This is a genomic window from Luteitalea sp. (assembly GCF_022842525.1).
In the GTDB taxonomy this organism is placed as follows: Bacteria; Acidobacteriota; Vicinamibacteria; order Vicinamibacterales; family Vicinamibacteraceae; genus Luteitalea.
Genome location: NZ_JALHPM010000034.1, coordinates 1 through 46,456 on the forward strand (window position 1 = coordinate 1; position 46,456 = coordinate 46,456).

44 protein-coding genes, 1 tRNA gene and 1 pseudogene are annotated in these 46,456 nt (G+C 69.0%); 30 read left to right on the top strand and 16 right to left on the bottom strand.

All coding sequences use genetic code 11. The features are described 5' to 3' along the window. From Q0C41_RS09300 to Q0C41_RS09310, 3 genes are all read right to left on the bottom strand, one after another. A partial coding sequence (locus Q0C41_RS09300; protein ID WP_291983112.1) for a hypothetical protein occupies positions 1-395 on the bottom strand: 395 nt, incomplete at its 3' end. Beyond that, on the bottom strand, positions 392-1,003 hold the full coding sequence (locus Q0C41_RS09305) for a polysaccharide biosynthesis/export family protein (protein WP_291983114.1): 612 nt from the start codon (positions 1,001-1,003) through the stop codon (positions 392-394). The genes Q0C41_RS09300 and Q0C41_RS09305, both read right to left, overlap by 4 nt. A 20-nt stretch (positions 1,004-1,023) precedes the next feature. Beyond that, positions 1,024-2,094 carry a sigma-54 dependent transcriptional regulator gene (locus Q0C41_RS09310; protein ID WP_291983116.1) on the bottom strand — a complete coding sequence of 357 codons (1,071 nt, stop codon included), beginning with the start codon at positions 2,092-2,094 and terminating at the stop codon, positions 1,024-1,026. A gap of 350 nt (positions 2,095-2,444) precedes the next feature. Here Q0C41_RS09310 and Q0C41_RS09315 point away from each other — a divergent pair, with 350 nt between their 5' ends. From Q0C41_RS09315 to Q0C41_RS09350, 8 genes are all read left to right on the top strand, one after another. Then, positions 2,445-3,146 (top strand): ABC transporter ATP-binding protein, encoded by a 702-nt coding sequence (locus Q0C41_RS09315; protein ID WP_291983118.1) that lies wholly within the window; start codon positions 2,445-2,447, stop codon positions 3,144-3,146. Further along, positions 3,146-5,734, top strand: a complete 2,589-nt coding sequence (locus tag Q0C41_RS09320) for an ABC transporter permease (protein ID WP_291983120.1) — start codon at positions 3,146-3,148, stop codon at positions 5,732-5,734. Before Q0C41_RS09315 ends, Q0C41_RS09320 begins: the two co-directional genes overlap by 1 nt. A gap of 242 nt (positions 5,735-5,976) precedes the next feature. Further along, positions 5,977-6,993: a lipocalin-like domain-containing protein gene (locus Q0C41_RS09325; protein ID WP_291983122.1), complete on the top strand. Its 1,017-nt coding sequence runs from the start codon at positions 5,977-5,979 to the stop codon at positions 6,991-6,993. A 33-nt stretch (positions 6,994-7,026) separates the two neighbouring features. Next, positions 7,027-7,626 (top strand): leucyl/phenylalanyl-tRNA--protein transferase, encoded by a 600-nt coding sequence (gene aat, locus Q0C41_RS09330; protein WP_291983124.1) that lies wholly within the window; start codon positions 7,027-7,029, stop codon positions 7,624-7,626. After that, positions 7,616-10,162 (top strand): protein kinase, encoded by a 2,547-nt coding sequence (locus tag Q0C41_RS09335; protein WP_291983126.1) that lies wholly within the window; start codon positions 7,616-7,618, stop codon positions 10,160-10,162. Before aat ends, Q0C41_RS09335 begins: the two co-directional genes overlap by 11 nt. Positions 10,163-10,186: 24 nt before the next feature. Then, positions 10,187-12,985 carry a protein kinase gene (locus tag Q0C41_RS09340; protein ID WP_291983128.1) on the top strand — a complete coding sequence of 933 codons (2,799 nt, stop codon included), beginning with the start codon at positions 10,187-10,189 and terminating at the stop codon, positions 12,983-12,985. 177 nt (positions 12,986-13,162) lie between these two features. Then, positions 13,163-14,140: an aldo/keto reductase gene (locus Q0C41_RS09345; RefSeq protein ID WP_291983130.1), complete on the top strand. Its 978-nt coding sequence runs from the start codon at positions 13,163-13,165 to the stop codon at positions 14,138-14,140. Positions 14,141-14,143: 3 nt separating this feature from the next. Then, positions 14,144-15,562, top strand: coding sequence for an L-serine ammonia-lyase (locus tag Q0C41_RS09350; protein ID WP_291983132.1), 1,419 nt, complete (start codon positions 14,144-14,146; stop codon positions 15,560-15,562). A gap of 210 nt (positions 15,563-15,772) precedes the next feature. On the opposite strand, the gene Q0C41_RS09355 is transcribed toward Q0C41_RS09350, so the two are convergent. Further along, positions 15,773-16,192 (bottom strand): RNA-binding protein, encoded by a 420-nt coding sequence (locus Q0C41_RS09355; RefSeq protein WP_291983134.1) that lies wholly within the window; start codon positions 16,190-16,192, stop codon positions 15,773-15,775. Between the two features lie 263 nt (positions 16,193-16,455). Here Q0C41_RS09355 and Q0C41_RS09360 point away from each other — a divergent pair, with 263 nt between their 5' ends. From Q0C41_RS09360 to Q0C41_RS09375, 4 genes are all read left to right on the top strand, one after another. Then, positions 16,456-18,213 (top strand): S9 family peptidase, encoded by a 1,758-nt coding sequence (locus tag Q0C41_RS09360; RefSeq protein ID WP_291983137.1) that lies wholly within the window; start codon positions 16,456-16,458, stop codon positions 18,211-18,213. Between the two features lie 123 nt (positions 18,214-18,336). Beyond that, positions 18,337-18,957 (top strand): DUF2490 domain-containing protein, encoded by a 621-nt coding sequence (locus Q0C41_RS09365; protein ID WP_291983139.1) that lies wholly within the window; start codon positions 18,337-18,339, stop codon positions 18,955-18,957. 78 nt (positions 18,958-19,035) lie between these two features. Beyond that, a complete protein-coding gene (locus Q0C41_RS09370) occupies positions 19,036-19,830 on the top strand; it encodes a DUF2490 domain-containing protein (protein WP_291983141.1) in 795 nt (264 codons plus the stop codon). A gap of 80 nt (positions 19,831-19,910) precedes the next feature. After that, positions 19,911-20,375, top strand: coding sequence for a hypothetical protein (locus Q0C41_RS09375; RefSeq protein ID WP_291983143.1), 465 nt, complete (start codon positions 19,911-19,913; stop codon positions 20,373-20,375). On the opposite strand, the gene Q0C41_RS09380 is transcribed toward Q0C41_RS09375, so the two are convergent. After that, positions 20,363-22,348 carry a PAS domain S-box protein gene (locus Q0C41_RS09380; RefSeq protein ID WP_291983145.1) on the bottom strand — a complete coding sequence of 662 codons (1,986 nt, stop codon included), beginning with the start codon at positions 22,346-22,348 and terminating at the stop codon, positions 20,363-20,365. The two genes, Q0C41_RS09375 and Q0C41_RS09380, sit on opposite strands and share 13 nt — an antisense overlap. 162 nt (positions 22,349-22,510) lie before the next feature. Here Q0C41_RS09380 and Q0C41_RS09385 point away from each other — a divergent pair, with 162 nt between their 5' ends. The 5 genes from Q0C41_RS09385 (at position 22,511) to Q0C41_RS09405 (ending at position 27,802) form a co-directional block, all read left to right on the top strand. Then, positions 22,511-24,034, top strand: a complete 1,524-nt coding sequence (locus tag Q0C41_RS09385) for an FAD-dependent oxidoreductase (protein WP_291983147.1) — start codon at positions 22,511-22,513, stop codon at positions 24,032-24,034. Positions 24,035-24,298: 264 nt separating this feature from the next. Further along, the gene (locus Q0C41_RS09390) at positions 24,299-24,637 is read left to right on the top strand and encodes a hypothetical protein (RefSeq protein ID WP_291983148.1); all 339 of its coding nucleotides are present in this window, start codon (positions 24,299-24,301) and stop codon (positions 24,635-24,637) included. A 75-nt stretch (positions 24,638-24,712) separates the two neighbouring features. Continuing rightward, a complete protein-coding gene (locus Q0C41_RS09395) occupies positions 24,713-25,849 on the top strand; it encodes a PQQ-dependent sugar dehydrogenase (protein ID WP_291983150.1) in 1,137 nt (378 codons plus the stop codon). Positions 25,850-25,854: 5 nt separating this feature from the next. Then, a complete protein-coding gene (locus tag Q0C41_RS09400) occupies positions 25,855-26,655 on the top strand; it encodes a DUF3667 domain-containing protein (protein ID WP_291983151.1) in 801 nt (266 codons plus the stop codon). A 133-nt stretch (positions 26,656-26,788) separates the two neighbouring features. Further along, on the top strand, positions 26,789-27,802 hold the full coding sequence (locus tag Q0C41_RS09405; RefSeq protein WP_291983153.1) for a serine hydrolase: 1,014 nt from the start codon (positions 26,789-26,791) through the stop codon (positions 27,800-27,802). 45 nt (positions 27,803-27,847) lie between these two features. Here Q0C41_RS09405 and Q0C41_RS09410 read toward each other — a convergent pair whose 3' ends face one another. Beyond that, complete coding sequence (locus Q0C41_RS09410) at positions 27,848-28,150, bottom strand: HigA family addiction module antitoxin (RefSeq protein ID WP_291983154.1); 303 nt, start codon at positions 28,148-28,150, stop codon at positions 27,848-27,850. Between the two features lie 9 nt (positions 28,151-28,159). Next, positions 28,160-28,438 (bottom strand): type II toxin-antitoxin system RelE/ParE family toxin, encoded by a 279-nt coding sequence (locus Q0C41_RS09415; RefSeq protein WP_291983155.1) that lies wholly within the window; start codon positions 28,436-28,438, stop codon positions 28,160-28,162. A gap of 400 nt (positions 28,439-28,838) precedes the next feature. Here Q0C41_RS09415 and Q0C41_RS09420 point away from each other — a divergent pair, with 400 nt between their 5' ends. Together Q0C41_RS09420 and Q0C41_RS09425 are read left to right on the top strand one after the other, a co-directional pair. Further along, positions 28,839-29,105 (top strand): hypothetical protein, encoded by a 267-nt coding sequence (locus tag Q0C41_RS09420; RefSeq protein ID WP_291983156.1) that lies wholly within the window; start codon positions 28,839-28,841, stop codon positions 29,103-29,105. After that, entirely contained in the window at positions 29,090-29,383 is a 294-nt protein-coding gene (locus tag Q0C41_RS09425) for a type II toxin-antitoxin system RelE/ParE family toxin (RefSeq protein WP_291983157.1), read from the top strand. Before Q0C41_RS09420 ends, Q0C41_RS09425 begins: the two co-directional genes overlap by 16 nt. 4 nt (positions 29,384-29,387) lie before the next feature. Here the strand turns inward: Q0C41_RS09425 and Q0C41_RS09430 are convergent, their stop codons facing one another. From Q0C41_RS09430 to Q0C41_RS31385, 3 genes and pseudogenes are all read right to left on the bottom strand, one after another. Beyond that, a complete protein-coding gene (locus Q0C41_RS09430; protein WP_291983159.1) occupies positions 29,388-29,639 on the bottom strand; it encodes a HigA family addiction module antitoxin in 252 nt (83 codons plus the stop codon). Between the two features lie 74 nt (positions 29,640-29,713). Continuing rightward, positions 29,714-30,031 (bottom strand): BrnA antitoxin family protein, encoded by a 318-nt coding sequence (locus Q0C41_RS31380; protein WP_367079187.1) that lies wholly within the window; start codon positions 30,029-30,031, stop codon positions 29,714-29,716. Beyond that, a pseudogene (locus Q0C41_RS31385) lies at positions 30,012-30,283 on the bottom strand (BrnT family toxin). The gene Q0C41_RS31380 and the pseudogene Q0C41_RS31385 overlap by 20 nt, the downstream one beginning before the upstream one ends. A gap of 365 nt (positions 30,284-30,648) precedes the next feature. Between Q0C41_RS31385 and Q0C41_RS09440 the strand changes: the two are divergent. After that, positions 30,649-31,554 (top strand): hypothetical protein, encoded by a 906-nt coding sequence (locus Q0C41_RS09440; protein WP_291983164.1) that lies wholly within the window; start codon positions 30,649-30,651, stop codon positions 31,552-31,554. Then, complete coding sequence (locus Q0C41_RS09445) at positions 31,554-33,401, top strand: hypothetical protein (RefSeq protein WP_291983165.1); 1,848 nt, start codon at positions 31,554-31,556, stop codon at positions 33,399-33,401. The genes Q0C41_RS09440 and Q0C41_RS09445 overlap by 1 nt, the downstream gene beginning before the upstream one ends. A gap of 933 nt (positions 33,402-34,334) precedes the next feature. Here Q0C41_RS09445 and Q0C41_RS09450 read toward each other — a convergent pair. After that, on the bottom strand, positions 34,335-34,517 hold the full coding sequence (locus Q0C41_RS09450; protein WP_291983168.1) for a hypothetical protein: 183 nt from the start codon (positions 34,515-34,517) through the stop codon (positions 34,335-34,337). Here Q0C41_RS09450 and Q0C41_RS31390 point away from each other — a divergent pair. Both Q0C41_RS31390 and Q0C41_RS09455 read left to right on the top strand, forming a co-directional pair. After that, positions 34,501-34,908: an AlpA family transcriptional regulator gene (locus tag Q0C41_RS31390; RefSeq protein ID WP_367079188.1), complete on the top strand. Its 408-nt coding sequence runs from the start codon at positions 34,501-34,503 to the stop codon at positions 34,906-34,908. The genes Q0C41_RS09450 and Q0C41_RS31390 overlap by 17 nt on opposite strands. Before the next feature lie 85 nt (positions 34,909-34,993). Beyond that, on the top strand, positions 34,994-35,590 hold the full coding sequence (locus Q0C41_RS09455; protein WP_291983170.1) for a hypothetical protein: 597 nt from the start codon (positions 34,994-34,996) through the stop codon (positions 35,588-35,590). Between the two features lie 18 nt (positions 35,591-35,608). Here the strand turns inward: Q0C41_RS09455 and Q0C41_RS09460 are convergent, their stop codons facing one another. The 3 genes from Q0C41_RS09460 to recA form a co-directional block, all read right to left on the bottom strand. Then, positions 35,609-36,823 (bottom strand): integrase arm-type DNA-binding domain-containing protein, encoded by a 1,215-nt coding sequence (locus tag Q0C41_RS09460; RefSeq protein ID WP_291983172.1) that lies wholly within the window; start codon positions 36,821-36,823, stop codon positions 35,609-35,611. Between the two features lie 169 nt (positions 36,824-36,992). After that, a tRNA-Phe gene (locus Q0C41_RS09465) sits at positions 36,993-37,068 on the bottom strand. A 163-nt stretch (positions 37,069-37,231) separates the two neighbouring features. Beyond that, positions 37,232-38,263 carry a recombinase RecA gene (recA, locus tag Q0C41_RS09470; RefSeq protein ID WP_291983174.1) on the bottom strand — a complete coding sequence of 344 codons (1,032 nt, stop codon included), beginning with the start codon at positions 38,261-38,263 and terminating at the stop codon, positions 37,232-37,234. A 256-nt stretch (positions 38,264-38,519) separates the two neighbouring features. On the opposite strand from recA, the gene Q0C41_RS09475 reads away from it, so the two are divergent. Continuing rightward, positions 38,520-39,062 (top strand): metal-dependent hydrolase, encoded by a 543-nt coding sequence (locus Q0C41_RS09475; RefSeq protein WP_291983176.1) that lies wholly within the window; start codon positions 38,520-38,522, stop codon positions 39,060-39,062. Positions 39,063-39,237: 175 nt separating this feature from the next. Here Q0C41_RS09475 and Q0C41_RS09480 read toward each other — a convergent pair whose 3' ends face one another. Both Q0C41_RS09480 and Q0C41_RS09485 read right to left on the bottom strand, forming a co-directional pair. Continuing rightward, entirely contained in the window at positions 39,238-40,086 is an 849-nt protein-coding gene (locus Q0C41_RS09480; protein WP_291983178.1) for a 3-hydroxyacyl-CoA dehydrogenase NAD-binding domain-containing protein, read from the bottom strand. 347 nt (positions 40,087-40,433) lie between these two features. Beyond that, entirely contained in the window at positions 40,434-41,645 is a 1,212-nt protein-coding gene (locus Q0C41_RS09485) for an acetyl-CoA C-acetyltransferase (protein WP_291983180.1), read from the bottom strand. A 43-nt stretch (positions 41,646-41,688) separates the two neighbouring features. Here Q0C41_RS09485 and Q0C41_RS09490 point away from each other — a divergent pair, with 43 nt between their 5' ends. The 6 genes from Q0C41_RS09490 to Q0C41_RS09515 form a co-directional block, all read left to right on the top strand. After that, entirely contained in the window at positions 41,689-41,976 is a 288-nt protein-coding gene (locus Q0C41_RS09490; RefSeq protein WP_291983182.1) for a DciA family protein, read from the top strand. Further along, positions 41,967-42,530, top strand: coding sequence for a nucleoside triphosphate pyrophosphatase (locus Q0C41_RS09495; protein WP_291983184.1), 564 nt, complete (start codon positions 41,967-41,969; stop codon positions 42,528-42,530). Before Q0C41_RS09490 ends, Q0C41_RS09495 begins: the two co-directional genes overlap by 10 nt. A gap of 46 nt (positions 42,531-42,576) precedes the next feature. Then, on the top strand, positions 42,577-43,023 hold the full coding sequence (locus tag Q0C41_RS09500; RefSeq protein WP_291983186.1) for a cytochrome c maturation protein CcmE: 447 nt from the start codon (positions 42,577-42,579) through the stop codon (positions 43,021-43,023). An 8-nt stretch (positions 43,024-43,031) separates the two neighbouring features. Then, on the top strand, positions 43,032-45,521 hold the full coding sequence (locus Q0C41_RS09505; protein ID WP_291983189.1) for a cytochrome c-type biogenesis CcmF C-terminal domain-containing protein: 2,490 nt from the start codon (positions 43,032-43,034) through the stop codon (positions 45,519-45,521). Next, on the top strand, positions 45,508-46,053 hold the full coding sequence (locus Q0C41_RS09510) for a zinc ribbon domain-containing protein (protein ID WP_291983191.1): 546 nt from the start codon (positions 45,508-45,510) through the stop codon (positions 46,051-46,053). The genes Q0C41_RS09505 and Q0C41_RS09510 overlap by 14 nt, the downstream gene beginning before the upstream one ends. Then, a partial coding sequence (locus tag Q0C41_RS09515; protein WP_291983193.1) for a hypothetical protein occupies positions 46,050-46,456 on the top strand: 407 nt, incomplete at its 3' end. The genes Q0C41_RS09510 and Q0C41_RS09515, both read left to right, overlap by 4 nt.

Here is a 46,456-nt window from a genome sequence, read left to right on the forward strand (position 1 = left end):
TGGCTGTCGGTCACATAGCGTGCCGACGTCGCGCCCGAGGCCTGGACGGTCGCCGTGGCCAGCCGCTTGAAGTACGAGAGGCTGGCCTGGCCACCGACGAACTCGCCCGAGACCCTGGGGCGCCCGAGACCGGGATTCTGCCCGCGCGCGAAGATGTCATCGTCGAAGCCGCCGAACAGCGCGCCCGACAGATTCAGGCTCTGATTGGTCGGCGTCTCGCTGGTCGCCCCGCCAAACAGCGACCGGATGGGGCGACTGCTGTCGGCCCCGTCGATCTGCTGCGCGTCGGCGCCCGCGGCGGCGGCCAGCCACACGACGGCCACCAGGACGCCTGCGCGCCCTCGTCGCCGCCACAGGCGCGGCGCACCCGCCCCGTCGTGACGCCCGCTGGTCATGGAACGACGACCGTGTCGCCAGGCTTGAGCATGACGTTCTGATCCAGCTTCTTGCCCTGGATGACGTCGTTGTAGTTGAACTTCAGACTGGTGGTCTGCCCGTTCTCGGTGCGCATCACCGCGATCTTCCCCTTCTTGGCGAAGTCGGTCGGGCCGCCGGCCAGCGCGAGCATCTGCAGCACGGTGGTCGGCGCCGTCAGCGAGTACGGCCCCGGCTTGGCCACCTGACCGGTGACGAACACCTTGCGGCTGTTGATCTGCTTGACGATGACGCTGACGTTCGGGTCGCGGATGAACTTGGCGCTGGCGGTCGTGATGCTGGCGCGCAGCTGATCGGGCGTCAACCCGGCGGCCTGCACGTCGTTGAGCAGCGGCAGGGTGATCTTGCCGTCCGGACGCACCGCCACCTCCGCGCCGTGACTCGGCAACTCCCAGAACACAATCGCCAGCACATCGTCGGTGCCGATGACGTAGGTGGGGTCGGTGGCGCCGGCGGCCTGCGGGACGGCCACCTGGGATGTCGTGGGTGCCGGCACCGCCGGCACGTCCTGGGCGGACGCACACGCGGGCAACAACAGCGCGAGCGCCAGGGCAGCAACAGTCCTCATCGACTCGGTCCTCATCGTCTTCACCGGAACTCCTTGAACGGCAGCTGACAGTCGTGCTTGCGCAGGAAGTTCAGGAACCGCTTGTAGTCGTTCTGGTCCATGTTGAACATCCTGCACACAATCTTGTAGTTGCCGCGCGCCTCTTCGAGACCGCGGCGGACGAGATCGCGCATGTTCTGCTTGGTGATCTCCCGCTCCATGTAGAGCGGATAGACGGCCGTCCAGAACGACTGCTTCTCTTCCACGAGCTTCCTATACAAATCATCGGCCACCGTGCGACGACGCTCCCGGCGGGGCCGGAGCGACATGCCGCGTTGCGCCTTGATCTCGAGCGGCAGGTCATCCATGCGGATGAGCTCGTGCCGCCCGGTCACCACGAGGCGCTCGATGACGTTCTCGAGTTCGCGCACATTGCCCGGCCAGGAGTACTCGACCAGCGCCTGGAACGCCTCCGGCTCGAAGCCGCGCACGAAGTTGTGGCTCCCCAATGCCTGATAGCGGCGCAGGAAGTGCTCGATCATCAACGGGATGTCCTCACGGCGGTCGCGCAGGGGCGGCACCATGAAATGGATCACGTTGAGCCGGTAGAACAGGTCCTCGCGGAACTGCTCCTTGGCGATGAGCTCCTGCAGATTGCGGTTGGTGGCCGCGATGATGCGGACGTTGGTCAGCTTGCCGCGGTGGTCGGCGCCGACCTTCTGCAATTCGCCGGTCTCGAGGAAGCGGAGCAGCAGGCCCTGCATGCGCAGGGTCATCTCGCCGACCTCGTCGAGGAACATCGTGCCGGTGTCGGCGGTCTCCAGTTTACCCGGCTTGTCGCGATAGGCGCCGGTGAAACTGCCCTTCACGTGGCCGAACAGCTCCGATTCGAGCAGCGTCTCGGGCAGCCCGGCGCAGTTCATGGCGATGAACGGCCGGTCCACGCGCTGGCTGTGGAAGTGGATGGCCCGGGCGACCAGCTCCTTGCCGACGCCGCTCTCCCCGGTCACGAGCACCTTGGCGTCCGAGCGCGCGATGCGCTGGATCTCGAGCTTGAGCTCGACCATCTGCGTGCTGACACCAATCAGCTGTGCGGTTTCTGGGTTCTTCATGCGCTGTGCTCGACGAGCCGTGCGGGGCTGGGGAACTCCGCTCTCCCCAGGTCAATCGGCCGCGCCCCCGGTTTTCCCGAATGCGACTGATTGGCAGCGTGCTCGTTCTCTTCCGGTCAACGAAGGCTGAGCCAAAAACGCACGGTCGTGCGAAACAAAGGCTACCATGCGGCTGACTTCGTGCTAACTGGACGTTGGTCTACCGTCACCACGACGCGTGTCATGATGGCCAGGAGAGGAAAGGGCGAAAGTGCGGTAAACCCCCTGTGACGGGACCGTTTCTGCCCCGCCCCCCGTCCTAGCAACGGAGGAGGGGCGGCACCCCGAAGTGTCGGCTCACCGTCAACCACATGCTGACCGTCGAGAACGTCACCAAGCGCTACACCGGGCAGGACCGCGATGCGGTCGCCGCCGTGTCCTTTGTCGCCGCCCCGGGCGAGTTCGTGGCGCTGATGGGGCCGTCGGGCTGCGGAAAGTCCACCCTCCTGCACCTCTGCGGCGCCATGGACCGTCCCGATCGCGGGCGCATCCTCCTGGGCCAGACCGACCTGGCCCGGATGGGCGACGACCAGCTCACGTTGGTGCGGCGGCAGCGGATCGGCTTCGTGTTCCAGTTCTTCAACCTGCTGCCCACGCTGACGCTGGTCGAGAACATCGCCCTGCCGCTGCTGCTGGCCGGCGCGGCGCCGGCTGAGGCCACCCGCAAGGCGCGTGACCTGGGGGATCGGGTCGGGTTGTCGGCGCGGCTGGATGCCTATCCCGCCCAGGTCTCGGGGGGCGAGATGCAGCGCGCGGCCATCGCCCGCGCCATCGTCCATGAGCCGGCCGTCCTGATTGCCGACGAGCCCACCGGCAACCTCGACACGGGCAACGGCACGCGCGTGCTGGGCCTGCTGAAGGACCTGAACGCCTCCATGGCGCTGACCATCCTGCTGGCCACTCATGCGCCGGAGATTGCCGCGGCAGCGCATCGCACGCTCCACATGCGCGACGGCGTCTTCGAGGGGGGAACGGCCGGCTCGGAGAGCCAGCCCTACCCACTGCCCAGGTAATGTCTCGCCTGTTTCGACAGGTCATCCTCCGCCAGCTGCGGGCGGAGGCGCTGCGCACGGCCATCACCATCATCGGCGTCGCTGCCGGCATCGCCGTCGTCCTGGCGATCCGCCTGACGAATGCCAGTGCCGTCCGCGGCTTCGAGGCCGCGCTCGACCTGACGTCTGGCCGCGCCGGCCTCGAGATCATCGGCGGCGGCTTCGGGATCGACGAACGGGTGCTGCCCGAGATCGACTGGCTCCGCGAATACGGCATCACGTCGCCGGTGGTAGACGGGGATGTGTTGGTCGAGGTGGAAAGTCCCACACGCACCGAGCTGTTGCGGGTGCTCGGCGTGGACATCCTGCGCGACTTTCCCGTGCGCGACTACGAGGTGGGCGATGCCGGGGGATCGGTGCCCCCGCCGCAGACGGCCAGCGACATCCTCGGCCTGCTGACCGACCCCGAGGCCGCCGTCATCACGCGCGCCTTTGCCGACCGGCACGGGCTGAAGGTCGGTGACCCGCTGCGGATCATCATCAGCGATCGGCCGAAGGTGCTGCGCGTGCGGGCGCTGCTCGAGGCCGAAGGCCCGGCCAAGCTGCTCGACGGCAACTTCCTCCTGATGGATCTGGCAGCGGCGCAGTGGGCCTTCGAGCGCCTCGGGCAGGTGGACCGCATCGACCTGAAGCTCGAAGACGGCGTGGACATCGCCGCGGCGGAGCGGGCGATCGACGCGCGTCTGCCGAAGGGACTCGCGGTGCAGCGGCCGTCGCGGCGCGGGCAGCAGGTCGAGCAGATGCTCGCGGCCTTTCACCTGAACCTGACGGCCCTCTCCTCGATTGCCCTGCTCGTCGGCCTGTTCCTCGTGTACAACGCCGTGTCGGTCTCCGTGCTGGCGCGTCGACAGGAAATCGGGACGCTGCGCGCCCTGGGCGTGACCCGCGGCCAGGTGCAGGCGCTCTTCCTGGGGGAAGCCGGCGTGTTCGGCGTGCTCGGTGTGGCGCTCGGCATCCCCCTCGCCCGGGTGCTGGCCGACGTCACGGTGTCGCTGACGTCGAGCACCGTGAACACCCTGTACGTCGCCGCCGCCGCGGCGCCGCCGTCGCTGACGTGGCGCGACCTGGTGCTCGCGGCGCTCATCGGCATTCCGCTGTCGTTGCTGGCCGCCTGGTTGCCCGCGCGCGAGGCCGCGAGCGTGCCGCCGACCGCCGTGCTGCGCGGTGCCGACCGCGTAACGGCGCGGACGTCGCGACAGGGACGGCTGCGATGGCTGGCCATCGTGCTGCTGGCGCTCGCCGCAGGGCTGAGCCAGCTGCCGCCCATCGGTGGCTTGCCGCTCGCCGGCTACCTGGCGAGCTTCGCGCTGGTGTTCGGCGCCGCGCTGTTGATGCCGCTCCTCCTCCAGGTGGCGGCCGGCCACGGGCGCGCCCTCTGGTTCCGGCTCTTCTCGGTCGGCGGCTGGCTCGCCCATGCGGCGCTCGGCGGTGCCATCGGGCGCGTCGCCGTCAGCGTGGCCGCGCTGGCCGTCAGCCTCGCCATGATGGTGGCCATCACCGTGATGGTGGGCAGCTTCCGGCAGACGGTCATCGACTGGGTGGGGCAGAGTCTGCAGGCCGATCTGTTCGTCGGGCCGGCGTCGCGGCGCAGCGGGGCACGCGCGCCGACGATCTCCCGTCCGGTCGAGGACATCGTCCGGGCGCATCCCGAGGTGGCGGCGGTGGACGCCTTCCACACGGTGACGGTGCCGTACGAGAACAGCCTCATCTACATGGGGGCGGGCGATTTCTCGCTGCAGCAGCGGTATGGCGGGTTGCGCTTCAAGGAGACCGCGGCCGGTCGCGATGCGCTGCAGTGGGCGCGCACACGCGACGCCGTGCTGGTGTCCGAGCCCTTCTCGACCCGCTATCGCACACGCGCCGGCGATCGCATCACACTGAACACCTCGGCGGGACCGGTCTCGTTCGAGGTGGTCGGCGTCTACTTCGACTATTCGAGCGACCGCGGCGTCGTGATGATGGACAACGCGACGATGACCCGCCACTTCGGCGCCCAGCGGCCGACGGGCCTGACCGTGTACCTCAAGGACGGCACGCGGGCCGCGACCGTGCGGACCGAGATGCTGGCGCAACTCGACGGCGCGTCCGGCGTCTTCATCTTCACGAACCGGTCGCTGCGCGAAGAGGTCCTGCGTATCTTCGACAGCACGTTCGCCATCACGTACGCCTTGCAGGCCATCGCCATCATCGTGGCGCTGCTCGGCATCGTCGGCACCCTGATGACGCTGGTGATCGAACGTCGTCGTGAGCTCGGCATCCTGCGCGCCATCGGCGCCAGTCGCGGGCAGGTGCGCGCCATGGTCGTGGCCGAGGCCGCGATGCTCGGCACGATCAGTCAGGTCGCGGGCGTCGCCCTCGGGCTGCTGCTGGCCCTCATCCTCGTGTACGTGGTGAATCTCCAGAGTTTCGGCTGGACGATCCATCTCGCGATTCCCTGGTGGTCGCTGCTGCAGATGTCCGCCCTCGTGGTCGTCACGACGCTGCTGGCGGGCTTGTACCCCGCGCATCGGGCGATGCAGGAGACGCATGCCCCCCTGGAGGACGAGTGATGTGGGCGGTGGGGAAGTGGGTGGTGGTAGTGGCGGGTCTTGCGATGACGGCAGGGCTGACGGTGACGGCAGGGCTGACGGTGACGGCCCGCTCGGAGAGCGGGCCCTACCCATCGGAAAGCGGGTCCTACCCACCAGAAGGCGGGCCCTACCCACAGAGCCATAGGCCCTCGCAGTCGACGACGAACGGCCCCGTCGCCTCGGACACGTGGGCGAGGGCGACGCCGTCGCGAGCCGTGCGCGTGCCTGAGGATCATGTCGCGCATCCCGAGTACCGCATCGAGTGGTGGTACTACACCGGCAACGTGCGTGGCGACGATGGCAAGGCGTACGGGTATCAGGTGACGTTCTTCCGCGTCGGGGTGGATGCCGCACCGACCAATCCCTCGGTCTTCGCCGTGCGCGACCTGTACATGGCCCACGTGGCGCTCACCGACGTGGACGGTGTGGGACACCAGTTCGCCGATCGCCTCAACCGGGCCGGCGTGCACTGGGCCGGGGCTCGCACGGATCGCTATGAGGTGTGGAACGAGAACTGGCGCGTGTCGCTCGACGCGAAGGGGCGGCATCGCATCGTGGCCGATACGGGCGCCTTCGCGCTCGACCTCACGCTGGAACCCGGCAAGGCGCCAGTCCTGCAAGGGGAGCGTGGCTACAGCCGCAAGGGCAGCGACCCCGGCAACGCGTCGCACTACTACTCGCTCACGCGGATGCCGACGACCGGCACGGTGCGGGTCGGTGGGCGCACGGTGCCCATTCGCGGCACGAGCTGGATGGATCACGAGTTCGGCACCAGTGCGCTCGACCCGGGCACGAAGGGCTGGGACTGGTTCGCGCTGCAACTGGCCGACGGCCGCGAGCTCATGCTCTATCAGCTGCGGCTCGACAACGGCCGGCCCAATCCCTTCTCGAGCGGCACGATCGTCCACCCGGACGGCCGCACCGACCACCTGACCGTCGCCGACTTCTCCGTGACGCCGCAACGTACCTGGCGGTCGCCGGCCAGCGGGGCCACATACCCGGTCGAATGGGACGTGCGCGTGCCGAAGGCGGGACTGCAGCTGCAGGTCACGGCGGCCGTCGACGCCCAGGAGTTGCGCACCCGTCGCTCGACCAACGTGACCTACTGGGAGGGCACCGTCCGCGTCACGGGCAGCGACGCCGGGAGGGACGCGTCGGCGAAGCGTCCGATCACCGGCGTCGGCTATCTCGAGATGACCGGCTACAGCGGCGCCCGGATGAGCGACGTGATGCGATAGGGGCGGACCGCGGGTATCGTTAGGGCAGTTCTCATGCGTTCCCGCGCCAGGCAGACCATCGATCCGGACCTGCTGTTGCGAGCCTACTCGCTCGGCTGGTTTCCCATGGGCACCGGGCGACGTGGGCGCATCGAGTGGTTCTCGCCTGACCCGCGCGGCATCATTCCGCTGGACACCTTCCACGCCCCCTCGCGACTCGCGCGCGTCGTGCGCCAGTCGAAGTTCGACCTGCGGATCGACACGGCCTTCGAGTCCGTGATGCGGGCCTGCGCGGAGCGCGACGAGACGTGGATCACCGACGACATCGTCGCGGCCTATGTCTCGCTGCACCGGCTCGGTTGTGCCCACTCGGTCGAGACGTGGCAGGGCGGCGTGCTGGTCGGCGGTTTGTATGGCGTCTCGCTGGGCGGCGCGTTCTTCGGCGAGTCGATGTTCCACACCGCCACCGATGCGTCGAAGGTAGCCCTGGTTGCGCTGGTCGAACGGCTGCGCGCGCGCGGCTTCGTGCTCCTCGACACGCAGTGGGTGACCCCTCACCTCCAGCAGTTCGGGGCGACCGAGATCCGTCGCTCGGCCTATCTGGATCGGCTGGCGGCGGCGTTGCCGCTCGAGTGTCGCTTCGATGGCGCATGAGGCGTCGGGGATCCAGGCCGGCGGCACCTGGGGCCACCTGACGCTGCGGCGCGACCTGGGGCCGGGCGCGCGTGGACTCGTCTACCGGGCCTGGGACCCGGAACTGGGCGCCGAGGTGGTCCTGGCGATCGGCCCCGACGTACAGACCGACCCGGCCGGTCGCGACACCTTGCGCGAGGCCAGACTCCTCGCCAAGCTCCGCCATCCCAACCTCGCGCTCGTGCATGGCGCCGAGCGCCGGCACGGGCGCGTCGGCGTGTGGCTCGAACTCGTCGACGGTGAGACCCTCGAGACCGCGCTTGGCCACGCCGGCCGCTTCAGCGCGCGCGAAGCGGCGCTCATCGGCATCGACATCTGTGCGGCCCTCTCGGCGATGCACGAGATCGGGGTGCTGCATCGGGACCTGACGACCCGCCAGGTCATTCGCGATCGCAACGGCCGCGTCGTGGTGGTGCCGTTCGGCGCCGGACGTGATGCGCTCGGGGCGGCCGTGGCGTCGCTCTCGTTGCCGCTCGACGAGCCGCTCGCTCCGGGCGCCGAACCGGAGCTGGTCGCCGGAGGGCGCCCGCGCGTCGAAACCGACGTCTATCGCATCGGCGCACTGCTCCATCGCCTCGTGACGGGCGCCACGGCGGTGGGGGGGCCTCGCCGCGCGCTGGTGGACGTCCGCAGCGATCTGCCGCTCGGCTTCGTGCGGACGGTGGAGCGCGCTCTGGCCACCGATCCCGCCGAGCGGTATCCGACCGTCCACGACCTGGCGGTGGCCCTCACCACGTTGTGGACGCCGGCGTCGATCGAGTCAGCCCCCGAGGCCCGTGGGCGGCGACCAGCGAGGGTGGTGGCTGGGGCGGTCCTCGCCGCCGGGGTCGTGGCCATCGGCGTGGCGCTCGGGATCTGGCTCACGCGGCCGCCGCCGCGCCCGGAGGTGCGCTTCGACGTGCCGCCCGTGGGCGAGGAAGTGGAGAGCGTCGCGTTCTCGTCCGATGGGCAGCGGCTGGCGTACACCTCCGGCGGGCGTCTCCGGTTGCGCAATCTCAACGACGAGGCGGCGGCACCGCTGGAGCCCGCGCTCGGGGCGCGCAATCCGTTCTTCTCGGCTGACGGCCAGTGGGTGTACTTCTTCGGCGGGACGACTCTCTGGCGCGTGCGCGTCTCGGGCGGTGAGCCGCAGTTCGTCGCACCGGCGCGCCGGCCATCGACGGGCGCCGCGGGGCCCGACGGGACGGTCGTCTACTCGGTGGAGAACGGCTCGTCGCTGATGCTGTTGCCCCCCGGCGGTCTGCCGCGTGTCCTGCGCACCCAGGTGCCCGGCGAACGGACCATGCTGCGGTGGCCCTCGCTCGTGGGGGCGGATCATCTGCTGTACTCGGCGGTGAGCGCAGACACCGGACGCCCCGCCCTGCGTCTGGGCCGCCTCGCGGACCCGCCCGAGACGGCCGACGCCATCGTGATGGAACTCGGCTCGCGAGCCGTGGCGATGGGCCGTCATGTGTTCTACGTCAGCGATGGCGCCCTCGTCGCCCGTCGCCTCGATCTGTCGCTGCGTCGTCTGGTCGGCGAGGCGCGCGTGCTGGCGCGAGGCATCCAGACGGACCCGTACAGCGATGGGGAGATCGAGATCGCGGTCGCCTCGACGGGGGCCGTGGCGTACGTCGGCGGGTTGTCGACCGCGCGAACGCTCCGCATCGTGGATGGCGCAGGCGCCACCCTGATCGATCTGGCGAGCGGCGACGTGCGGGACCTGCGCGTGTCACCCGACGGCACACGCGTCGCCTACGAGCAGGTGGACGAGAAGACCGGCGGGCGTGACATCTGGGTGCTCGACGTGCGCGGCGGCACGCCGCGGCGCCTGACCCGGCAGCCGGGCCACGACATCGCGCCGACCTGGGCGCCGGACGGCGAGACCATCTTCTTCCTGGCCCATCGCGGCGCGCAGCGCCTGCTGGCGTCGGTGCGCGCCAACGGCGACGGCGGCGAAACGGCGGTGCTGGCCTTCGATCGCCCATCGCTGCCGTCCGAGATCACGAAGGATGGGCGCTCGCTGCTGTACGAACAGCAGAGCCAGGACACGGGCTGGGACGTCTGGATCCGGCCGCTCGACGGAGGCGCGCCGGCCAGGCTCGTCGGCGGCCCCGCCAACGAGCAGAATCCGACCCTGTCCCCTGACGGCCGCTGGCTCGCGTACTCGTCACCCGAATCCGAAGGGCGGCAGGTCTATCTGTCCCGGGTGTCGGGCCCGGCACGACGATGGCGCGTCTCCGAGCAGCATGGGCGCCAGCCGCTCTGGAATGCCGAGGGCACGGCGCTGCTTTACCACGGTCACGAGCGACAGCTCATCCGGGTGGCGATCGACACCCGCGGCGAGACGCCGGTGCTGGGGCGACCGCAGGTGCTGTTCACGATTCCGCTGCGGGGCTACGACATGCGCTATCACTATGGCGTGCTGCCGGGGCCGTCGCGCTTCGTCGTCAACGTGCCGCCGCCGCTGACGCCGCCGGTGCCGGCCACCGTGATCCTCAACGCCAGCCTGCCATAGCGGTACACTACCCGCCACGCACCCATGCTTCGAGATCCGGATGCGCTGTACGAGCACGTGTCCCGCGCGCTGGCCGACGGCGAGGCCATCGACTGGGACGCGCTGGCCGTCGACACGCAGACGCGAGCCACCTTGCAGGAACTCAAGGTCCTGGCCGAGGTGGCGCGCCTGCACCGCGACACGCTGCCAGACCCCGGGGGCGCCGCGACGCTGCCGCCGCCGCCCGTCCAGGCCGGCGACACGTGGGGGCATCTTACGCTGCGCGGTGAGCTGGGGCGCGGCGCCCGTGGCTACGTGTATCGCGCCTGGGACCCGCAACTCGATCGCGAAGTGGCGCTGAAGCTCACCGTCGATCGCGACGAGGAGCGCGGCAGCAAGGACATCATCGGCGAGGCGCGGCTGCTCGCGCGGGTCAAGCATCCGCACGTGGCGACGGTGTTCGGGGCCGAACGTCGCAACGGGCTGGTCGGCCTGTGGATGGAACTGGTCGAGGGCGAGACCCTCGAAGCCATGCTCATGCGGGTTGGGCGCTTCAATGCGCGCGAAGTGGCGCTGATCGGCATCGACGTGTGTTCGGCGCTGTCGGCGGTCCATACCGCCGGGCTGCTGCACCGCGACGTCAAGGCGCAGAACGTGATGCGCGATCGCAACGGGCGCCTCGTGCTGATGGACTTCGGCACGGGCCGGGATGCGGTCTCGGATGAGGGCGCCTTCGTGCACGACGAGGTCGGCACGCCGCTCTACATGGCGCCGGAACTCTTCGATGGCGGCAAGGCCAGCGTCAAGAGCGACATCTACAGCGTCGGCGTCCTGCTGTACCGGCTCGTCACGGGCTCGGTACCGGTCGAGGCCCATTCGCCCGAGTCGTTGAAGGCGGCGCACCTCGCGCGCCAGCGCAAGCCGCTCGCCGACGTCCGCAGCGACCTGCCGCTGGCGTTCATCCGCGTCATCGAGCGGGCCCTGTCCACCGACCCGTCGGACCGCTATCCGAGCACCGGGGCCCTGGAGATGGCGCTGTCCGGCCTGCTGGTGCCGGTCGAACCCAAGGCGCCCCCACGGGCCAGCAGTTCGCGGCTGTTGACGATCGGTGCGACGGTCGGCGCGCTGGCGGCCGGGCTGACCTTCGGCGCCTGGTGGTGGACGTCGCGGCCGGTGGTGCCGGCCGAAGTGAAGTTCGCGGTCACGCCAGTCGGGCAGCGAGACGAGATCCAGAGCGTGGCGCTGTCGCCCGACGGCCTGCGCCTGGCCTACACCTCCGCGGGTCGCCTGCAGGTCCGTCGGATGAACGACGTCAATGCGGTCGAACTCGAGCAGACGCAGGGCGCGCGCGATCCCTTCTGGTCGCCGGACGGGCAGTGGATTGCCTTCTTCCGTGGGGTGTCGTTGTGGAAGGTCCGCCCCTCCGGCGGTGAGCCGACGCTCGTGGCGCCGGCGCGGCGGCCGTCTTCGGGGGCCTGGGGCCCGGATGGCACGTTGCTCTTCACGGTCGAGCACGGGACGTCGCTGATGGCGGTCCGCGAGTCTGGCGGCGCGCCCCGCGTCGTGCGGGTGCAGCGCCCCGGCCTGCGCACGCATCTCGCGTGGCCGTCGTGGACGAGTGACGGCACGCACTTCGTCTACTCGGCCATCAGTGCCCGCAACGGGCGGCGCACGCTGTACCTGGCGCGCCTCACCGATCCGGAGGATGCCCCCGATCGCGCGCTCGGCGAGATCGGATCGAACGCGGTGGTCGTCGGTGACCGCGTGTTCTACACCGAGGCCGGTCAGCTGCGGGCGCGTCGGCTCGACGTCGCCAGCGCCACGTTCCTCGACAACGGCCGCACCATCGTCGATGGCGTGGCAGTCGACCCATACGGGCTGGGCGAGGCGGAGATTGCGGTGGCCGCACCTGCGGTCCGGCGGGTGGCTGGAGGCGCCCCGGCGCTCGCCACGGTGGCTTTCGTGGGCACGGGGCAGAGCCCTCGGCAGATGCAGCTGCTCGATGCGAGTGGTGTGCCGGTCGAGCAACTGACGTCGGCCGACATCCGCGACATGCGGCCATCACCGGACGGGCGGCTCGTCGCCGTCGAGGAAGTAGACGCCGAGAGCGGCACCCGGGAGATCTGGGTGCACGATCTGGAGCGCCGGTCGCGCATCCGCCTGACCCAGCACGCCGCCGAGGACATCTCGCCGTTCTGGTCGCGCGACAGCGGTGTCGTCTACTTCATCTCGCAGCGCAACGGGCGCCCGACCCTGTTCGGCGCATCGGCGCAGGGCGGGCAGCGCGAGACGCCGCTCTTCGAGTTCACCGAACGCGTCGTCCCCTACGAGATCACGCCCGACGGGCGCTCGCTGCTGTTCCAGCAACTCGATCAGCAGGGCGGCTGGGACATCTGGATGCGATCGCTCGATGGTGGCGCGGCGACGCCGCTGGTGCAGTCCGGGCACAACGATCAGGAGCCGGCGATGTCGCCGGACGGCCGCTACCTCGCCTATTCGACACCCGAGTCGGGCGGACAGCAGGTGTGGATCATCCCGGTGCCGGCCGACGGGCGGCGGTGGCGGGTGTCGGCCGACTATGGTCGAGAGCCGGCGTGGAGTGCCGATGGCACGACGCTCTACTTCCACGGTCTCAACCGGACGCTCATGCGCGTGGACGTCGACTTGCGCGGCGCCACACCCAGGGTCGGCACGCCACGGGGACTGTTCACCATCCCGTTCCGCGGCTACGACATGCGCTATCACTTCGCGGTGCTGCCGGGCGAACGCTTCCTGGTGAACGCGCCCCCTGATGACTTGCCGCCGTCCGCGGCCACCGTCATCCTCAACGCCCCGCTGCAGTGATGGGAGGGCTGACGTGACGGCCGGCTCGGAGAGCCGGCCCTACCCAGCTGATGGGTAGGGCCCGTTCTCCGAACGGGCCGTCAGCGGAAGGGCATAGGGCCCGTTCTCCGAACGGGCCGTCAGCGGAAGGCATAGGGCTCGTTCTCCGAACGAGCCGTCGTGTCTACAATCGTCGACATGCAGACACGCCAGCTCGGACGCACCGACCTTCACATCACGCCCATCGGCTTCGGCGCCTGGGCCATCGGCGGGGAGTGGCGGTTCGGCTGGGGGCCGCAGGACGATGCGGAGTCGGTGGCGGCGATTCGTCAGGCGGTGAGCCGCGGGATGAACTGGATCGACACCGCCCCCGCCTACGGTCTCGGCCATTCCGAGGACGTCGTGGCGCGCGCGCTCGCCGACATCCCGCGCGCCGAACGGCCGTACGTCTTCACCAAGTGCAGTCTCGTGTGGGGCGAGGACCGGATCGTCACGCACAACCTGTCGAGCGCCTCGCTCCGTCGTGAGGTGGAAGACAGCCTGCGTCGCCTGCAGGTCGAGGCGATCGACCTCTACCAGATTCACTGGCCGCGCTGGCAGGCGGCGTCCGAGCCGTCCCCGGGCAGCGTCGAGGAGGCGTGGCACACGCTCGCCGAGCTCAAGCAGCAGGGCAAGCTGCGGCACATCGGCGTGTCGAACTTCACCGTCGAGGATCTGAAAACCGCCGAGGCCATCGCCCCGGTGGCCTCGCTGCAGCCGCCGTACTCCATGCTGCGGCGGGCGATCGAGGCCGAGGTCCTGCCGTACTGCCTGCAGACCAACATCGGCGTGCTCGTCTACAGCCCGATGCAGTCAGGGCTGCTGACGGGCGCGATGACGCGGGAGCGCATCGAGGGTCTGGCCGCGAGCGACTGGCGACGCCACAACAAGGAGTTCCAGGAGCCGCAGCTGACGGCCAATCTCGCGCTCGTCGCGGTGCTGCGCGGGATTGGCGCGCGACACGGCCGCTCGCCGGGAGAAGTGGCCATCGCCTGGACGTTGCGCCAGCCGGTCGTCACCGCCGCGATTGTCGGCGGGCGTTCTGCGTCCCAGGTCGATGGGGTCGTCGGCGCCGCCGACGTCCGCCTGTCGACCGAGGAACTGGCCGAGATCGAGACCGCGCTGCCGCGTGGGTGAGTGATGACCGACGAACGCCTGTCGATCGTCGACATCTTCAAGATCGGCGTGGGCCCGTCGAGTTCCCACACGCTGGGGCCGTGGCGCGCCGCCCAGCAGAGTCTGGCGCGCTGGGGCGAGGCGCCCGGGCTCGCCGGGTTGCGGGCGATCGAGGTGCACCTGTACGGATCCCTGGCCAAGACGGGGAGAGGCCACGGGACCGACATCGCCGTGATCGCCGGTCTGCTCGGGGCCGATCCGGAGACCTGCGACATGACCGACGTGCAGACGCAGGCCCACCAGGCACTCGCCGAGCACGCCATCACGCTGGCCGACGGGGCGCGCATCGGGCTGCAGGTGCACTTCCACACGCGTGAGTCGTTGCCGACGCATCCCAACGGGATGCGCTTCGATGCGCAGTGGACCGACGGGCGCCGGGACGCCATCACGTGCTTCTCGGTCGGGGGCGGCTTCGTCGCGTGGGAGTCGGATCCGCGGCCGCCGCGTGCCGCCGCGACGTTGCCCTTCCCGGTCGACACCGCCGAGGACCTGCTGCGCTGGTGCCGCGACGCCGACCTGACCGTGGCGGACGTCGTCCTGGCCAATGAAGCGGCATGGCGTCCCGAGGCGGAGACCCGCGCCTTCATCGCGCGGGTGTGGCAGGTGATGCGCGCCTGCATGTATCGCGGCTGCCATACGCCAGGGCAGTTGCCGGGCGGCCTCCACGTGCGGCGACGCGCGGCCGACCTCAATGCGCGCCTGCTGGGCGCGGCCGCGGTGCCGGACCTCGACGCCTGGTTCACGGCCATCGCCGCCGGCGGGCACGACTTCGCCTGGACGCTCGACTGGGTCACGGCCTTCGCGCTGGCGGTGAACGAGGAGAACGCCTGCTTCGGGCGCGTCGTGACGGCACCGACCAACGGCGCCGCGGGCGTCGTGCCGGCGGTGTTGGCCTACGACGTCGTCTTCGGCAAGGGGCCGGCGGACGCGGACCGTGTCGTGCGCTTCATGCTCGCGGCGTCGGAGGTCGGCTGCCTATTCAAGAAGGGCGCGACGATCTCGGCGGCGATGGGCGGCTGCCAGGCCGAGATCGGCGTGTCGTCGGCGATGGCGGCCGCGGGGTTGACGGAGGTCAACGGCGGGTCGCCGAGTCAGGTGCTGATGGCGGCAGAAATCGCGATGGAGCACCACCTCGGCCTGACGTGCGATCCGGTGGGCGGGTTGGTACAAATTCCGTGCATCGAGCGCAACACGATGGGCGCGATCAAGGCGATCACGGCGTCCCAGCTCGCGATGGCGAGCGACCCGGCGAATGCCCGGGTCTCGCTCGACGCGGTCATCCACACGATGTGGACGACCGCGCAGGACATGAGTGCGAAGTACAAGGAGACCGCGGACGGCGGTCTGGCGCTGCACATCCCGCTCAGTCTGAGCGAGTGTTAGGTGGGAGGGCCCGTTCGCCGAACGGACCGTGACGCGGCAAGGGGTAGGGCCCGTTTTCCAAACGGGCCGTCACGATCCGTGACGGCGGTCTGACGGTGACGGCGGTCTGACGGTGACGGCCGGCTCGGAGAGCCGGCCCTACCCAAGAGCCGGCCCTACCCAACGGTCTGGCCCTACCCAAGAGCCGGCCCTACCCTCGAGGCGGCCCGTCTACCAGCGTGGCTCGCGGCGATTGCCCCCACCGCCACCGTAGCCGCCGCCCCCGCCGCGGCCACCACCACCGCCGCCGGGCTTGCGGCCTCCACCGCCTCCGGGGCGACCACCGCCCCCACCACCGAAGCCGCCGCCGCCACCACCGCCGAAGTCGCCCGGACCCCGCTCGGGACGCGGACGCGCCTCGTTCACCGCAATCGCCCGGCCGCCGATCTCCTTGCCGTCGAACTGCTGGATCGCCTTCTGCGCGCCGTCATCGTCCGCCATGGAGACGAAGGCAAAGCCGCGAGGACGACCCGTCATGCGATCCCGCATGACCGTGACGCTTTCCACGGCCCCCGCCTGGGCGAACATCTCCTCCAGTTCGGGCTCACTGATTTGATACGGGATGTTCCCAACGAACAGGCTCTTCGCCACTGCCGATCCTCCTTGCCTGACGTGCCGGCGCCGCCCGTGAGGGACGGACCACTCGGAAGATGCCGGAGACCTCGCGGGTCTCCGCTCACAGGCTCGCGAGCGGATTCGAGTCAGGCGGGCTCGAAACTCGTGGCTAGAGTCTGGCTGTCCTTCCAGCGAGTGACGGTACCACCGAGGGGGCTGTCCTGCAACGGCTGACACAGCTCAGCAAACGGCCCCGCGGGGCCTTGCCAGCGCGTGGACTCGTGCGTACAGTGCGCGTCATGCTCGCGCTGCTGCTCGCCCTCCTCGTCCAGACACCTGCGACGCCCTCGCCGTCTGCCCCCGCCTCCGATCCCGCCTCGACGGCGGACCGGAGGAACGTCCAGGTGCCCGACACCGATACGCACGTGGTGCTGGGCGACTTCCCGAGCAAGGCGACATGGGAGTCGCATCGTGCCCGCGTGAAGCAGCAGGTCCTCACCGCAGCCGGGCTCGATCCGCTGCCCGAGCGCACCCCGCTGCATCCCCAGCGCTTCGGCAAGCTGCAGCGGGACGGCTACACGGTGGAGAAGGTCCTCCTCGAGACGTGGCCCGGGTTCTTTCTCGGCGGCAACCTGTATGTGCCGACGACGCCCGGCACGCATCCGGCGGTGGTGTCGCCACACGGGCACTGGAACTACGGTCGGCTCGAGCACCAGCCGCTCGCCTCGGTCCCCATGCGCGCGGCCAACCTCGCGAAGCGCGGGCACGTGGTGCTCATCTACGACATGGTCGGCTACAACGACACCATCCAGGTGCCGCACGCGTTCTCCGGGCGACGCGAGACGCTGTGGGCGTTCGGGCCGCTCGGCCTGCAGCTCTGGAACTCGCTGCGCGTCGTGGACTACGTGGCGTCGCTACCCGAGGTCGACGCCACGCGCATCGGCGCGACGGGGGCCTCGGGCGGCGGCACGCAGACGTTCCTGCTGGCGGCCGTCGACGATCGCATCGCCTACGCCGCCCCGGTGAACATGGTGTCCGCGTACATGCAGGGCGGTTCGGCCTGTGAGAACGCGCCGGGACTGCGCCTGGGCATCAGCAACCTGGACATCGCCGCGGCCTTCGCGCCCAAGCCGATGCTGATGACGTCGGCCACCGGCGACTGGACGCGCCGCGTGCCCCAGGAGGAGTTCCCGGCCATCCGACGCATCTACGAGCTGTACGGCGCCGGCGACCGCATCTCCACCATCCAGGTCGACGCCCCGCACAACTACAACCAGGCCACCCGCGAAGCCGTCTACCGCTTCCTCGATCAGCAGGCCTTCGGGCGTGCCGATGAGGGCAAGGAGGTGTCGGCGCCGATCGAGAAGCTCGGCGACATGCTGGCGTTGATGGGTAAGCCCTTGCCGTCGCATGCGGTCGACTACGCCGGGCTGTTCGCCGACTGGCGGCGCGTCACCACCGCCCAGGCCGAGGCCACGACCGATCTCGCCGTGCTCCGTCGTCGGCTCCGTCACACGCTCGCGCTGCCAGACGAGGTGACCGCCACGCGCAGCAGCACGGGCCTCATCAGTCGCGGCCAGGGCGATCGCGTCGCGAGTCTGTGGACGCCGGGGCGCGGCCGGCCGCTCGTCGTCATTCACCAGGAGGGCAGCGCGGCTGGCAGCACCCTGCCCGAGGTGAGTGCGGCCCGGAAGGCGAAGCGCCCGGTGCTGGTGCTGCAGGTCTTCCAGACGGGCGCCGCGGTGGCCGAGCGCAAGCGCTCTCACCCGCACTGGCTCACGTTCAACGTGAGCGACGATCAGGCGCGCATCCACGACATCGTCGCCGCGCTCGCGACGCTGCCCGCGGGGACCTCCGCCGAGGTCGTGGCGACGGGGCACGCACGGTACTGGGCCGCGGTCGCCGTGGCGGCGACAGGGGCGGACCACACGCTCGCCTTCGATGCCGGCAGTCTTGCGGCCGATGACCAGGCGCTCGATGCCGGATGCTTCGTGCCTGGGCTCCAGCGCGTGGGTGGCATGCGCACCGTCGTGCGTTTGCTCGCGCCACGGTCGTGAGGTCGCGTGAGGCTCATCGAACCGTCCGTCAGGCCGAACGCAGGTCCCTTCGGCTCCGCGCTGATCGCCGGTGTCCTCCTCCTCACCGGGTGCGCTGGTGACGCTCGCGCGCAATCGGTACCCGTGGTGCACGACAGGCAAGCCTGGCTGCTGCTGCTCGGCCAGATTCCCCTCGGCGACGCCTGGGTCGTCCACGCCGAGGCGCAGCCGCGGTTCAACGACGACATCAGCCAGAAGGACCAGTTGCTCCTTCGCGGCGCTCTCGGGCGACGACTCAGTCCACGTGTCATGGTCTGGGGCGGCTACGGCTACATCCCCCGGTGGAGCGGTGACATCACCTTTCACGAGCAACGCCTGTGGGAGCAGGTGACCGCGACGTTGCCGAAGGCCGGGAAGTGGGCGCCGTCGATTCGCCTGCGGCAGGAGCAGCGATTCCTGGAGCAATGGGGCGACACGTCGCACCGGTTTCGAGCGCTGGGGCGCCTGGTGCGGCCCATCGGTCGCAGTCCGTGGTCGGTGGCCGTCTGGGACGAGTGGTTCGTGACGCTGGACGAGACCGTCGGCGGGCCGCGCCAGGGCTACGACCAGAATCGCTTCTTCCTCACGGCCCTGCGCAAGCTGTCGCCGGCCGTGACGGTCGAGGCCGGCTACCTGTGGCAACACGTGCCGGGGACGGCGATCAAGGCCGCGCGACACGGCCACTCGGTCTTCGGCTGGATCACGTACGCGCCGCCGCCCAGGTGACCGCAGGCCTTGCCCGCGCACGGACCGGCCCACGGTGGCGCGCAGACGGCGCTCGCGGCATAATCTCGCCCCACAGCCGTGCTTCGTCCCCTGCTCCTGAACCGCTTCGCCCGTACGCTTGCCTTCGTCACAGGCACGGTGCTGATGGCCCCGACGATCGCGCACGGGCAGGCGATTCTGGACCAGTGGGATGCGCAACTGTGGCTCCAGGTCAACAGTCAGATCCCTGTCGCCCGCACGTGGTCCGTGATTCTCGAAGGACAGCCCCGGTGGAACGAGAACTTCACGCACTACGACCAGGTGGTGCTGCGCGGGGGGCTGCTGAAGCGCGTGACGCCAGGGGTGCAGCTGGGGGCCGCCTACGCCATGGTGCCCAGGCACACGGTCGTGGGGACGCTGCTCGAGCATCAGGCGTACGAGCAGGTGGTGCTGGCCCTGCCGCGCGTCGGCCACTGGGCCCCCGTGCTGCGCGTGCGAGAGGATCAGCGCTACCTGCATGAGTGGGGTGAGGTCTCGCATCGGATTCGCGAGCAGGTGCGCGTGACCCGCCCATTGTCGACGGCCCCCGGGTGGACGCTCGTGCTCCACCAGGAGCTGTTCCTGAACTGGAGCGACACACGGCTCGGACCGGCCCGCGGGGTGGATCAGCACCGCCTCTTCACGGGGCTGCAGCGGCGGCTCTCCCGCGACCTTGCCGTCGAAGCCGGCTACATGTGGCAGGAAGTGTTCCAGCTCGGCGTGCGTCCCGCGCGCCACAACCACATCGCGGTCGTCCAGTTGCTGGTGCGGCCAGGGCGGTTCGGGCGAGGCGACGGGGAGGCACCGGTGGCCCCTCCCGGCATCCCCGGGGCCCCTGCGCAAGGCACCGACTGACGGCGGCGGCGCGTGCGCCGCCGCGCTCGGCGCGCATTTTCGAAGCCGACTCCGGCTCGACAGCGTCTATTGTGGTGGTGATGAAGTTGCCCAGGGACACCGACGCCACCCCACGGCGTCCGGCCACGATCGTGCCCTTCGTCGGGCCACAGGCGAGCCCGGAGCACCGGGAGCGGGAGCTCCTGGCGACCTGGCGTGACTCCCACTGGAATCTGCAGGAACGGCTGTCCGAGCTGGCCCGCGCGACGGGGCACGACGACCTCGAGGCGCTATATCAGGCGGCGCGGCAGGCCGACACGCGACTGACCGAGCTCTATCAGCGTCGCGCCGAGGCGCTGGCACGGCAGGTGCGCGATCTGCTGCTGGATCGGCCGGCGGCCCACGGAATCGCCGCCACGGTCCCGCTGAGTCCGATCTCGGCGGCGTTCAACAGCGACGCCGAGGCGGCGCTGCTCGCCTGGTTCCGCGAGATGGCACCCGAGGACCGTGCCGCCTTGACATCGTTGGCCGAGCGCCTCGCCAGTGGTCGTCCTCAGGGTTCCTGAGCCCCGTCGGTCTGCGTCGCCCTTCTGCCTTGCGGGACGAAGCTGGCGACCGCATGGACGACAGCTGAAGGGACAATGGGCTTGCTGAGGTGCAGTTGAAAGCCCGCCTCCAGGGCCTTGGCTCGGTCTTCGGCCCGGGCAAACGAGGTCAGGGCGATCGCCGGGGCGGCGCCTCCCTGCGCGCGCGGTGCCTGTCGAAGCTTCCGAATCAGGGCATAGCCGTCCTCGCCTGGCATCCCGATGTCGGCCACGACCACGTCCGGCCGACGTGTCGCCATGCAGTCCATCGCCGAGGCCACCGAACTGGCCACCGCGACGTCCGCGCCGGCGTGGGCGAGCACGGTCTGCAACACCTCCCTGGCATCCTCGTCATCGTCTACCACCACGACACGGACGCCATGCAGCGCGGGTAGGGACGCCTCGACGTCCACGTTGCGTTGCGGTATGGTCACCGTCGGCTCGGCCGGGATCTGCGGTGCGGGGAGGCGCACCGTAAAGGTCGCGCCCGCGCCGAGGCCGTGACTGGCGACTTCGACCGTGCCGCCGTGCTGTTCGGCCAAATGGCGGACGATGGCCAGGCCCAGCCCCACGCCCCCGTGCCGCCTGGTCGTCGAGCTGTCGGCCTGACGGAACCTGTCGAACACGAAGGGCAGCACCGCCGGGTCGATGCCGATACCGTTGTCCGCGACGACGATCTCCGTGTCGCCGGCAGTCGTCGTGGCCCAGAGATCCACGCGGCCGCCACTCGGCGTGAACTTGATCGCATTGGAGAGCAGATTCCAGATGACCTGCTGCAGGCGATCCCGGTCGGCACGTACCAGCGCGTCGCGTGGCTCGATGTGGAACGAGAGGTCGATTGACTTGGCGCTGGCGGCCGGTCGGACCGAGTCGACAGCCCCTTTGACGACATCGGCCAGAATCGCCGTCTCCACCTGCAGCTTGACCTGACCGGACACGATCCGGGACACGTCCAGCAGGTCGTCCACGAGCTGGACCTGAATCTGGGCGTTTCGCGTGATGGCCTGGACCGCCCGTGTCTGGGTGGCATCGAACTCGGTCGCCGCCAACGCGAGGAGGTGTGACCAGCCCAGGATGGCATTCAGCGGCGTGCGCAGTTCGTGCGACACCATGTCGAGGAACTCATCTTTGAGTCGGTTGGCCTCGTGCGCTTGTGCATACAGTTCGCGCTGCTCGATGGCCGCGAGTTGCCGCGCCGTCAGATCACGCACGATCTTGGCGAATCCCCGCAGAGAGCCGTCCTCGTCACGGATGGGGGCGACGATCTCATCGCCCCAGAAGCGGGTGCCGTCCTTGCGGACGCGCCATCCCTCACCCTCGGCCCGACCATCGGCGGCCGCTCGGGCGAGTTCGCGCTCAGGCATGCCGTTGTCGCGGTCTTCCTGCGTGAAGAAGACACGGAGGTGCTGCCCGACCACTTCGTGTGGCGCATACCCCTTCATGCGCTGCGCCTCGGCCGTCCAGCTCGCCACGTGGCCGCGCGCATCGAGAAGAAACTCGGCGTAGTCCCGCACGTTCTCGACCAGGAGCCGATAGCGTTCCTCGCTGTCGCGCAGGGCGTCGGAGGCGTGCCGCTGGCGCGAGGCGTCGTGCATGACCTTCAGGTAGCCGTGCACGCCGGTGGTGCCGGCAATCGCGCGCACCACCCCGTCGGCCGGAAAGCGGGAGCCGTCCCGTCGCACATGAAAGCGCTTGTCGTCGGATCGTCCCGTCGCTGCCGCTCGCGCCAGTTCCTCGGCGGGACGGGCGAGCGCTCGATCTTCACGCGTGAAGAGGGCCTCGAAGGGCAGACCGACGAACTCGGTCGGCGGGTAGCCCAGGACCTGTTCGACCCCGGGATTCCACGATGTGACGAGGCCCTCCCGGTCGATGCTGAAGACGGCGTAATCGGTCAGGCTCTCTTCGAGCAGGTGAAAGCGCAACTGCCATTCGAGGTTCGACAAGGGCGTCGACACAGCAGCAACACCTCCAATCAGCGTCGGCAGTCTTTGCATGAACTGCGCCAGGTCGTGTCGCGCCTCAGCGCTCGGCTGGCACGCGACCTGCTCTCGATGCGAGGGCCGGGGACCGCTCCGCACAATGGCTGTGCCGCAGGCCTCGCAAGGAAGGCGACCGACATGAGTGAGCACGCGACCAGCACCTCCTACTGGGCGGCGACCGCGCCGCACCCATCTTTCGGCCCGCTGTCGGCCAACGACACGACCGAGGTCGTCGTCATCGGTGGCGGCATCACCGGCCTCACGACGGCCTACCTCCTGGCGCGCGCCGGGCGGCGCGTGGTGCTGCTGGAGCGTCGGGCCTGCGGGGCGGTGGACACCGGACATACGAGTGCGCACCTGACCATGGTCACCGACACCCGCTTGAGCGAGTTGGCCAGGCGCGTCGGCCGCGACCACGCCCAGGCCACGTGGGACGCCGGGCTCGCGGCCCTCGGGACCATCGACCAGATCGTCAGGGACCATCGCCTCGACGTCGACTTCGCCTGGGTCGACGGCTACCTGCACGCGCCAGTGGGCGACGACGCGTCGGGGCACGTCGAGGGCCTCCGCGAGGACGAGGCGGTCGCCCGCGAATGCGGCTTCGACGTGCAGTTCGAGGCGACAGTGCCGCTGGCCGGCACGCCGGGCCTGCGGGTCGCCGCCCAAGCGCGCATCCACCCCGCGAAGTACCTCGCCGGATTGGCGGCGCTGGTTGCCAGCGCCGGGGGCCGCATCTTCGAGCGGTCGGACGTGTCGGCCGTCCACGACGATCCGCGTCGCGTCGAGGCCAACGGTCACGTCATCCACTGTGACCACGTGGTGATCGCCACGCACAATCCGCTGGTCGGCGTGACCGGGACGATCGCGGCCTCCCTGTTCCAGACCAAGCTGGCGTTGTACACGAGCTACGTCATCGGCGCGCGCGTGGCGAAGGGGGCCACGCCGGACGCGCTCTGGTGGGATACCGCCGACCCCTACCGCTACCTGCGAGTCGTCCCGGGAACGCCCGACGACCTGCTCGTCTTCGGCGGCCATGACCACAAGACGGGGCAGGAGTCCGACACGCGGGCCCGGTACGACCACCTCGAGCGCGACCTGCGGGCGCTCGTCCCTGGCGCGGCGGTCGAGCATCGCTGGTCGGGGCAGGTGATTGAGACGCCTGACGGCCTCCCGTACATCGGTGCCACCGCCGACCGGCAGTATGTCGCCACCGGCTTTGCGGGCAACGGCCTCACGTTCGGCACGGTCGCCGCCTTGATGATGGCTGACGCCATCGAAGGCCGGAGCAATCCCTGGGCCGACCTGTTCGCGCCCAGCCGGAAGGCGCTGACCCGCGGACTGTGGGACTACCTGAAGGAGAACGCCGACTATCCCTACTACCTGGTCCGTGACCGGTTTGCTGGCCCGGGTGCGCGGTCCGTCCGCGACATTCCCCGCGGACACGGGGCCATCGTCGAGCGCGACGGGCGCGCCATCGCGGTCCACCGCGAGCTCGACGGGACGGTCACCGAGCGGTCCGCCGTGTGCCCCCACATGGGCTGCCAGGTGGCGTGGAATCCGGCCGAGTCGACCTGGGACTGTCCGTGCCACGGGAGTCGATTCAGCGCGTCCGGGGCCGTGCTGGCCGGCCCGGCCGAGTCCCCCCTCGGGCCGGTCTCGTGAGTGCACGCCGAACGGCCATCGCGTACCAAAGATAGCCAAATGGCCATCGCCTACTGCCACCATCGGCCACGAGTACCTGGTCGCCGCCGCCAACAGCGGCGCGCACGGCCTGCGATCCATCCTGGACGGCAGGCCGGCCATCGTCCTGCTCGGGCGCGAACTGGGAGCGGTGTCGCCCGAGTTCTTCGTGCGGAAGGTACGCGAACTGGCCGAGGTGCAGGACACCCGCATCATCACCGTGGGCCATCCGGCCACTCGGCCGAGGTGCCAATCCTCCTGGCGCAGGGCGACTGCCAGTGCCGCGTCCAGCTGAAGACGCCACGCGTCGTCGCCGGGGCGATGGCCGAGGCGATGCTCGGCACCAACGACCTGACCGAAGACGATGCGGCGTCGACGATTCAGGAGATGAGCAACATGAGTGGCGGGCGCATTCTCGAGGCGTTGCGGCAGCATGGCGAACGCGTGCGTCGCGGCTTACCCGTGGTGACGACCATTGCCGTGGATGCGGCGAGCGACGGGCCGCACTTCGCGGTCTCGTTCGGGGCCGACCAGTTGCCGGCGCCGTTCAGGGTCCTGGTGCATTCGGCGGCTGGAGCAGCCTGACGGTCGGCGCGTGTCTCCCGGAGTGGGACTTTCTGCGATGATGCGGGAGTCACGCTTCACGTTCGGGAGGTCACGATGCGATCGATCCTTGCAGTCGCGGTACTCGTGCCGCTGGTGGCTGGCTGTGGCGTGGACGCCGCGCGGCAGGCGCCGGCGCCGGCACAGCGTTCAGGCGACCTGCCGTTCCAGGTCCAGGTCGTGGCGGACTTCGAGTCCCCCTGGGCCATGACGTTCCTGCCCGATGGGCGCCTGCTGGTCACCGAGAAAGCCGGGGCGCTGCTCGTCGTGTCGCCCGATGGACAGCAGCGCACGCGCGTGGACGGCATGCCGGCCGTCTCGAGTGACGGCCAGGGCGGCCTGATGGACGTGGTGCTGCATCCGCGGTTTGCCGAGAACCGCCTCGTCTACTTCAGCTACGCCGAGGCCGGGCCGGGTGGCAAGGGTGTGGTCCTCGCCCGCGGCGTGTTCGCCGATGGCCAGCCACCGGCCCTGCAGAAGGTCGAGACGCTGTTCCGCGCGACCCCCTACGTCGATGGCGATGGGCACTTCGGCGGCCGCATCGCGTTTGCCCCCGATGGTCACCTCTTCTTCACCAACGGCGATCGCCAGAAATTCGATCCCGCCCAGGACCCGAAGGCGACCCTCGGCAAGGTCCTGCGCCTGAAGGACGATGGCTCGCCAGCGGATGGCAACCCGCTCTCCGACAAGGGGTTTCTGCCGGTCGTCTGGTCGTATGGCCACCGCAACCCGCTCGGGCTCGCCTTCGACCCGGCTGGTCAGCTCTGGGCGCAGGAAATGGGCCCGAAGGGCGGCGACGAGGTGAACCTGATCCTGCCGGGGCGCAACTACGGCTACCCGGTGGTGTCGGAAGGCGATCACTACGACGGCAAGGCCATCCCGCGGCACGCCACGCGTCCCGAGTTCGAGGCGCCCAAGGTCAGCTGGAACCCGGTGATCTCCCCGGGGGGACTGATGGTGTACACGGGTACGCTCTTTCCGCAGTGGAAGGGCGACCTCTTCATCGGGGGCTTGTCCAGTCAGGCGCTCATTCGCGTCGACGTGGACGGCACCCGCGCGAGCAAGGGCGACCAGTGGCCGATGGGCGAGCGCATCCGTGAGCCCGAGCAGGGGCCGGATGGCGCCATCTGGGTGCTCGAGGACGGGCGGCGCGGCGGCAAGGGGCGGCTGCTGAAGCTCACGCCGGCGCGATGACACCGATGACCCAGCTCTCTCCGGACCGCTGCGCCAACTGCCAGCGGGTCACCGTCGGTGCCGACCAGCAGTTCTGCCCGGCGTGTGGGCAACCCACGCCGGCCCCTCGCATCGATTGGCCGTTCCTCAGGCAGGAGATGCAGCAGACCGTCCTGCAGATGGAGCGCGGTCTGCTGTATTCACTGACGCATCTCATGGTGCGTCCCGGGCACCTGATGCGTGACTACATCGAGGGGCGGCGGGCCAGTCAGGTCAAGCCGCTGCCGCTGCTCCTGACGACGGCGGGCGTGGTGGTCGTGCTGGGCACCGCGCTGCTGGGGGGGGACGTCATGGGATCGGCCATGCCTGCCGGCTACGACGGCGCTGCTCGCGTGCCGACGGACGGCCAGGCCGGGGCGGCGTCAGTGATGACCGCATTCGCGGCGATGAAGGAGTGGATGAACCGGCATTTCGCCGCCACCACCCTGCTCATGCTGCCGCTGGAAGCTGCCGCATTCAGGCTCGCATTCTGGCGCGTGGGGGACGTGAATTACCCCGAATGGCTGGTCATCAGCACCTACCTGACGGCGCAGACGTTCGTGCTGTGGACGATCGGGATGCTGCTGCAGACGTGGATCCCGCAGTCGCAGGCCTGGGTGCTGTCGTTGTCGATCGCCTACGGGGTGTTCTCGCTGGTCCAGTACTTCCAGGGGTATCCGCGGTGGAAGTCGGTCATGCGCAGCGTGCTCGGATTCGCCATCTTCCTGCTGATGAACACGGCGCTGACATTCCTGATGGTGCCGGTGGTGCTCCTGTTGACGAAGTGAGGGAACGAGTCTCAGGGCTCAGGTCTCAGGCCTCAGGTTCCAATCCATGTTGCCCACACGCCGTCACTTCCTGGCCCTTGCCAGTCTTGGTTCCTTGATGACGTCAGCGAACCGTGCGGACAGGCTGGCCGCGATGCCGGCGCCCGAACTGGCCGAACGTGTCGACGAGGCGAGTCGACTGATCCGCGCACAGGTCGACAGCGGGGAGGTGGCCGCCGCCGTCCTGCACGTGCGTCGCGCCGGTCACGAGTCGAGTCGCGCCTTCGGCACGGCGCGCGTCGACCTGCCGTTCCTGATCGCCTCGCCGACCAAGCCGATGACGGCGTCGTGCGTGCTGTGGCTGCGCGATCGACGCGAGTTGGCGTTGAGTGATCGGGTCGCCAGGTACCTGCCGGCGTTGCGTGGTGACCAGCGCGGCGCGATCACGATTCGCCACCTGCTGACGCACACGTCCGGCCTCCCAGACATGCTGCCCGAGAACGTCGACCTGCGGCGTCAGCACGCGCCGCTCTCGGAGTTCGTCGCGCGGACCTGCCGAACGGCGCTGCTGTTCCCTCCCGGCGACCGGGTCAGCTACCAGAGCATGGGCATCCTGCTCGCCGCAGCGATCGTCGAGAAAGTGACCGGCGAGGCGATGCCGGCCTTCATGGCGCGGACGGTCTTCGAGCCCTTGGGGATGCGGCACTCGTCGTTGGGGCTGGGGGGCCGCGCCATCGCGGCGACGGCGCCGTGCCAGGTGCCCGACGCAGAACGAAGCGACTGGGACTGGAACAGCGCCTACTGGCGCAACCTCGGCGCGCCGTGGGGGGGCGCCCACGCCACCGCCGCGGACCTCGCGGCGTTTCTCGACGGGTTCGCGTCGACCGATGGCGAGTGGTTGAGTGTGGCCAGCCGCCGCGAGATGCGCGCCATCCAGACCGGCGCGATGCGCCCGCGTTTCGGGCTCGGCTGGCAGCGCGACCCTGCCGATTTCGGTGCGGCATGTTCGGCCGAGACGTTCGGTCACTTCGGATCGACGGGGACGATGGCCTGGCACGATCCGGCGACGGACACGACGTTCGTCCTGCTCACGACCCGACCTGCGACGGCGTCGAAAGCGAGCCTGCTGCTTCCGGCCTCGGACATCATCGGGCGCGCTCGGGCGTGACACCCTGGCGTGACGTCGCCAGGCCGCCCGCGCCTCGGCGCTCGATCACGCCACCCGTGCCTTCACGGAGGACGCGACCTGAGGCCAGATGGTCTGACGCGCGACACGCAGTTCGTAGTCCGACTGCAGGTCGAGCCACAGTTCCGGCGACACACCGAAGTACTTGCCGAGCCGCAGCGCGGTGTCGGCCGTGATCGCCCGCGTGCCGTTGACGATGCCGCTGATGCGGTTGGGCGGCACCGCCAGATCGCGGGCCAGCGCGTTGATGCTGATGCCCAGCGGCCGCATGAACTCTTCCATCAGGATCTCGCCGGGCGGAATCGGTTCAAGCATCTTGGTGGTCTTCATGGCTGCCTCTCACTGGTAATCCACGATCTCGACGTCGTGTGCATCGCCGTCATTCCACGTGAAGCACACGCACCACTGATCGTTGACCCGGATGCTGTGCTGCCCCCGGCGGTCTCCCTTGAGGGCTTCCAGATGGTTCCCCGGCGGCACCTTCAGGTCTTCAAGGGTGCGGGCGCGGTGCAGGTACAGCAACTTTCGCCGCGCAGGTCGCTCGATGGCCCTGAAGCGCCTCACCGGGACGTCGCTGAACAGCAGTTCCACGTCCTTGTCCCGGAAGGAACGAATCACCTGTCCAAGGTATTACGCATGACGTAATGGGTCAAGCCGACGCATCGCCCCACTACACGGGCCGCGCCGGCGGAGTTGACGCGGGCGTGCTGGCGGAGGCGGTCGACGCGATCGGACGGGCGTTCGGCGAGGACCGCGAACGTTTCCGGGCATGTTCCGGGCAGACGGCGAAATCGGCGCCGCAGGCCTCGCAGCAACGAGGGCCGGAGTGACCGTAGATTAAGGGGGTTAGATGGTGCCGAGGGCCAGAATCGAACTGGCTCACAAAAGTCGGCATTCATTACCGAAATGCCGCGTCGACCGGTGCGGCGTGACTGTCGTTTCGACTGTCAAGACGACCGTCTCGTCCCGGGTTCGGTTCAGCTCCGCGATCGGGGCGTCAATCGGCTATCCTCACGACATGGCCACGGTTCGTGTCGATATCGATCAGCACACTGCCGACGTCCTCGAGACGCGAGCAGCGGAGCTCGGCGTCACGGTGCCCGAACTGATCGCTGAACTGGCTGCGCTCGACGGCAGCGCGCGAGAGGCGAGTGCCGACGAGATCGCCGAACTCGACGCCCGCGCCGCCAGGGCGACCAGCGACACGCTGGTGTCGCAGGACCACGTCGTGCAGTGGCTGCGCACCTGGGGCACCCGCGAGTATCGACCGTGGCCTGGCAGGTAGACATCCAGTGGTCGGTTGATGCGCTGGACGATCTACAACGGTTTGCCGACTTCCTTCACGAGCGCTATCCAGAACTCGCCGGCCGCGTCGCGGGCGAGCTGATCACCAGGACCGAGTTGCTCCGGCGGCACCCGCATATCGGGCGCCCGGTCGGAAAGAGCCGCAAGTACCGCGAACTCGTCCTTGCCGTGCTCGGCGGCATCTATTCGGTTCAGTACCGCTACGACGGCCAAGTGGTCCTCGTCCTGCGGATCCTTCACAGTCGCGAACTGCGGTGATTGATCACGCCTCGCATCGCGCTGCCACCCGCAGGTCGTAGTCGGACTGCAGTTCCACCCACAACTCCGGCGACACACCGAAACGAATGCCCAGTCGGATCGCGGTGTCGGGTGTGATCGGCCGCGTGCCCTCCACAATGTCGCTGATCCGCTCGGGCGGAACGGCCAAGTCGCGAGCCAGCACATCGATGCTGATGCCCAGCGGCCGCATGAACTCTTCCATCAGGATCTCGCCCGGCGGAATGGGGTTCAGCATCTTTCTGGCTCTCATGTCGTGGCCCTCAGTGATCGTCGCCGCTGGGGAATCGTCCGGGTGCGTCCCTGCAAGAGTCACGACACCTTGCGAGGTTCAACCAGTCGACGATTGCCCAAGGCCAGTGCCTGTCGCAGCGCATCGTTGGCGCGGCCCTGCCACCCTGGTCCAGAGGCCCTCAGCGTATCCAGCACATCGCGGTCCAATCGAATGCTGACCGCCTCCTTGATCGGCGTGGCTTGCGGACCGCGGCGTCGCACGCCCAAAGCTTTCGCGACGGCACTCGGTAGCACGTCAGCGGCCGGCTTCGCGGCGGCAAACTCCTTGTCGCCCCACGCAGGGTTGTCACGGTCTGGCGCCGTCGGCTTGATCCGCTTAGCGGGTGTACGTGGCATACATACGTTCCTCTCGGGCGTTGGCACGTCGAAGGCTGATACACGCAGGTGGGCTTCACGGAAGGTGACCACGACCATATGGAGGCGCCCCCTGATCAGACCAAGCGCCTGGTACCTGGTTTCACCGTACTGCCGGCGCGTGTCCTCGAGCACCAGCCCGCCCTGCCAGTCGAACTCGGCAACGAGTTCGAACGACAGGCCGCGAGTGGCGATGTTCGCGGCGTTCTTCTCGGGGTCGTATTCGATCCCCATCTGCAGATTGTATACACAGGAGCCTGGCTGGCCACGCGGCTTCGCGTCGTAGGGGGCTCTGCCGCGGCTCGGCGAAACGACGAGTCATCGAGGGCTGTGGAGAGCGACTCGGGCGGACCTTGCGCTTCCTGGCACCTGCGTCGTTTCTCGGCAATGGGACGGCCCCGGGCGGGGCCTCTGCAGCCGCGCTATGCTGTCGAGCGAACCCGCCTGGCCTGCGCGTGGCACCTGTTCCGCGACATCCGTGGACGGCGGGAACCATGTCGACGTGTGGCGTGTGCTCCACGGCGAGCGGGACAAACCTGCGATGGATCGGAACGCTTGGTCAGGCCTGAGCGGATGGAGTCAGCGAGGTGATTGACGGCATGACGAGGTCGCTTGTTTCGGTTCTCGTGCTGTTCACCGTGTTCACGGCTGGCGCTGCCCGGGGCCAGGGGCAGTCCGCTCTGCTCGAGCGGGCAGCCGCTGCGGCTCTTCGGGCAGGAGAGGCATGGCGGGGCGTCGTCGCGCGCGAGACGTACGTCCAGAAGTTCCAGCCGTGGGCGGGCGTGCCGCCGCGGGAGCCTTCGCGGGTGCGTGCCGTCGTGGCCCGCACCCTGACGGCGGACCTGCTGCTCGTCTTCGATGCCGCTGGCCCGTGGGAACTGCATCGAGACGTGCTGACGGTCGATGGCCGTGAGGTGACCGATCGTGCCGAGCGGCTGGCGACGCTCTTCCTGTCGCCCGAGGCAGGCGCGCGGGAGCGGATGCGCCGAGTCACCCAGGAGAGCGCCAGATTCAACCTCGGCGACATTACCCGCACGTTCAATGTCCCGACATTTCCACTGGTCGTCGTCCACCCTCAGCATCGCGACCGCTTCCGTGTGACGGTGCGAGAGCCTACCGCTGGCACCGACACGGCCCAGGAGGTCCGCTTCGAGGAGCGCGCGAGCCCGACTCTGGTGCGGTCGACTCTCGGGCGGGACGTGCGACTCCGCGGTCGGCTCCTGATCGACGTCGTCACCGGCGAACTGTTGAGGGCGGTCATCGAGCCAGAGGCCGAAGGTGTGGCTGCGCGGATCGAGGTCACCTACGATACGCACCCCAGCCTGACCTCGCGGGTGCCGGTACGGATGTGGGAGTGGTATCGCACGGCGGGGCCACTCACCGACCCGTCCGTGCAGGGCGGCCGTGGTGTCTACAACGCTTACATCGAGGCCCTGGCGACGTACTCGGAGTTCCGCCGGTACGAGGTGCAGTTACAGGAGTCGGTGGGTGAGGTAAAGCGTTGATGGCGCTGCGGGAGATCGTCGCGTGCCTGGCACTTCCCGTGTTGGCCAGCGTGGAGGCGGCCGCGCAGGCGCAAGCGCCGACGTTCGTCGCCCGAACCGAGGTGCTGCTGCTGGACGTGCCAGTGACGGACGCGCGCGGTGTCCCGATCCGGGACCTCCTGCCCGAGGACTTCGTGGTGGAGATCGGCGGTGGGCGACAACGTGTGATCAGTGCCGAAGTCGTCGAGACCAAGGCGGTGGCAGCGAAGGCAGACGACGCGGTGTCGTCCAATGAGGGCCCGGAGGAGCGGGTGGTCGTGATCGTCACCGACCTGTCCGCAGATGCCTCCGAGGCGCAACGCAGCGTCTCTCTCCTCGTCAAGGAAGTCGACGCTGTCGGCCCGGACACACGCGTCGGCCTGGCGAGCTTGTCTGATGGGGGCGGCCGCCTCCGACCTCAGGTCGATCGTCGTCAGTTTCGCGACGCGCTCGTCCGTGAGCTGCAGTTGGGGGTGTCTCAACCCCTGCCAGCTGGCCGTCAGTTCGACGTGTCACTGAGCGATGCTTGGCGCATTGTCGACGGAGACCAGCAGCGCTTGCGAGAGGTGGAGGCTCGCGTCTGCGCGGAGACCGGTCAACGTGCCAGGTGCGCGCAGGAGTTGGAGACGGGGCTCCAGACACGCGTCAACCTGCTCAGGTCGCGCGCGGAGGTGGTGCTGGCGCGCCTGGCGTCGACGATGGCAGAACTTCGTTACTGGCCTGGCCGCAAGGACATCGTGTTGGTGACCGACGGGTGGGCCCTGGACCCGCGCGAGGCGGCGTCGCGGGTTAACGAACTGTCGCGTGCCGCGGCGGCGGCCGACGTCACCATCCACGTCATGCTGACGACTCGGCGGAACACAGTCTCTGCCGACACCCAGATTGGCGCGTCTTTGGCGGCCGGCGGCGACAGAGCGCTGGTGCAGCAGCCTGTGCAGTCCCTGGCGGCGGGCACCGGCGGCACCTTGCTGCCGGACCACGCCGGAGCCCTCGCGCAGGTTCTGCAGGACTCAGCGGTCGTCTACAGGCTCGGCATCGAAGGGCCCGTGCCCGATCGCCAACGGCAAGGGCACGTGCGCGTGAATGTCCGGCGGAGTGGCGCGCGAACCGGGCGGCATCGACAGGTCCTCGTCCCCCGCGCAACCAGTGCCTCGACCACGCTGACAGACGCACTGCAGCAGGCGATTCCGGCGTCGAGCATCCAGCTTCGAGTGGCGTCTGTGGCCCTGTTCGAGACGGGGCTGGGCGAACAAATACGGCATGTGGTGTCGACGCACGTGCACGGCGCGCGCGGCGCGACGAACCTGGGGTGGCTGATCGCCGATGACCAGGGCCGAGTCGTGACGTCGAGGCAGGCGACTCTCGACATGGCGGCGGTCGCCTCGCGAGTGGTGACCACGCAACTTGACCTCCCGCCCGGGCGATATCAGCTGCGCATCGGCGCACGCGATCATGCCGGAGCCCTCGGGACGGTCATCCACCCGCTCGACGGTGCGTCGCGGCCGGTGGGCTCGTTGGCGTCGGCGAGGCTCGCCGTGCTGCACGCCGAGCCGCAGGTCGCTCCGTTGCTGGGCCCCGTGGCGCCTGGCACCCAACTGGTCGTACGTGTCGACGTCACTTGTCCGCGTGAGCCTGCCGAGACCTCGTTGTCACTTCAGCGAGTGGGCGACGCGGACTCGAGCCTCATTCTTCCTGCCCTGCAACCGATGGGCAAGGATCGGTGGACACTGACCGCGACGTTGCCTGCTCCGGAGCAGCTGGGCGCCTACGTCGTGACCGCTCAGGTCGACGGCGTGACCCTCGAGGCGCGATTCGATGTGAGGCCGTGAGGGGCGAGCGTCGTCTTCAATGAGACTCGCCCAGTGAGGACGAAAAGGAGCCGGTCGGAGGCGCGCCAGCGGGCGTGGGAATGAGTACCTGCGGAGTCGAGAGGGGAGCCACCGGGGGAGCTACCGGTGCTGGGGCCTCTCGGCTCCCCCGGGTCTATCGGCGAGAACCGTGCAGCCAGCCGTGTTGGCCCGGTGCGGGCAGAAGGCTGGAGCGCATCACCGACGAGCGGCGGCGCCGATCACCCGACCTGTTTTCGGTGGGGTTCGGCGCGCCCGGACGACCGGCTTCAGCAACGGGCCGAGCACACCGCGACACCGACGCAAGTAGAAGACAGCATAGAAGATGGCCGGGGGAGCGCGCGTCTACAGCGGGCGACCGATGACCGCGGGTCAGCAGGTGTGTCTCTTCATCCTGGTCAGCGAGAGCCCTTGGCGTAAACGCCTGCGCTGATGCGGCTTGCATCGCACCGGTGGCGCGAGTGAGGCGGCGCTCTGTGCCGCCGTGGCGCCCACAGCGACGGACGCAGAGGAGATGTCGGGGCGTGAACGACCCCCTCTTTTCGCCTCGCTGGTTGCCCCACACCCCGCCCGGGCGGGGTCGTTCACGCCCCTCCGTGACACCCAGTCGCTGCAGCACGAAGACGTCGATGTCGTCCGGGACGAAGATGTCCTGAGCCTCGAGCGCCAGATCGGCGACCAGCCGATGGAGCGGGCCAGCACGCTCGAGAGCATGCGGCTCGGTTCCGCCTCGTCAAGGCGCGACGCCCGGCGTCGCCCCCGCGGTCCCGCGGGGCTACGGCCTTGACGAGCCCCTCACGCGAGCCACGTCGTGTCACGTGCGTGCTTGCCCGGGGAAGTCGTCGAGTGCGGCAGGGCAGGGATCGCTGCTCGACACGGCGAGCCAGTAAGAATGTCTCCGTTCCACGAGTTCTACTATTCAGCCGCGCCTCCCGGACGCGCGGACATTCGCCCGTCGACCGACGGGTGCAGGCGCCGGTGCAACGCCCGCGTCAGCGTCGCCCACTGCTTCAGTTCCGCAGCGGGCGTGACGATTCCGACCACAACGTTCCGCTCATTGGCGGGCAGCTCGGAGGCAGACATGCCGAGCTCGATCACTTCGTCTCGTACCGCAGTCCCATCGCCACCGAGAACGGGGAGCAGGGCGCATGCGACACGGAGAACCACCGCTGCCGCAGGTGACTTCGCCGACGGTGTCCCACTGACCGTTTCGACTCCGTCATGCGTTGAGCGCCTGCTCCGGTTGCGCGATGTGCTGGCGGTGGTGGGCCTCAGCCGGGCGCACGTGTACCACCTGGTGCAGCACGGGCTCTTCCCACCGCCGATTCCGCTGGGGAGCAACTGCGTGCGTTGGGTGCAGTCCGAAGTACACGCTTGGGTCGAAGGCCGCATCGCGTCGGCACGGGATGCGCGCGCGCGTTCCGCTAGGCCCGTTGACGTCCGAGGGGGCGAGTCGAGACGGCAACATCGAAACCCAGCCAGCCGATGAGTGGGGACAGAGCATCTCGTTGGATTACTCTCCATGTGCGCCGAGCGAACGACCGCTGACCCCGATGTCACGAGGAAGGTGAGCAATGAACACGCTTGTCGTCAGCTTCATCTCGGCACTGCTCTCGGTGGCTGCGACGCCGCTCAACCAAGGCGCATCTGTCCCCAAGCCGATCAGGGTCGAGCGTGAGTACATTCGTCCCGCCGTCGAGAACACGTGGCACGAGCTCGTCCGCTCGTCTGACCTGGTAGCGGAAGTCGAGCCGGTCTCTGCCGCGGGTGGCGAGGTCACGCACTACTACGGCAGCTACAAGTCGGTCGTCACGGCGTACTCGGCGTCGATCACGCGCGTCATCGCGGGAGGAGACCACAGAGGTGTGGTGACCGGCAGTCGCATCCTCGTTGTCATGCCTGGAGGCAAGATCGATCGCGGGACCTACGTGCAACACGTCATTGTCCAAGGCTCAGAACCCCTCAACCCCGGGCAGAAGTACGTCGTGGCCCTGAAGTGGGTGTCGCAACTCGAGGGGTGGCGTCCTCTCTGGTACTACGAGACGGTGTTCGAGGTGCAGCCAGACGGCCGTATTCGGAGCTTCGGTAACGGCCCCCTGGCTCGGGAGATGAATGGAGCTTCCACGGCATCGCTGCTCGAGCGCCTCAGTGTCGCTGCGAGTGCCCAGTGACGCTGGCGTCCGGGCGTTCTAGCCCGAGCGGCCCCCGGCTTCAAGTTCCCGCAAGTGATCGGCCCACGCCTGCATCATCGTGCGGCGCTCCTCGAGGTGCTGCGCCCGGTTGTAGACGGCGCGGACGGTGTTCGGGTCGCGGTGGGCGAGCTGCCGCTCGATGACGGCTGTGTTCCAGCCTAGCTCGTGCAGCCGCGTGCTCGCGAGGGTGCGGAACCCGTGCGCACTCATGTCGCGCGAGCCGAAGCCGAGGCGGCGCAGCGCGCCATTCAGCGTGTTCTCGCTGATGGGGATGCGGCGACCGACCCGCGAGGGGAACACGAGCGTATCCTCCGGCCGCTCCCCCTCGCGCGGTCCCGTGAAGCGCTGGAGGTCCTTGAGCAGCCGGACAACCTGACGACTGAGCGGGACGAGATGAGGCTCCCGGTGCTTCATCCGCTCTGCTGGGATGCGCCAGAGGCCGCTGTCCTCGTCGAGTGTGAACTCGGACCAGCGCGCCAGTCGGAGTTCGCCCGGCCGTACGAAGACCAGCGGCAGCATCTGCAGAGCGGCGTGGACCACGCGAGACCCGTGGTAGCCGGCAATCGCCCGCAGCAGGGTTCGGATGTCGTCGGGCGCGGTCAGGGCCGCCCGGTGCTGCCTCGAAATGGGCGTAAGTGCTCCGCGGAGGTCGGCGCTCGGGTCGCGCGTCGCCCGGCCTGTGGCGATCGCGTATCTGAACACCTGGCCGACGCGCTGCTTGACGTTGTGCGCCGTCTCGATGTGCCCACGGCTTTCGATGTCCCGGAGGACGTCGAGCAGTTCGGGAGGCTCGATGCTGGCGATCGGCCGACGGCCGATCCAGGGGGAGGGAAGCGAGAGGTGGTAGGTGGCCTTCTCGGTCGTGGACGCGGCCCACTTGGTGGCCTGCTTGGCCAGCCACTCTGCGGCCACGGCGTCGAACGTATGGCCTTCGGCCGGCCCGCGCTTGGCGGCCTGGCGGACCAGAGACGGGTCGAGACCCTCGGCGACGAGGCGTCGAGCCTCCGCGCGCCGCTCCCTGGCCACCGCGAGCGATACCTCGGGGTACGTGCCGAGGCTGATGCCCTTGCGGGCGCCCTGGAAGCGGTAGTCGAAGCGCCAGGACCGGCCGCCCTGCGGTTGAGTGACGAGGTACATGCCGTCGCCGTCGTACAACCGCACCGGCTTGACGGTCGCCTTCGTTCGCCGAATCTGCGCATCCGTGAGGGGCATGACAGTCGTTTCCCGAAAACGGGCGACAGTCGGCGCGGCAACTGCCGAAACGACTGTCAGGACGGCCGGATTGCGGCGGACATCCTGAGACTGTGATAGACCCGGATCACGAGAATTGCAAGCAATTCTGCGAGAAATCAGTGCGGTGGTGGGGGTGGAGCGAGGGAGATGGTGCCGAGGGCCAGAATCGAACTGGCGACACTACGATTTTCAGTCGTATGCTCTACCAACTGAGCTACCTCGGCACGGCAGCGGGACAACCCGCGAAGCATACCACAGCCAATGCGGTGATGGTAGGGCCGGCGCGTGTCGCGCCGACCAACTCCTCGAGCTGTGTGAGGCAGGGGAGGCTGGCCAGCGTTCGCACGTGGCGAGTGCCACGCACGAACGCCGACCCTACCAACGTCGTCAGCCGGCGACCGGCTCGGCGGGCGTCGCCGGGGCGAGGCCGAGTTCCTTGCGCAGGCGCTCGTCGATGGCCTGGTACGTTGCCGGGTTGTCCTTCAGGAACTGCTTGACGTTCTCGCGGCCCTGGCCGAGACGATCGCCGCTGTACGAGAACCAGGTGCCGCTCTTGTCGACGATCTTGCGCTCCACCGCCAGGTCGAGCAGATCGCCTTCCTTCGAGATGCCCTCGCCGTACATGACGTCGAACTCCGCCTCGCGGAACGGCGGCGCCACCTTGTTCTTGACCACCTTGACCCGCGTGCGGCCGCCCGTGACCTGATCGCCGTCCTTGATGGCGCCGATGCGGCGGATGTCGATGCGCACCGACGAGTAGAACTTGAGGGCGCGCCCGCCGGTCGTCGTCTCCGGGTTGCCGAACATCACGCCGATCTTCTCGCGCAGCTGGTTGATGAAGATCAGGCAGGTCTTGCTCTTGGACACCGCGCCGGTGAGCTTGCGCAGCGCCTGCGACATCAGGCGCGCCTGCAGGCCCATCTGCTGGTCGCCCATCTCGCCCTCGATCTCGGCCCGCGGCACCAGCGCGGCCACCGAGTCGACAACGATCACGTCGACGCTGCCGGAGCGCACCAGCACCTCGACGATCTCGAGGGCCTGCTCGCCGTTGTCGGGCTGCGACACCAGCAGGTCCTCGAGGTTGACCCCGAGCTTCTGCGCGTAGGAGGCGTCGAGCGCATGTTCGGCGTCGACGAACGCCGCCATGCCGCCGACCTTCTGGGCCTGCGCGATCACCTGCAGTGCCAGCGTGGTCTTGCCCGACGACTCGGGGCCGAACACCTCGATCACCCGGCCGCGCGGCACGCCGCCGACGCCCAGAGCGAAGTCGAGGCTGATCGAGCCCGTCGAGATGCTCGGGATCGCCACGGCGTCCTTCTGGCCCAACCGCATGATGGAGCCCTTGCCGAACTGCTTCTCGATCTGGCCGACGGCCATCTCGATGGCGCGGACACGTTCCTTCAGATCATCAACTGCCATCACTCGCACTCCTTGCGGTCGGGAAACTGCTGACAGGCTACGCCTCACCGGCTCCGGGAGGCACTCCGCTGTCAGACACGTGCATTCTAAGGACGTGCCAATGCCCTGTCAAGCGAAAGTGTTGCACGCGTGATCTCTTAAGTGTCTCATTCGCAGGAGCTTACTGACGTCAGTGGCTTTCGCCTCTCAGGGCCAGTGATGCAGGAATTGCGCACCTCAGGTTGCCCGCCCTCTGCAGGATTGCTACTGTCGCCCGATGCCCAGCCCCCTGGGGCACGCGCTGGCCGGACTCGCCGTCGGCGTGCTCGCTGCCGGTCCCCGCGCCCTCGTTCGTGCCCTCGATCCCCCCGCCGCCCGTCGTCCCATCGACACGGCGTTGCTGGCTCTGCTGCCGTTCGCGGCGCTCGGCGCCCTGCCCGACATCGACCTGCTCTTCGGCGTCCACTCGATGTACACGCACAGCGTCGGCGCGGTTCTCATCGTGCTGGCCGTGGCGCGGGTCGTGACCGGCGGATGGCGGTGGGCGCTGGCCGCCGCGTTGGCGTACGCCTCACACATCCTGCTCGATTGGCTCGGCCACGACACCACCGCCCCCATCGGGGTGATGGCCCTCTGGCCGTTCACCCCCGGGTTCTACCAGTCCGATCTCCACCTGTTCCTGCCCATCTCGCGCCGCTACTGGGTGCAGGGCTTCCTGGCCCACAACCTGACGGCCGTGGCGCGCGAGGTGCTCGTGATCGGCCCGCTCGCGTTCTTTGCCTACTGGCGCCTGACCCACGTCGCCGGCAAGCGGATGTGACACCTGGCGGACCGCTCGGCGAGCGGTCCCGCCCAACGTCCGGGAACGGTCCCTCCCAACCTTCGCGAGCGGTCCGTCCCAACGCATACAGACGCTCCCACATCAGCAGGACGCGGACGTGGTCGGGATCTGACACCGACGGTGAGAGCGATGCCTGGCCGAGGCGTCCGCGCGCTTACGCGTACTGGTAGAAGCCGCGGCCGGACTTGCGCCCGAGCTGGCCCGCCGCGACCATGCGGCGGAGCAGGGGACACGCACGGTACTTGGGATCGCCCAGCCCCTGGTGCAGGACGTCGAGGATGGCGACGCACACGTCGAGGCCGATGAAGTCGGCGAGCGTCAGCGGCCCCATCGGGTGGTTCATGCCCAGCTTCATCACCGAGTCGATCGCCTCGGCCGTGCCAACGCCCTCCATCAGGGCGAACACCGCCTCGTTGATCATTGGCATCAGGATGCGGTTGGCGATGAAGCCGGGGTAGTCGCTGGCCGCGATGCCGGTCTTGCCCAACTGCCGGCACAGGTCCTCGGCCAGGGCCATCGACGCGTCCGACGTCGAGTGCCCGCGGATCAACTCTACCAGCGGCATCAACGGCACCGGATTCATGAAGTGCATGCCGAGCACCTGCGCAGGGCGCGTCGTGACCGCACCGATGTCGGTGATGGAAATCGACGAGGTGTTGCTGGCCAGCACCACCTCCGGCCGCACCAGGGCATCGAGCCTGGCAAACAGCGCGCGCTTGGCGTCCCGTTGCTCGATGATGGCCTCGACGACGTAGTCGGCATCGGCGAGGGCATCGATCGACCCATGGAAGGACAGCCGTGCGAGCGTCTCGTCGCGATCCGCCGCGCTCAACGTGCCCTTCTCGACGAACTTGCCCAGGCTCTTGCCGATCGTCGTCCGCGCCCGTTCGAGGGCCGCCGCCGAGACGTCCACGAGCCGCACCCCGAAGCCGCGCTGCGCAAAGGTCTGGGCAATCCCGTTGCCCATCGTGCCAGAACCGATCACGCCGACGAGTTGGATCATGGGGTCACGCTCAATTGAGGTTCATCCAGTGACATGCAGAATTCAGAATGAAGCGCGGGGCGGGCACCGCCAACCATCACAGGCAATTCAGGCAGCTTTCAGGGACATGAGCAAGTCACAATGAAGTGCGGGGTGAATGTCGCGACAGCAATCTCAATTCTGAATTGATGTGCGGTGCCGCCCTCTCCCAACCCCGACGTGGGTGGCGGTGGAGGCCCCGCGCTGCATTGTGAATGTCGCTGCAGCAACCTCAATTCTGAATTGATGTGCGGTGCCGCCCTCTCCCAACCCCGACGTGGGTGGCGGTGGAGGCCCCGCGCTGCATTGTGAATGTCGCTGCAGGAAGCTCAATTCTGAATTGTTCTCTCGATCGCCACCGCCACCCCGTTGCCGCCGCCGAGGCACAGCGCGGCGACGCCCCGCCGGAGGTCGTAGCGTTCGAGGGCGTGGAGCAGCGTGACGAGCACACGCGCGCCGCTGGCCCCGATCGGATGCCCGAGCGCGACGGCGCCGCCATGCACGTTGACCTTCGACTCCGGGATCCCCAGTTCGCCCGTCACCGCAATCGCCTGGACGGCAAACGCCTCGTTGATCTCGAACAGATCCACATCGTCCAGCGTCCAGCCCGCCTTCTCGAGGACCGTGCGAATGGCCGGGACGGGCGTCATCATCACCCACTGCGGCTCGAGCCCGCTCGTGGCCTGCGCGACGATGCGGGCGCGGACGGTGAGGCCCCGGGCCTGCGCGACATCGCCTCCGGCGATCACGAGCGCGGCGGCACCATCGTTGACGCCAGGCGCGTTGCCGGCCGTCACGGTGCCGGCGGGATCGAAGGCAGGGGAGAGGCGGGCGAGTGCCTCGACCGACGTGTCCTCGCGCACCGACTCGTCGCGGTCGACGAGGATGGGATCGGCGGCACGGCCGGCTCGGCGAACCGGCCCGCTCGTCACCGGCAGGATCTCCGCCGTGAAGGCCCCATCGCGCTGCGCCCGGGCCGCCTTGTGGTGACTGCGCACCGCATAGGCGTCCTGCGCCTCGCGCGACACGCCGTACTTGCGCGCGACCGCTTCGCCGGTCATGCCCATGTGCCAGTGGTCGATGGCGCACCACAGGCCGTCCTGGATCATGCTGTCCACCACCTGCGCATGCCCCATGCGGAAGCCCTCGCGTGCGCGCGGCAGGAGGTAGGGGGTCTGGCTCATGGACTCCATGCCGCCGGCGACGACGATGTCACGGTCGCCGGTGCCGATCCCCTGCGCGGCGAGCATCACGGCGCGAAGGCCGGACCCGCACACCATGTTGACGTTGAGGGCCGGCACCTCCACCGGCAGGCCCGCGGCGAGGGCCGCCTGGCGCGCCGGATGCTGCCCCTGTCCCGCCGAGACGACGTTGCCGAGGATGCACTCGTCGACGTCCTCGGGGGCGAGGCGGGCTCGCGCCACCGATTCGCGGACCACGAGGGCGCCGAGGTCGGCAGCACGCAGATCCTTGAGGCCGCCGAGGAACTTCCCGGTCGGGGTACGCACGGCAGAGACGATGACGATGTCGCGGAAGCGCATGGGCGTCTGGGTCGAGCCTACACCACCCTGCTACTCTGTCGGGGTGGTGCCGACTTCCAGTCTCGTCCCGGGCGCCGTCACGCAGTTGATCGCCGCGCAGCCGCACAGCCGGGGCAAGGTCGAGGCGGCGTGGCACCTGGCGGTGGGCGGCGCGATGGCGCGGCTGAGCGCCCCGGTGCGCGACGCCGGCGGCGTCGTCTACGTCCAGGCCCGGAGCGCCGGGGTGGCCGATCAGCTGGACCTCCATCGGCGGGTCATCGAGGCCCGGCTACGCGAGGTGCTGGGCACCCACGGGCGGACCTTCGTGCTGGTGACCGGCCGATGCGCCTGATCCTGGCCTCGTCTTCGCCCCGCCGCGCGGCGCTGCTGCAGGCCGTCGGCTACACCTTCGACGTGCGGGCGGCCGACGTGGACGAGACGCCTCACCCCGGGGAGCCGGCCGAGGCCCTGGTGCGGCGACTGGCGCAGGAGAAGGCCCGGGCGGTGCCGTGCCAGGCCGGCGAGCTGATTCTGGCGGCCGACACCACCGTCGCCTGCGATGAGGTCATCCTCAACAAGCCGGACGACGATGTGGACGCGGCGCGGATGCTGCGTCTGCTGTCGGGGCGCGCGCACGAGGTGTACACGGGCGTCACGCTGCGGCACGTGGGTGGCGAGGAGTCCTTCGTGGAGCGGACCGTCGTGTGGTTCGCGGCGCTCTCCGAGGAGGAGATCGGGTGGTACGTGGCCTCGGGCGAGCCGGCTGGCAAGGCTGGTGCGTACGGGATCCAGGGACGGGCGTCGCGCTTCGTGTTGCGGGTCGACGGGTCGTACCCGAACGTGGTCGGCCTGCCGACCGCCCAAGTGGCGAAACATCTGGCGAAGTACGTCCAACCGGCGTCATAATCCGCCAGAGGGGTGACATGCGTCTCCCACGCCCCTCCCCAACACCATGACCGGATCAAAGACTGTCAAGATCGCGATCTCGACCCTCGTGCTCGGGCTGGCGTTCAGCGCCATGTTGTACTCCAGCCTCAGCGAGGATACGCAGTACTACAAGCACGTGGATGAAGTGATGGGGCAGCCGGCCGAGTGGTATGGCAAGCGGCTCCAGTTGCACGGGCATGCCTCGGACATCCGTCGCAAGCCCGACTCGCTCGACTACCGGTTCGAGGTCGCCTTCAATGGCCAGATGGTCCAGGCGAGCTACAACGGTATCGTTCCCGACACCTTCAAGGACGGATCCGAGGTCGTGGTCAAGGGCACCCTCGGGCCCGACGGGTTCGTCGTGGAGCCGAATGGCGTGATGGCCAAGTGCCCGTCCAAGTACGAAGCCGGCAAGTCCGGCGCCCCGGGCCAGTCGCCCGGCGTGGCGCCGGGAGCCAAGTCGGCGAGCTAGCGAGACCCATGCCCGCACTCGGCACGTTCCTTCTTCTCACCTGCTTCGTCGTCGCCGCCTACGCGGCCACCGCGAGCATCGCCGGCGCGAAGCGACAATCGACGCGGCTCACCGAAAGCGGCATCGGGGCGTTCTATCTGGTCACCGCCCTGATGTCGGTGGCGACCGCCGTGATCATGTACGCCTTCGTCACCGACACGTACGCGATCAAGTACGTCGATCGCTATTCGGATGCCGCACAGCCGCTGCTGTTCAAGCTCACCGCCTACTGGGGCGGGCTCGACGGCTCCATCATGTTCTGGGTGCTGCTGCTGTCGGTGTTCGGCGCCATCGCCGTCCGCAACTCGCGCGAGTCGCATCGCGAACTGATTCCGTACGTAGTCGCGGTCATCGCCATCGTGGAGATGTTCTTCCTCTTCCTGATGGTGGTGCACAACAACCCGTTCGAGACCTACCTGGCCGACATCCCGCCCGATGGCCAGGGCCTGAATCCGCTCCTGCAGAACGTCTACATGGTCATCCACCCGCCGTCGCTGTACATCGGCTTCGTGGGGATGACGATTCCGTTCGCCTTCGGCATGGCGGCGCTCGCCACCGGGTACCTGGACGACTCGTGGCTGCGCGCGGTGCGGCGCTGGACGATGGTGAGCTGGCTGTTCCTGTCGCTCGGCCTGACGCTGGGGATGATCTGGGCCTACGAGGAACTCGGCTGGGGCGGCTACTGGGGCTGGGACCCGGTCGAGAACGCCGGCCTGCTGCCGTGGTTCACGGCGACGGCGTTCCTGCACTCGGTGATGGTGCAGGAACGGCGCGGCATGCTGCGCGTGTGGAACATGACCCTCGTGATCGTGACGTTCTTCCTGACGATCTTCGGGACGTTCATGACGCGGTCCGGCGTGGTGCAGTCGGTGCACGCCTTCGGCGAGGACAAGGAACTCGGGTTGATGTTCACCGTGTTCATGACCTTGCTGTTGGTGGTGAGCTTCGGGCTGCTGATCTACCGCCTGCCGCTGCTGCGGGCGCGGCACGAGCTCGATTCATGGGTGTCGCGCGAGGCGGCGTTCCTGGCCAACAACTGGATCCTGCTGTTCTCGGCGATCTTCGTGTTGTTTGCCACGATGTTCCCGACGCTGAGCGAAGCCCTGACCGGGCAGCGGCTGACCGTGGGGCCGCCGTTCTTCAACAAGTGGATGCTGCCGATCGGCCTCGCGCTGCTGTTGCTGACCGGCGTCGGCCCGCTGCTCGCGTGGCGCAAGTCGACGGTGGACAACCTCCGCTACCAGTTCCTGTGGCCGACAGTGGCGGCCCTGGTGACCGGCGGGGCGCTGCTGGCCCTCGGCGTGCGCGTGTGGTCGTCGGGCATCTGCTTCGCGATGTCGGCGTTCGTGACGACAACGCTCCTGCAGGAGTTCGTGCGGGGCGCGCGGGTCCGGCAGCAGTACTCGGGGTCGGATCTGGTCACCTCGGCCATCGGCCTCGTGGCGCGCAACCAGCGCCGCTACGGCGGCTACATCGTGCACCTCGGGATCGTGCTGATGGCGCTCGGTTTCGCCGGCGACGGTTTCAAGCAGGAAGAGCAGTTGCTGCTCAAGCCGGGCCAGACCGTGACCGTGGGGGCGTTCACGGTGCGGCATGACGGCATCGCCATCACGCAGGACGCACAGAAGCAGATGGTGACGGCGAAGATGACCGCGTTCCAGGATGGCAAGGAACTGGGGACCCTCGCGCCAGCCAAGTGGTTCTTCAACAAGCGTGCCGACGAGCCGACCACCGAAGTGGCGATCCGGCGCTCCTTCGGCTACGACCTGTACGTCGTCCTGGCCGGATTCGACGCCGAGCAGCAGAGCGCCACGTTCCATGTGGTGGTCAACCCGCTCGTCAACTGGATCTGGGCCGGCTTCGGCATCCTCGCGCTGGGCACCCTGATCGCGCTGCTGCCGGAGCGCGCGCTGGCGGTGGCGTCGGTCAAGATCCCCGAAGGGGTGACGGCGGGGACGACCACCACCACGCTGCTGGTCCTGCTGATCCTCGGTGGCGTCGCCATCCCGCATGCCGTGCATGCCCAGGCGCCGCTCTCGGACACGGGCGCGATCATCAAGCGCCTCCCGCTCGAGCGGGAACTGGAGAACGAGATTCTCTGCACCTGCGGCTGTCGCCTGCCGGCCGGCACCTGCGGCATGTTCCAGTGCCAGGGCAAGGAGAAGCAGCTGGGGCGGCTGCGGACGCTGGTGGAGGAAGGCAAGGACCGCGAAACGATCCTCGCGACCTTCGTCCAGGAGCACGGCGGGGCCGACATCCTGACGCAGCCCCCCGACACGCCGTTCAATCGCCTGGCGTGGGCGCTGCCGTTCGTCCTCGGCATCGTGGGCGCCGTCGCGGCCGGCACGGTGGCCGTCCGCTGGACGCGGCCCTCGAGCGACGACGCGGTCGTCCCTGCGGCGGCTGCGGCCGATCCGTATCAGAACAAGCTCGACGAGGAATTGCGTGACCTCGACTGAATCGCATGCCCGGGCCTGGCAGTTCTTCATCGTTCTCGGTCTGATTGGCGCCACGGCGGCCGTGTGGCGTGAACCACGGTTCACGCGGCCCGAACACCTGGTCCTCCTGAGCCTGGGCATCGTTGCGGCGGCGGTGGCGGCGGTGGCGATGCATCGCACGCTCCTGCCGCTGGTGTCTCCCGAGCAGATCGTCGGCGACTCCCGTCGGTCGACGCGTCATCTGATCGCCCTCGAGCGCGAGAAGCGCCTCGTGCTCCGCAGCATCAAGGAACTCGAGTTCGACAAGGCCATGGGCAAGGTGGCCGACGCCGACTTCGACGAGATGGTGGGACGGCTGCGGCAGCGCGCCGTCGGCCTGATGCAGCGCATCGACCTCGGTGAGGCCGGACTGCGTGATCGCATCGCGAAGGACCTCTCGGGCCTCAAGCAGCCGAAGGCGACCAGGAAGGTCAGTGCCCAGCAGTGTGCCGAGTGCAAGACGCTGAACGACGCCGACGCGCGCTTCTGCAAGACGTGCGGAGCCACGCTGTGACGCCCGCCTGCCGGTGGATGGGGGGGCTTGCCGTCGCGGTGGCGATGCTCGCGGGGCCAGCGGCCGCGCAGATGCCGGACCTGCGGCAGATGAACGGCATGGCGCTGCCAAGCCAGGATCTGCCCGACGGGTCGATCTCCGTGCGCGTGGTGAGGCAGGCGCTGGGCAACAACGTCGTGGGCACCACGGTGACCGTCGGAGGGGAGGGCGTGACCGACAGTGCCCCGACCGACGAGGCCGGACGTGCCATCTTCGCGGCACTCGGCGTCGGGAAGACGTTGGTGGCATCGGCCACGGTGGATGGCGAGACGGTGCGGTCCGCGCCGTTTCAGGTGCCGGCGGCCGGTGGGCTGCGCGTGATTCTCGCGGTGGGCCTCGATGGCGCGACGCCGGCGGCCCCGCC

Bases quoted from the DNA above. Each gene is read 5' to 3' on its own strand.
- Q0C41_RS09305 (WP_291983114.1), bottom strand. From the start codon at position 1,003: ATGAGGACTGTTGCTGCCCTGGCGCTCGCGCTGTTGTTGCCCGCGTGT.
- Q0C41_RS09310 (WP_291983116.1), bottom strand. From the start codon at position 2,094: ATGAAGAACCCAGAAACCGCACAGCTGATTGGTGTCAGCACGCAGATG.
- Q0C41_RS09315 (WP_291983118.1), top strand. From the start codon at position 2,445: ATGCTGACCGTCGAGAACGTCACCAAGCGCTACACCGGGCAGGACCGC.
- Q0C41_RS09320 (WP_291983120.1), top strand. From the start codon at position 3,146: ATGTCTCGCCTGTTTCGACAGGTCATCCTCCGCCAGCTGCGGGCGGAG.
- aat (WP_291983124.1), top strand. From the start codon at position 7,027: ATGCGTTCCCGCGCCAGGCAGACCATCGATCCGGACCTGCTGTTGCGA.
- Q0C41_RS09335 (WP_291983126.1), top strand. From the start codon at position 7,616: ATGGCGCATGAGGCGTCGGGGATCCAGGCCGGCGGCACCTGGGGCCAC.
- Q0C41_RS09340 (WP_291983128.1), top strand. From the start codon at position 10,187: ATGCTTCGAGATCCGGATGCGCTGTACGAGCACGTGTCCCGCGCGCTG.
- Q0C41_RS09345 (WP_291983130.1), top strand. From the start codon at position 13,163: ATGCAGACACGCCAGCTCGGACGCACCGACCTTCACATCACGCCCATC.
- Q0C41_RS09350 (WP_291983132.1), top strand. From the start codon at position 14,144: ATGACCGACGAACGCCTGTCGATCGTCGACATCTTCAAGATCGGCGTG.
- Q0C41_RS09360 (WP_291983137.1), top strand. From the start codon at position 16,456: ATGCTCGCGCTGCTGCTCGCCCTCCTCGTCCAGACACCTGCGACGCCC.
- Q0C41_RS09375 (WP_291983143.1), top strand. From the start codon at position 19,911: ATGAAGTTGCCCAGGGACACCGACGCCACCCCACGGCGTCCGGCCACG.
- Q0C41_RS09385 (WP_291983147.1), top strand. From the start codon at position 22,511: ATGAGTGAGCACGCGACCAGCACCTCCTACTGGGCGGCGACCGCGCCG.
- Q0C41_RS09395 (WP_291983150.1), top strand. From the start codon at position 24,713: ATGCGATCGATCCTTGCAGTCGCGGTACTCGTGCCGCTGGTGGCTGGC.
- Q0C41_RS09400 (WP_291983151.1), top strand. From the start codon at position 25,855: ATGACCCAGCTCTCTCCGGACCGCTGCGCCAACTGCCAGCGGGTCACC.
- Q0C41_RS09405 (WP_291983153.1), top strand. From the start codon at position 26,789: ATGCCGGCGCCCGAACTGGCCGAACGTGTCGACGAGGCGAGTCGACTG.
- Q0C41_RS09410 (WP_291983154.1), bottom strand. From the start codon at position 28,150: ATGAAGACCACCAAGATGCTTGAACCGATTCCGCCCGGCGAGATCCTG.
- Q0C41_RS09420 (WP_291983156.1), top strand. From the start codon at position 28,839: ATGGCCACGGTTCGTGTCGATATCGATCAGCACACTGCCGACGTCCTC.
- Q0C41_RS09430 (WP_291983159.1), bottom strand. From the start codon at position 29,639: ATGCTGAACCCCATTCCGCCGGGCGAGATCCTGATGGAAGAGTTCATG.
- Q0C41_RS31380 (WP_367079187.1), bottom strand. From the start codon at position 30,031: ATGCCACGTACACCCGCTAAGCGGATCAAGCCGACGGCGCCAGACCGT.
- Q0C41_RS09440 (WP_291983164.1), top strand. From the start codon at position 30,649: ATGACGAGGTCGCTTGTTTCGGTTCTCGTGCTGTTCACCGTGTTCACG.
- Q0C41_RS09445 (WP_291983165.1), top strand. From the start codon at position 31,554: ATGGCGCTGCGGGAGATCGTCGCGTGCCTGGCACTTCCCGTGTTGGCC.
- Q0C41_RS31390 (WP_367079188.1), top strand. From the start codon at position 34,501: ATGCCGAGCTCGATCACTTCGTCTCGTACCGCAGTCCCATCGCCACCG.
- Q0C41_RS09455 (WP_291983170.1), top strand. From the start codon at position 34,994: ATGAACACGCTTGTCGTCAGCTTCATCTCGGCACTGCTCTCGGTGGCT.
- Q0C41_RS09460 (WP_291983172.1), bottom strand. From the start codon at position 36,823: ATGCCCCTCACGGATGCGCAGATTCGGCGAACGAAGGCGACCGTCAAG.
- recA (WP_291983174.1), bottom strand. From the start codon at position 38,263: ATGGCAGTTGATGATCTGAAGGAACGTGTCCGCGCCATCGAGATGGCC.
- Q0C41_RS09475 (WP_291983176.1), top strand. From the start codon at position 38,520: ATGCCCAGCCCCCTGGGGCACGCGCTGGCCGGACTCGCCGTCGGCGTG.
- Q0C41_RS09480 (WP_291983178.1), bottom strand. From the start codon at position 40,086: ATGATCCAACTCGTCGGCGTGATCGGTTCTGGCACGATGGGCAACGGG.
- Q0C41_RS09485 (WP_291983180.1), bottom strand. From the start codon at position 41,645: ATGCGCTTCCGCGACATCGTCATCGTCTCTGCCGTGCGTACCCCGACC.
- Q0C41_RS09495 (WP_291983184.1), top strand. From the start codon at position 41,967: ATGCGCCTGATCCTGGCCTCGTCTTCGCCCCGCCGCGCGGCGCTGCTG.
- Q0C41_RS09500 (WP_291983186.1), top strand. From the start codon at position 42,577: ATGACCGGATCAAAGACTGTCAAGATCGCGATCTCGACCCTCGTGCTC.
- Q0C41_RS09505 (WP_291983189.1), top strand. From the start codon at position 43,032: ATGCCCGCACTCGGCACGTTCCTTCTTCTCACCTGCTTCGTCGTCGCC.